This is a genomic window from Longicatena sp. 210702-DFI.1.196 (genome assembly GCF_020563125.1).
GTDB lineage: Bacteria > Bacillota_I > Bacilli_A > Erysipelotrichales > Erysipelotrichaceae > Longicatena > Longicatena caecimuris.
Genome location: NZ_JAJCPX010000006.1, coordinates 57672 through 115342 on the forward strand (window position 1 = coordinate 57672; position 57671 = coordinate 115342).

Sequence of the window (57671 nt, forward strand, 5' to 3'; positions counted from 1 at the left end):
TTGCGCTAGATACTCTAGGATATCCTGTGCATTTGTTGCAGGATTTGCTTTTTCAAAGGTTTTGATGATCGTGCCTTCTTCATCAATTACATAGGTACTGCGCGTAATGCCCATATAGGTTTTACCATATAGTTTTTTCTCTTTCCAGACATCATATGCTTCAATGACTTTATGTTCCTCATCGGATAATAAAATAAAAGGCAAATCGTATTTCTCTTTAAAACGTAAATGCGAGCGTGAAGAATCCTTACTGATACCGATAACGATAATATCGTTTCTTTTATAAACATCATAAGCAGCTTTAAAGGCGCAGGCTTGCTTGCTGCATCCAGGGGTATTATCTTTTGGATAAAAGTATAATACAATTTTTTTTCCTTTAAAGGAATGAAGACTGATCAAATTGCCTTGTTCATCCGGCAGGGTAAAATCAATGGCCGTAGTTCCAATTTCTAACATCATCATACATCCTTTCTCATCTCATGATTTTATTATACGCGATGAATAAGAAGTGGAGCAATTAATTTGCATGAAAGATTGGCGAAACCAGGATATTAATGATACACTATATCCAGTAAGAAAGTAGGTAGAAATGATGAAATTAATTGCCTGTGATTTAGATGGCACCTTATTAGATGGCAACCATGGCTTATCGGATAAAAGTAAAGCAGTATTGCCCAAATTAGCAGAACAAGGTATTCAATTTATGGTGGCAACCGGAAGAATGGCACAAAGTGTTATTCCTATGTTTGAACACGTATTGCCAGATTGTGAGTATTTGCTGCTGAATGGGGCTTTGATTACGGATGCAAAGGGGAAAGCACTCTATGAAGTAACGATGAAAAAGGAGCATATCCGCTTGGTAGATGCCATTTTTCAAAAGTATGATATTTGCTATCATATGTTTACCGGTATAGGAACGATCACCTCTGATGAAAAACGTTGTGTAAAAGCTTTTTTAGAGCATTTACAACAGCAGGGATTGGATGAGGGGATTGCTATGAAAATGAAGGATGAATCAGGGTTTTGTCGCTATGCCAGAGAAGTAAAGGATATTTCTGCATTTTTGAGCGAAGAGATACCTGTATATAAGATGGAAGCTTTTGGCGGTTTATCGCAGAATTTAGAAAAAGCACGCAGTGAATTACAGGCATGTCAGGCGTTGCATGTGACCAATTCGATAGAAGATAATATTGAAGTGACGCAAAAAACAGCCCAAAAAGGCATTGCACTTGCGGCTTTTTGTAAGGAAAAAGGCATTGCGAAAGAGGATGTTTTGGTCATTGGGGATTCCTTGAATGATCTTAGTATGATTGAAGAATTTCCCAACAGTATTGCGATGAAGAACGGACATAGCTACATCCAAAAGGCAGCTGCTTATATCAGCCGTTATACAAATGAGGAAGATGGCGTTGCTGATATTTTGGAGCAGCTGTTGGAAACCTTGTCAATTCAAGAAAAGTAAGGTAAAATACCAATAGAAATGAAGTGAGGAAAAGATGATGAAAAAAGCTACTCTTGCGGATGTGGCAGCTCTTGCTGAAGTATCAAAAGCTACTGTATCCCGTTATTTAAAAGATGAAAACGTCAAAGAGGATATTGCGCTTCGCATTGCTAAAGCCATCGAAGAAACGGGCTATGTCGCAAAAGCTATGAAGAAAGCAGTCGAAGAAGAAGTAAAAATAGAAAAGAAAAAACGCGTCCTAAAAAAACAGAGCACTGTTAACAGAGGCTATCGTATCGCCTTATTGTGTGATCAGGTGATGTTGCCTAGAACACGTGAGATACTTGATGCGATCTGTAAGGAGCTATATACGCAGGGATGTCTGCTGCAGGTATATTTCACACAGAATCGGGAAGATCTGGAAGAAACGTATTTAACTTCCTGTATCGTCAATAATATGGATGCGATTCTTGTTATGAGCTGTTCCAGTGTTGAATTTATTCAAAAACAGATGCGAACAACGGCTATTCCAATCATTTATTTGTGTGCGAAAGGGGAAGGAATTACTAGTGTTACTATCCCTGAAACACAGGCTGCTGAAGTGTTAGGCAAGTATCTGATGCAGAAGCAGCATTTGATGATTCGCTACCTGGGTAGTAATGTACAGTTGGCCAACTTACATATGGAAGGTATAAAAGAGGCTTATCGTGAAGTGAAGCAACCACACGATTTTGCGGTTAAGATCAGTGATGGCAGCTATTTGGATACTTATGCCAGAATTAAGGAATTATTTGCCGAACAACTCGATTTATTGATTTTGCAGGACGATGCTTTGGCGATTCCTTTTGCTAAGTATGTGCAAGAATATCATATTAGCGTTCCTCAGAATGTTTCTGTGGTTAGCTTTGGCGGTCAGGACCTTACGCGTATCATGAGTCCAGTCATGACCAGTGTGGTATATGATTATCACGTATTTGCACAGGATGTTTTTGCGGCAGTACAAGCGCTGATTGAAAAAAAAGCGATACCCCAACAAAAAAATATGTTTTACCTTCAAGAAGGAGACAGTGTGCGATAACTTTTTATAAACAGCATGAATGCTTATCGTAAGACTAAATGTTCTATAGCAATAGAAAAAGCCATCTATATACGTTTACAGTAAAGTAAACAGTAGAATGGCTTTTTTTATTGATAAGCTTTCCATTTGTTAATAACGTTATTATAGCCTTGTGCTTTAGCTTTTGCTATGTGCATATAAACAGGATCTTGACGACTTTCAAACATCATTAAGGCCCAATGACACCATAACACATCTTCAAATGCTTCAAAGCATAACAAATCCTTACGCAGCTGATCGTCCATGGTATCAAAATAAACAGCATAAAAGCGTTCGCGCAACGTTTCATCTTGGATGTTATTTTCACTTAAAAAGGACATGACATCAAATAAAGGGTCGTTATCAGCGGCATATTCATAATCGATGAGATAAGTTTTAGCGGGCGTAAAAAGAATGTTGCCACTTACCCAATCATTATGACATAACACCTGCGTACGTTTCATGTGCTGCAGCTCTTTGATGAGATCATTTAACATAGGAAATGCAAAGGGCTGGTGTTTAACGTGACGAGCATATTGTACATAACGTCCAATGGGGTCAAAGGAAACACCAATGGTGGTGTGCAATCCATGAAATCGTTTCATTAGGGCGGCCACACGTTCTATCTTATCCTCATATATGCATTCTTCATAGGTTACCACATCTTTTAAATAACGGGTAACTTTATAGCCACTGACTTCATCATAATATATGGTATCTACATCAATGTCACTATCTTTTAATGCTTGTAAAGCAAGTGTTTCATGATGGCGGTCAACAACGTTTGCGGCATCGGCAAAAGGGATACGTAAAACATATTCTTCACCATCCAATGTTAACAGGTAGTTTTTATTTGTTAAGCCTTTCTGCATGTCTTTGAGTTGTAAATCAGGGTCAAAAAACAATGCGTCGAGGAAATTATTATCTTTCACAGGAATCACCTGTATAATCATAGCATATTTACGTGAAATTTGTTAAAATAAGTAGACGAAGAAGGTGGATATGTGAAAAAAACATTGCTTACAACCTGTAATGCAAAATATATACATAAAAATTTGGCATTGCGATGGCTGTATGTGGCATGTGAGCATCGCGAGGATGTGCTTTTGAAAGAATATGTCATCAAGGATGATCCGCTACATATTGTACAAGATATTTTATCTATGCAGGTGGAAGTTGTCTGTTTCAGCTGTTATATTTGGAATATCGAAATCATCAAAGCTGTCATACGATTATTAAAGGAAACAAAGCCTGACTTGCATATTCTTGTTGGCGGTCCAGAAGTGAGTTATGAGTCTTATGATTTGCTTGAGCAAGGCGTAGATGCCATCAGCATCGGAGAAGGTGAAAAAAGCGTCTGGGAATATATAGCAATGCTGGAAGAAGAAAGTCCTCATGAGGTAGAGGGAATTTATACAAAGGCATTTCCCAATAAAAACTATCAACGCGTTGCATTGTCGTGGTTGGAAACATTAGCGAATCCATATTTTTTAGCTATGGATAGCCAGCAGATGGCAAATCGTTATTTCTATTTGGAAACGAGTCGTGGTTGCCCCTATGGCTGTAGCTATTGTTTAAGCTCTGCGGATCGTTGTGTCCGTATGTTTTCAATCGACTATGTTATGGAGATTCTTAAACAAATCGCCAATAGTGATGTCAAGCAGGTTAAGCTTTTAGATCGTACCTTTAATGCCGATCCTAAACGAGCTTTGCGTATTGCACGTTATATCAATCAAAATTGTAAGAATCAGATTTTTCAATTTGAAGTGGTTGCAGAAACATTAAGTGAAGAGTTATTGGAATTTTTCACCAAAGAAGCAGATGTAACAAGATTTCGCTTTGAAATCGGTGTCCAATCGTTTCATGCGAAAACTTTACAGAGCGTAGGCCGTATCCAAAACAATGAACGTTTGCATCAAGTCATTAAACGAATGCGTGAAGCCGGCTGTATTCTGCATGTGGACTTGATTGCCGGCTTGCCTTATGAAGATTTGCCAACCTTTCGACAAAGTTTTAATACGTTGTTTGCCTTACAGGCAAGCGAGGTACAGTTGGGCATCTTAAAGTTGTTAAAGGGTACCAAGTTAAAAAAGGAAAGTTCTTCTTATGGGTTACAGGCCCAAACAACAGCACCTTATGATGTTGTGGCTACTTCATGGCTGAGTACAAAAGAATTGAAACAGTTGCATGCCTGTGGCGATGCTGTAGAAAAGTTTTGGAATAGCGGCATCGCCAAAGATAGTATACAAGCAATCTTAGAGCTAGGCTGGTATCAAAATCCTTTTGATTTATTCATGGCATTAGGTGAACAATATCAAAAACTATCGCATCCTTATCAGCCACATGAACTGTTTTCCTGTTTTTATCCAATTTTACAACAGTCCAAACAAGCGATCGATGCTGTCTTGCTACGATCTTATTATAAACGCTTTAAACAGAAACCACATCGCTTTACAGATTGTTGGATCACGCAAGAAGAAAAGAAAAAACTCTTATCCTTTGCCTTTTGTAAAGGCATCGCAAATCAAAAGGAATTATTTTGTTATGGCTTAGTTGATGTTGGTTATGATCATGGACAGTTTGGCTATCAACTGATCTTGTACAATGCGCGACAAACCTTGCCAAGACGTTGGTTTATGAATAAAGAACTTACTTATATAAAGGAGCTGAAAGATATGAAAGAAATGATGATTGCGACAAGCAACGCTCATAAAGTCGAAGAATTTAAGGCGATGTTAGAGCCATTGGGGTATCACATCAAAAGTTTGTTGGATCTTAACGAGCCTATTGATATTGAAGAAACCGGGACGACCTTTCAGGAAAATGCTTTGATAAAAGCAAGAGCCATCTATGAGCGATACCACATTGCTGTAATTGCCGATGACAGTGGTCTGGCTGTGAATGCCATGCATGGAGAACCAGGTGTTTACAGTGCCCGTTTCATGGGAAGGGATACTTCTTATGATGTTAAGAATCAATATATTATCGATCAATGTAAACATGTTGCAGATAAAGGCTGTCAATTTGTCTGTGCGATTGCCTATGTTGATGAAGATGGGAAAGAGCAAGTATTTACCGGGATCGTTGAAGGTTTGGTGGCTGATCATATGGAAGGGGCAAAAGGTTTTGGCTACGATCCGATTTTTTATTATCCACCATATCAGACAACATTGGCGAATGTATCTGAAGAAAAAAAGAATGCCGTTTCTCATCGCGGCCGTGCTTTAGCACAATTGCTTGCTTATCTGGAAGGAGATAATTAATATGCTGCACTTAGTTTTATATGAACCGGAAATTCCGCAGAACACTGGGAATATGATGCGCACCTGTATGGCTACCAATACCAAACTTCACCTGATACAGCCCCTTGGCTTTTCTTTGGATGAAGCCCATTTACGCAGAGCAGGCATGGATTATATGAAGAAATTGGTTTATCGCTTATATGAAAATTGGGACGACTTCACGAAACAAAATCCTAGTAATAACTATTATTATATGACCCGTTATGGCAAACAGGCGCCTAGCCAGATTGATTTTACACAATGTGAAGGCGATATTTATTTAGTATTAGGTAAGGAGAGTACAGGAATTCCAAAAGCGATTTTAGCCAAACAATTGGATCATTGTATGCGACTGCCTATGGTGGCCAATGCGCGAAGCCTTAATTTAAGCAACTGTGCCGCCATTATCATATATGAAGTGTTGCGTCAGCTGGATTATCCAGGATTAAGCCCGGTGGAGGTTATTAAGGGAGAGGACTGGCTGAGTCAGTAATGGAATGGCTGGATCATTTTGTGGATACAAGAAAAAAACGATATCATCTGTTTTTTCTTATACTCCTTTGTTTGCTGTTGCTTTTAGTATTACCTTATGTGTATATCAGTGTGCGGTTGTTATCTTTGCAATCGTATGATGCACTTTATGCTATGTTGGATGATCCCATGCTATCTTATACGTATCTTTCCAGGCTAGTCCTAGAATTAATATCGCTTGCCAATATGTCCATTCTGCGCATTCTAGGATGCATGTTATCCTGTGTGCAACCGTTAGAAATACTAGTACTTCTCATGCTGATAATAGGTTTTCCCATTTTAGAACGAAAAAAAATAACCGGCATCACTTTGTTGGTACTAATCATGGAAATCTGCGTCATGTTTGGGTGTGTCATGTTGGGACTTCGGGCATCTTCACTTGCGCAAGCTATTCTTTATATACGAATGTTGGGAGCTTTTCTCCTTGTAGGTAGTATTTTGATAACAGGGGTTTTGTTTTATCATTTATATCGACGCATCCTTTATTATCGTCATGCGTTAAGTTATCTTTGCATTGAAGAAAAAGAACATACGGCATAAATCGTTAGCCATATGTTCTTTTTGCTTAGAATTCTTTTAGATTACGTAGGTTGGTTGATTTGTCTCCATCGTTGACGCCACGGATATGACGTGCACCATCACGGCCGGTAAAAGGCAGGGCATTTTCAATCATACCTTGTTCAACAGCCTCTAATGCCTGTTCGTAATCGTAAACATTGCCATTTTCGTCTTTAAACTCACTTAAGGTTCCATCAGAGTTACGACGGGCAGCTACGAAACGTGTTCTTTCACTGTTTTTTGATTTTTTCATTTTTACTTACCTCCTGTCATTATTGTGAGCCTCACATGTCGAATTATACTGGAAATAACCTTGAGAAAAACTGGAAACGATAGCGTTTTGACTATGGTTTTCCCTATATAAGTTCTTCACCTTTCAAAAAGGCAAACATGTTTCTAGATTAGCGGTACCATAAAAAGATAAAATGTGGTTATCGCAAAGAAAATAAAAGAGAAAGATAGGCGAATTCCTAAGGAAAACAGGCATTGTGATTGAATTTTTTTAAATTTACGCTATAATAGTTACCATAGTAAGAGGATGTTCCATGCCTCTTACCTCTTATACTTAAGAGCAAATGCGAATCGACATTACAATAGGGAGTGGTTATACTTGGACGGATCGCGAATATGCCTCATGATTGCATTAGTGGCTTTGATTGCTTTATCAGCTATTTTCTCATCTACGGAAACTGCATATTCCAGTGTGAATATGATACGTTTGAAACAGATGGCGAAAAGCGGCAATAAAAAAGCCAAAACAGCTTATACTATTTCTAAGAACTTTACAGCGGTGATCACTACAATCTTAATTGGAAACAATGTAGTGAACATTTTAGCTACTTCATTGGCTACAGCATTATTGACCGATATCTTTGGCACCAGCGGTGTTGCTTTGGCAACGGCTGTGATGACTATTCTGATTTTAGTGTTTGGCGAAATTGCCCCTAAAATCGTAGCAAAGGCAAAGGCAGAATCCTTTGTGCTCTTGGTTGCGAAACCATTATCGGTAATGGTGACGATCTTTCGCCCGATTTCTTTTGTGGTTGAATCTTTGGAAGGACATTGGGAAAAGAAGATGGACATTGAGAATGTTACAGCTACGGAAGATGAACTGCTGGAAATCGTTTCAACGATTGAGCAGGAAGGAGTTCTGGAACAGGAAGAGCGTGAATTGATCGAAAGTGTCATCGAATTTGATGATAAAAATGTTCGTGATATCATGGTGCCGAAAGATCAGGTTGTCTTCTTGTATGATAATGCAACTTATGAGCAGTTAAAAGCGGTGCTGAAGGATCATAAATTATCACGATTACCGGTGATTTCTTATGAGACCTTAGAGGTCGTGGGAATCTTACGCGTTCGTGATGTTTTAGATGCCTTATTAGAAGAGCGGGAAATCGTCATAAAAGATATGATGCAGGAACCAATCTTTGTCACTCAACGTAAAAAACTGCCGGATGTATTAGAAAATATTCAAAAGTCGCGAGAGCATATGGCAATCGTTGAAGAATCACAAACATCCCATGTATATGTTGGTATTGTAACGTTGGAAGATGTCTTGGAAGAACTGGTTGGAGAAATCTACGATGAATATGACCCTTTGCCAAATCATGTAGTGGAAATTGGACATCACACATTCGTGATTGATGGGAAAGTAAATTTGATCGATTTCTTCGATAAATATGTCGATGATCAGGATGCCCCAATCACCAAGGCCAGAAGTTTTGCGGCTTGGATATATGAATTAAATGCGCATCGCAAGGTACGCAAAGGTCGTGAACTTGAATTTGAAAATCTTGAGATCAAGGTACTGGATACCAAGGATGGCATGGCTGCCAGACTTGAGTTACAGATAAAGTCATTAAATGATGACGATGAATTGCTAGACTAGGAGGTTACATAGCATGAATATCTTTTTAAAAGCATTTAAGCCAGAAACGGCTCCAAAAGCATTAGGACCTTATTCTCCAGCGGTAAAGTTGGGTGATTTCGTTTATTTATCAGGACAAATTCCTTTGAATCCAGAAACCGGTGAAGTCGAAGGTACTACTATTGAAGAACAGACACATCAGGTTATGAAGAATATTAAGGCTGTTTTAAATGATATGGGACTTGATTATAAACATATCGTGAAAACAACAATTTTTGTCAGTGATCTAAACGATTTTGATAAGCTGAATGAAGTGTATGGTTCATACTTAGAAGAACCATATCCAGCAAGAAGCTGTGTACAAGTAGCACGTCTGCCTAAGGATGTAAAATTAGAAATTGAATGTATCGTAATTGATACTTTGGTTTATGAACAGCAGTTGGCAGCGCAGCAAAGCGGATGCTCAAGCTGTGGCGGTGGCTGTGATGGAGGCTGCTGCGACTAATTGCTATATGTCGTATCATATAGGTATTGTAAACATTAGGAAATCTTGATTTTTGAAGGATCAAGATTTCTTTTTTTTACATATCAAAATTTAACCATATTCGATAATTTTTAAAGATGTTTTTGATAAACTATCAAAGAATTTATAATTTCCCAATTCCTTTTGAAAGCTATGTTATGTTATAAGTTAAAAGGAGGGAAAACATGCTGTTAGCAATGTATCAAAAAAAAGAAATGACAGTGTTATTAAAGGAACATGGGAAGTACTGTATTGTAAAAAAACCTGTGTTATCTTTGCTAGAGGAAGCTTGTCTGTTTTATGGCAGTACGCTGCAAGGACGTACAATAGCCGCGAAAAAAATTTTACAGATTCACCAAAAGGTTCCCATTTTAGTGTCAGAGAAAAAGGAAACCCTCTGGTTTCCGACTGTTTCCGCTACGCGGGATGACTGTATCTGGATTCACGCCAATGAGGTAGTATCTTATCATGCAAAAGGGAAAAGGACACAGGTGATTTTTCGCAGTAAGGATGAAATAGAACTAGCGATTGCCTATCGGACAATACAAAGACAAATGCGACGATGTGAGCAATTGCGGATGTATCTTCGTGCTCATGAGTGAACACATCTTCCATGCGCAAATACGCTGATATCTGTTATAATAAAAGACGTAAAAAAAGGATGATGAATATGGAAATCTTATTTGGTATCTTATTAGGTGCTTTTTTGATCTTATGTATCGCTTTTTTTCTCTTTCGCCAATCACCGAAAGAAACTTTGCGTGTTAAAGAAGTGCTAATGGAAAATGAAAAGCATCAGCAAGAAGCACTGTTTCAGATGCAACAATCGATGCAGCAACAAATGCAACGTCTTCAGTTATCCATGCAAAGAGAGCTTGCCCAATGGAAGGAGGCAACTAGCGAACATTTGTATGTTATGGAAAAGCATGTGAATACGACGGTGCAACATGGCTATGAGAATACAAGTAAAGTATTTTCGCAGGTGATGGAACAGATGGGGAAGCTGGATGAAGGGCAGCGAAATTTAAAAGAGCTATCGTTATCAATCAACGATATTCAACGTGTTTTAACGGATAAAAAGACACGTGGTATTTTTGGTGAAATAGAACTATATTCATTGCTTGAAACAGCAATGGGAGTGAATACATCACGCTATGCAAAACAGTATAAATTAAGCAATGGAGCAATTGCAGATGCTGTTTTGTTTGGCAAAGAACCACTGCACATGATTTGTATTGATTCAAAATTTCCTTTAGAAAACTACAATCGTATCATGGCAGCACAGACGAAGGAAGAACAGCAGAAGTATCATACTATATTTGTCAATGATGTGAAAAAACACATTAAAGCAATTGCACAAAAATATATTTTGCCACAAGAAACGGCGGATTTTGCGTATTTGTTTCTTCCTGCTGAAGCTGTTTTTGCGTATTTATATGCACAATGTGATGAGGTTGTGAACTATTCTTATCAGGAAAAGGTGTATATGGTATCTCCTACCACACTGATGGCATACATCACGGCAATCAAAGCAATTTATTTAGGTGTCGAACGCAATGAGAATCTGGCACAAATGCAAAAAGAACTACAGAAATTAGAGATGGAGTTTGAACGTTTTGCAAAGCGTTATCAGAATGTGCAAAGTGATTTTGATAAGTGTTATCAGGATATGCGCTTGTTGTCTATCACAGCAAATAAGTTGCATATGCGTTTTCAAGAAATACAGGCAGTAGAGTTAACAAAAAAGGATACAGCGTAAATACACTTTTATCTATATCATGATAAAGAAGATTGAAAGCTATTTATGAAGCATAGCATTTCAATCTCCTTTTTTTCTGCGTTATGATGAAGCACAACTCATAATATCACAATTACAATCATGCATGTTTACTTTTCAATCTTAATGTTGTAATCACGGATCCAGCAATCAATCTGATAAAGATAGGCAAGTAATTGTGGACCACTCATTAATTGTCCATACCATGGCAGTTGAAAAGAAGCCCCTTTCGTAGCTATCAATTCTTTTAGATGCGCATCGTCTAAAAGCTCATGTAAAGCAGAAGTAGAGTCTTTATAACGTTCCATCAGCATCTTTGCGACAATATCAGCATATTGCGGATTATGTGTTTTCGGGAAAGGATTCTTTTTGCGCCAACATACTTCTTCAGGTAATTCATTTGCAAAGGCTTTTCGCAAGATGCCTTTTTCCTGCCCATGATAGAATTTCATCTGCCAAGGGATATTATATACGTATTCAAGCAAGGCGACATTTGCAAAAGGAGCACGAATCGTTAAGTTGGCACGATCACCTTCGCATACTTGACGTGTGACAAGAGTCTGCATGAACCATTTTAAACAAAGTTGTGTGTGGCGACGAGCACGTCGATCATCTTCACTGTCAGTATCCAGATATCGGATATCACGAATACTATCTTCATATTGTTGTTGTATATAAGCCTCATAACCCAATTGTTTTATATCATCCTTTAACAGTTCTATGCGCTGTGGGGTAGAACGTAACCAAGGAAAGGTTGGCAAATCTTTTAATTCATCACGATAAAACCAAGGATAACCGCCAAAAATTTCATCACTGCATTCTCCGCTTAGAATGACAGCTTCCTTTTGGGCAACCTGCTGACACAGCCAAAGCAATGAAGCATCCACATCCGCCATGCCAGGATGATTTCTGGCTAACATACTTTCTTCTAGGGTATCTGCTAATGTTTGTTGTTTGAGCATCAGCCAATGATGTGTACAAGGATAGCGTTCTAGCATTTGATTGATAAAGGTGTTGTCCATGGAAACCTGATACATGTTGCTTTTAAAATTTTTTGCATTTCCTTCATAATCCAAAGAATACGTATGCCATTCTTTCTCTTTTGCACAAACAGCTGTAATAATACTACTATCTAAACCACCAGATAAAAAAGATGCCTTACAATGATGCATTTGTTGTTGTATAGAATGACATAAGAGATCATGCACTTTTAACGTAGTCGTTTCCATATCATCATGATGCTCGATGGTGGGTAGCTTATAGTATGTCTTAACTTTGATATCCCCATTATGGATGCGTAAAAATGAACCCATGGGCAATGAAGCAACATTGGCAAATAATGTTTTATCCATTGATAAGCTCGGACCAAAGGAAAATAGCTCTAAAATACCGTGACTATTCAAGATACGCGGTTGTTGACTGGCTTCTAGCAAAGCATCTATACGATTGGATAGCCAGATGGTATCGTTTGTCTTACTATAAAATAACGGAGATAATCCTAAGGGGTCTTTTGCGGCAAAAACATCTTTGCCACTACTGATAACAAAGGAATAGGCTCCTTCTAATTCCAACATGGCATCTTCGCCCCAACGTTGATAAGCAAAAAAGACAATATCTTCCAGACGCTCCTGCAAAGGATAGGCTTCCTTTAATAATTGATAGATACTTTGCGCATTATATATTTCTCCTTGAACGATTACTTCATAAGCTTTATTTTGATATAAGATGAGTTTAGCCGCATCACTATGCGTATGTTGCTGTATCTTCATGACATAAGTTTTCATGATATCCTTCCTTTCATCTTAGTGTATGTCATTTTCTCAAAAAGTAGTATGAAATGTTTGTAATTGCATGAAAGCATAACAAAAAAGATAACGCAAATGTAAGAATTTTCGATGATGGGAAGAGTAAAAATTATCATTTCGACAAAGTCTTGCATCCATGTAAAAAGATAGTATAATAAGCGTGGTAAAGAGTAGGGAGCAGGAGTTTATATGAGTATACAAACAAAATATAAAGATTTGGTCACGATTGGCTGTGTGATCATCGGTTCATTACTTTGTGCTGTTAATATTAATACATTCATCAGCGCAGGAGGATTATTTCCAGGTGGCTTTACCGGCTTGACTGTTTTGATACAGCGAAGCTTTGAAAAATATGCAGGCATCAGCGTATCATATTCCCTTGTCAATTTCACCTTGAATGCTATACCCGCCTATATTGGCTATAAAACCGTTGGGAAAAAGTTCACGTTTTATTCATGTGTCATGATTATCCTTACCGGTGTATTCGTTGAAATTTTACCAACGACGAATATCACGGAGGATATTTTGCTTATTACGATATTTGGTGGAATTTTACAGGGAGTAGCATTAGGAATTGCGCTTCGTGGTAATGCCAGCAGTGGGGGAACGGATTTTATTGCAATGTGGATATCACAAAAAACGCATCAGCCAGCATGGAATTATATCCTGGGTATGAATGCTGTGATGCTGATTGTTGCAGGGTATTTATTTGGATGGGATAAAGCACTATATTCCATCATATTCCAATTCTGCTCAACGCAGATTATAAATACGGTACACAAGCGTTATAAAAAAATGACCGTTTTTATCGTAACCAGTGATCCGGATATCGTTATTGAGGAAATTCAGAACACCACGCATCATGGCGTGACACGTTTTGAAGGAATCGGTACATACTATGGACAACCGCGTACGATGCTATATACTGTCGTTGATAGTATGGAGGTAAAGGGTTTGGTAAATCGTATTCGTGAAATTGATCGTACCAGTTTTGTCAATGTAACAAAAACAGAATACGTCGAAGGAAAATTCTATCAGACACCAATTGAATAAAAACAAAGAATTTCAAGATTATGGTCTTTATGCCAACTTGGAATTCTTTTTTCGTTATTTATCATAAGCACTTTGTAGTATTTCGATTTCCAAACGCGATATCTTCGCTTCATGTGTTAACTTACTCGTGACATGTAGAAAAGCAGCAGAGGATATTGTTATCTGTTTCATAGTGTAAAAAGTTCCTTAAAGCAAGTAAGAAAGCCTAAAAGAAAGGACTTATTTTATGAATTGTGATGTAAATGTGATTTAAAATATAAAAAGACTTCTGTTATTAATAAATATGTATTATAATATAAGAACATGAAGACACTAGATAAAGTGAGGTTGCTATGAAGAAAAAACATTACATTGTCAGTATGATGGCTGTTATCTTTTTATACCTTCTGGGAATTGGCAATTTTCATGGTGCCTTACAAGCAAATAATCAAAAAACGCAACATGCGAGTACTAAGATAATTAAAATAGGCTTTCCTATTCAAGAAGGCTTAAGTATGAAAGATGAAAAAGGAAATTATACAGGCTATATGTATGATTACTTAAAAGAACTTTCTCAATATACCGGATGGGAATATGAATTTATTGAAAGTAAAAGCGATGATGTAGACACACAAATATCAGAATTGCTAGATAAATTAAACAAGGGTGAAATTGATATGCTTGGCAGTATGCGTCGTAGTGATGAACTTGCAAAGCTGTATGATTATCCGACCGAAAGTTATGGCTACGCTTATAATGTATTAGCTGTGAATAAAGATAATGACTGGCTAGATTCCTATACGCTAGCAAATGGCAAAGAGATTACCATTGCTTTACAGAAAAAGGCAGAAATTAGAAATGGCCAATTAAAAGAATATGTAAAAACCAATGGCCTAAAAGTGAACTATAAGTATTATAATAACGGTACTGCGCAGATGGAAGCTGTAAAGAAAGGGGAAGCAGATGCTTTATTAAGTGTGGATATCGCCTTAGCCAGTGATTTTCGGGTTATTGCACGTTTTTCACCGGACCCTATGTATTTTGCAGTAGCCAAGGGGAAAACAAAGATTGTCCATGATTTAAATAAAGGAATGGAAGAGCTAAATGAAATAAACCCAACGTTAAAGCAAACGCTCTATACGAAATATTTTGAGGAAAAACTGGATCATGTTATTCTGACGCAGCAGGAAAAGGATTACATTAAAAAGGCAAAAACGTTTCATGTGATGATTATGAGCAATCAAGCTCCTGTTCAATATGTTAAAGGTAATAAGGCAACGGGAACGGCGATTGATATACTAGAAGACATCAAGGAAGAAACCGGGTTGCAGTTCTCATATGAGTTTGTAGACAACTATCATGAATATGAAGAACGTATGTTGCATCATGAAATTGATATCTTGGCCTCAATCAATTATGATTATTCCTTAAACTATATAAACACGATGAGCGTGACGAACGCGTATTTAAAGGCACCATTGCAGATTGTTTTACAAAAGAATACAGATTTAAATGCTTTAGACAATAAAAAATTGGCGATACGCAAAGAATTATCTTCAATCTTAAAAAGCCGCATTGATCCACACAATGTTATCTATGCGAACTCTACACAAGACTGTTTAAAAGCTGTTCATGATGGGGAAGCAGATTATATGATTGATTCTTCTTATGCCATCAGCTACTATATGAATCAGCTGGGATATCGTTCTATGATCAGTGTTGCCGATGTAAAAGGAGATATGTTAAATTATAGCTTTGGTGTAGTGGATGGAAATGATCATATGCTAGTCGGTATTTTGAATAAATGCATACGCAATTTGAAAGAAGAAGATATTAATACCTATATATATCAGCATTCACTAGATAAAGCGACCTTTACTTTGCGGGATTATATTCAGCAGCATATTATTGAAAGTATGGTGATAACGCTGTTGATCATCATTTGTATTGTTGCTGTTTTCAGTTATTTTTATCATCGCCAATTGAAAATGAAACGCCAGATTGAAGTAGAAAACAATCGCTATCGGATGCTAAGCAAGATCACACAAGAGATAATTTTTGAATATGACTATGAAAAAGATATTTTAAAGCTAGGGGATAAGCATAATTTCTTAGCTGAAACAAATGAAATTGAGAATTACGCAAAAGATATTTCATCAGACAAGAAAAAGGATGAATCTTCTTTATTCCAATGCATTATGGAAATGAAAGACACGGATCGTGAAGTTTTGATACAGTTAGCCAACAAGGAAGTGCGTTGGTTTCATGTCGTAATGAAGGTGGTTTATGACATGGATAGACCGGTGTATGCCATCGGTCGTGCTGTTGATATTCAAGAAGAAAAAACAGAACGTGAAAATCTGGAAAAAAAGAGTATGATGGATGCGCTGACTTCTGTTTATAATACAGCTGCTTTTAAAAAGAAAATACAATTGGAATTAGTGCGTGATAAAGGCATGTATGCGTTTGGTGTTTTAGATATTGATTATTTTAAAGAGGTCAATGATGAATTTGGCCATTTCATAGGAGATCAAGTATTGATCCATTGCGCAGATGTCATGCAGAAAGCATTTGGGGAAAAGGCATTGATAGGAAGATTAGGTGGCGATGAATTTGCTGTTTTCCTGATGGCACCACAAGATGAAAAAGCGGTAGTGAATGGTTGTGCAAGATTACAAAAAGCTCTGCAGACGACAATCGAAGGACTGCCCAATATCACCTTGAGTATGGGCTTTGTTATGACGAAGGATGTTTGTGATTATAACATTCTGTATCAAAAAGCAGATAAGGTTTTATATGAGGTGAAAGCAGCCGGAAGAAATGCATATTTCATAAAATCATAAATTAGATTGCTGAGTTTATGCTATGGAAGAAGATTAAAAAGAAAAGATTTCATTGATGGTGAAATCTTTTTTATCATGTGACACACATGGGATAGAATTAGGTGGTGAAAAGACCACTGTAGGGACGTTAATAAAACCTTGAAGAAAAGAGATCGAGTATCGTTACTAGACCAGTAGCAATGAAAGCATAGTTTTGTATGAATTCAACCGTCGTATACGTTTTTACGTACGATGATGTAAGAGGTCGAAAAATTGATCGTTTTCGATTGTTGTTCTTATCTATGAGAATAGGATGCGTAAGGGGGTTTTCATAAAGTATTTTTGCCAATTTGTATGATAGGTGACATAGTATAATAAACTGCTTAAGGCGAAGCCTAAGATAACATCAATAAAACTATGTTGTTTTAATACCATGGTAGAAATACAAATGAATACGCTTATTATAAGGCAAGCACTTTTCACAAGAAAAGGATGCTGAAACAGATGGCTGCGACAGACGACAAAACAGATTGCTATCGTGCTTGCGACATGGATGGAAGGACAAACATTGGTCGGTGTATCTATTTGTTGTAGTAATCGTGCGATGTCTGCTAACCAATTTGTATGTGTGATATTTACACGTAAATCTAATCCATTGGGTAAAATCATATAAATAAACAGACAAATGCTCATACCGGTAAACATCATAAAACAAAGCTCAAGAAATTCTTTTCGTGAATGAAAAAGAAAATAACAAAGCGATATTGCTAATAAAGGAAACCAGGTAAAATAAGGAATGACGAAGCTTTCATGAAAAGGAATCATATCATCGATAAAACAGTGAATATAATATTTCGGAACGACAAAAGTTTCTAAGAGTTCAAAGATTATCAGATATGGAATAAAATAAAAAAGGGCATAGGAATAAGGATGATCATGTAGCCAACTTTTGATGGATCGCATCATGAAATACCTCCTTCGTAATGTGTTTATTATATAAAAATTTATCTAAGATTACAATACACTAAAATAGATCATAGGTCATTTGTTTTTACGATTTTGTTTTTCAATTTGTCAATTCATGTTAAAATATTTCATAGAGAATATAAGAAAGGAATGTATGAAATGCTTTGGTTGTGGATCGGATGTGGCATAATGATGATATTGTTGGTAGCTGCCTATTGTTTAGGTAGATATTTTTTCCAGCGAGCATTTGATGCAAAGAGTGATAAATCTGATATTATCCAAAATGCTTCACATAGGAAAAAGAAACCAGAAGATCTATGGTTTGAGCAAGAAGTTTCACATATTGATGTACAAATCAAAAGTCATGATGATTTAACGTTACAAGGAACAATCATCAGAAACCACAAAACAAAATGGGTCGTTTTGGTGCATGGGTATATGGGGTGCAAAAAAGATCTTATACCGGCAGCGAAACGCTTTTACGGTATGGGATGTTCCGTGTTATTGATTGATTTGCGTGGGCATGGGAAAAGTGAAGGAACTGTCATTGGTTTTGGAGCATTGGATCATTTAGATATTCACGCATGGTGCAAATACTTAACACAGCAATATCACGCTACCGATATTGCTTTATATGGTGTAAGTATGGGAGCTGCCAGTGTCATGATGTGTGCTGATGAAACCAATGGATGTGTTAAAGTCATCATCGAAGATTGTGGTTTTACTTCTTTACGCGAACAGTTAACCCATCAATTAAGAAAAATGTTGCCTCACGTACCGCCTTGTATACCGCTTTTTTGTTTATCTTTATGTTTAAGAGCAAAAGCCGGTTATACATTAAAACAGGCATGTCCTATGGATCATGTGGCACAGGCAAAGGTTCCTATGCTGTTTCTGCATGGCGAACGTGATAATTTTATTCCCATTACGATGATGGAACAATTAGCAAAAAGTTGTCCTACTTTGCATCATGTTGTACGTTTACCAAAGGGAAGACATGCCAATAGTTCTTTATTAGAACCACATCTTTATTGGGAAGAGGTAGTATCATTTTTAAATAAGATTCAATTTCTTCCATAGCATAAAAGCTTTTTATGAGGGCTTACTTGTCTTTAACTTGCATCATCCAAGTAACTCATAAAAAGCTTTTAATTTTTAATTACTTCTTCTATTGTTTGAATCATTGCCTGCATCTGTGATGTTAGCCACTTATTACGATGATAAAACACCTGTTGCCATACCTGAAGATGATAATCGTGTGGCGTCAGTATTTTTAAAACACCTTTCTGTAATTCCTCTTCTACACTAAAGCGGGGAAGAAAGGAGATTGCGAGGCCTTGTTTTACCATATCTACAAGAAAGGCAGTATTGCCGATTTCTAAAAATGGTTTTACGGTTAGTCCCATTCGGGCAGCCTGTTGCTGCAAAGCATAGCGATAACTGGCATCTTGTTCCGTAAGCATTAATTTTTCTGATAAGATATCAGCTAAGGTTATTGTTTTCTTTTGACATAAGGGATGATCGTAACGGGCAACAAATAAAACATCAGATGGATATTCTAAAACTTTGATCCATGCCCCATCTTGCAGCTGTTGATCCATTAAATATACCAAATCAACCTGATTATGATTCATATAATCCAGTAATTGATCGATCGAAGCTGTTTCAATACGTAAGGAAACACCGGGATAGCGTTCATGAAACAATTTACAGATGACAGGAAATATGGAAGAACAAATACTCTCTATCATTCCTATACGTAATGTTCCGGTGAGCTGTGTTTGCGTTTTCATGGCGTTGCAGGCAGCATCTTTTGCTTGCAAGATTTCATTGGCATGGAGCAGAAATAATTCTCCTTGGGCCGTTAAAGATACGTGACGAGGAAAACGTTCAAATAAATGGGTTTGCAATTCTTCTTCCAGTTGTTGTATCTGAATTGTTATCGCTGCTTGTGTGTAGCCTAGGGCTTGCGCTGCTTTGGAAAAGCTTTCTAATTGTGCGGCTGTTACAAAGGTCTTAAGATGCTTGAAATCCATATGTCCTCCATAAAAAATATTTAATTGAAGTATAAAATATATAAATTATTACTATATGTAAAGACATGATATACTAAGTATATAGGAAAGTCAACAAGGAGTAGGGATATGCGAAAAGAAGACAGTATGTATCAGAAATATATTAATATTCTAAAAACAGAATTGGTACCGGCCATGGGATGTACAGAGCCAATAGCAATCGCTTATGCGGCAGCACTTGCCCAAAAAACTTTACAGGAAGATGTGAAACATGTTGAAATATATGCAAGTGGCAATATCATCAAAAATGTTAAAAGTGTAACAGTACCAAATACCAATGGACGAAAGGGCATCTTAGCGGCAGCAGCCATCGGTATTTGCGCCGGAGATCCAGATAAAAAATTACAGGTAATTTCTAAGGTCAAAACAGAGGATATTCAAAAAATGGAAAAATTTCTGGATACTGTAGATATGCAGCTTCATCGTATCCAGAGTGGCTGTGCTTTGGAACTTATTGTAAAGGTATTTAGCGAGAAACATCATGCACTTGTACATATACGTAATACACATGCGAATGTTGTTCTCATCAAACATGATGAAGCAATTATTTATCAAAAAGAAGATGAACTGCAACAAGAAACCGGTTATTCTTTACAGATGAAACAAATCTATGATTTCGCAATGTCTGTTGATGTTAAAGATGTAGAAGAAATCTTAGAACGTCAAATTGCGTATAATGAAGCTATTGCCAATGAAGGTTTGCGGGGAAATTATGGGGCAGGTATTGGAAATGTATTATTACATACATATGGAACTGCGGTAGAGGTTAAAGCTAGAGCAATGGCGGCAGCTGGCAGTGATGCGCGTATGAGTGGCTGTGAACTTCCGGTCATCATCAATTCAGGGAGTGGAAATCAGGGGATGACTGCTTCTTTACCTGTTTTGGTTTATGCTAAGGAATTGCATAGCTCACATGAACAATTGATGCGTGCCTTGATCATAAGTAATCTGACAACGCTTTATCAAAAACAATTTATTGGGCGTTTATCGGCTTATTGCGGTGCTGTCAGTGCCGGAGCTGGTGCTGGAGCTGGTATTACATATTTACTTGGTGGTGATTATGAGCATATTTGTCATACGATCGTAAATGCTTTGGCAATTACGAGTGGAATGCTTTGTGATGGAGCTAAACCAAGCTGTGCTGCGAAGATAGCTTCAGCAGTAGATGCCGGAATCCTAGGGTATGCAATGTATAAAGAAGGAAAACAATTTTATCGCGGAGAGGGCATTGTGGGTGACTCTATCGAAAAAACCATGGAAGGCATCGGTCAACTAGCACGCGATGGCATGAAAGAATGCGATGATGAAATTATCCGTTTAATGATTCAATCCATATCATAGGGCATATTACATACTACATCAGACGATCATAAGCACGGTGGTATATGAGATACATATATTATTTTCTATGTGCTAAAGATTTCATAAAGGAAAAGTCTTTTAAAAATAAGGAACACGGATTAAAGCCAGCAGGGTACTTATATTATAGAGACTTTTCTTTTCTATAACTTATCTTTTATCTGATTCTTTTGTTATGGCTTTTTGCGCTTTTAGTTCCTGAATATTAATATCGGGAGTGACTATCGTATAAATACCACACAGAATGGTGTTGGTATAAAAGGTGATAACTCGCCATAACAACATCATAGCAGCTGCATTGACTTTACCAACGATAGGAGTAAAGATGAGTGCAAATGTTGTTTCTGCTACACCGTGTTTGCCGTAGATTGGCAAGGAAGATAAAATGAGATCGACAAAGAAAGAGGCACTGAAAAACAAGGGGATATCATATAGACTGACTTCTATATGCAAGGCAATTGCGATTAAGATAGGCAGCGAATGGCGTAGTATTAAACGTAATGTATTTACTAGATGGATGCGCAATAGCAGTTTTCGATCTTGTACATATAAAATATTCACTGCTTGTAAAGATTTGCAAAATTGTTCCAGTTTTATTTCGATTGAAGCAGTCGTAACATGAAGGTTTAGCTTTTTCATAAACCAGAGCAATATCTGTATGAGAAGATGCTGCAAAAAGGGCCAAAAGAAAAGCAGCGATACAGCTATGAGCGGTATAAAACCAATCAGAAAACCGATAAAGGCAAAGGGGATTTCTTTCATAAACTGATTCACCAAAAAATCATAATTGATAGCGATGGCGAATGCAGCAAGTAATAAATAAGATATCTGATAAAGCAGCTGATCCATGACCAAGATAGAGCAAGCAACATCTGCTTTAAGTTTTTTCATCTTGAACATGACCATTTGTGCTGCTTTAGCAAACGCAGAGGCACTGACATTCATCAGAAACAAAGAAACAAGACCATTAGAAATGCCATTGTATAAACGATAATCATCTTGTGCTTTATGTCCTAACATACCAATGATGACACCGCCTAATATGCAAGTAATAAAACTTACCGTGATCAGTAAGAGTGAATGGTAGAAATCGAGGTTTTGCAGTAATTGTAAAATATCTTGCAAATCATCTTTTAAAGTAAGATACAACATGCTGATGACAAATAGAGTCAAGATCAGAATTTTTATAACTTGCTGATGTTTCTTCATAGTACTTCCTCTTTTTTCATTAGGATACACCTTTTTCATAATAAGAGCTAGTAATATAACGATTCTTTAGACAATAACAGGCAATTGTTCAGTATTGTAATTTGATAGAATTCATCCATTGTTCAAGAATATGCTGTTGTTTTTTCGACAATGTTGATAGGACCATATGTAAAGCTTCTTCCCAATCTGCACTTGCTGGCAACAGTAAAAGTTCATCAAGTGTTACCCAAGCGGTAAAGACAAATTGCTCAGCATAATGATGGCGCAAGAAGATGGCGAAATCCATAGGAGTATACGATTGAAATAATACCGTTAATTCTTCCAAAGAAAAGATATAACTATCCCAAATCTCGATCATATCTTGGAAATTATGCAAATGCGTTCGAAAATAATGTATTTTTTCAGTAGTCGATGTCATAGCAGATAAGACTTCTTGATGGTGTGTGAATTCACTATTTAAACAAGCGGTCATTACTTGTAAGGTATATTGTTTTGGCGTGTTATCCTCAAAAATAAAAAGTTCTGCATGGTTTTCCATATCGTTTTGCAGTCGTTGATTTAGAATAGGAAAATAGGCATACACATACACATATACATCCTCGTCAAGATATGGCTGTAAGCTTAGATACATTTGTTGCAAAAGCTCCTGTGGTCGCATTATGGATAACCTTTTATTAAAAGCATCAAGAGCAGCAGCATCCAGCTGAACTCCATAAGATTGTTTCAGGTATACATGTAACAATACTTGAGGCAATAAGACTTCCACCAGATTCTGATTTAGTTCAAACAAAGAAACGTGTCGCTGCATTTGATAAAGCTTATAAATCATCGGAAGTTCTTGATAAAAAGGTTTCAGAAAGGCTACTTCATAAGATAGTTGTTCCAGATAATGAGAAATTAAATCAATTCCCTGTAAATGATACATTGCATGCTCCAAAGGCAAACCATCTAGCAATGGATAATCGATATCTTCTTTTTCAAAAGCATACAACAAAGGAGCATAAGGCGATGATAAACGTTTGAGATAGGTTGGAAAAAAATCGGTAAGGAGATAACGCAGACGTTCATTTGGGTACCATTCGGCATAGAGCTGGACTTTTGCTAAGCGGTGTTTGCAAGCATGGCATAAAAGCTCTAACTGTTGTAAACCATGAACATAACGTTTTTTTAAAGATGCATCATCTGTGGCATGATGGGCTATATAAGTAATGCTGATAAGCATATCGTTTGCTACGTGACGAGGAACACAGCTACTGTTATGGTGTGTATAAAGCTGAATCAAATGTTTAAGTAACTCCAGACGCTCTTGTTGCTGGTCGCTACTCTTTTTTTGTGTTTGTATGTTAGAGCTCATTTTCGTATTTTTAGCTGTTTGCAGCACCGTTTTATAAGGACTTTATCAAATGTTCCATATTGCATATGAAAGGTAAGCAGGGTATGCAGTATGGTGGCATCATTCACTTGCCAGGAAAACAAAGAGCGTAATTGATAATAGGAAAATATGGCATCATGAAGCATGGGTAAATATCGTGTTGCATCTGCATAAGGGGAGGCAGCCAGCGCTTTTATCAGCTCATATAAGATGTGATAGTCACTCTCTACCAAGTCAAAAGCGCTACAAGCATGCTGCACACTTTGTTTTAAGGCTGTCATATCTTCTGCACGCAGATGGTATCCATAAGATTGAAGTTGTTGATTGAGCGTTTGATTGACGGATAAAGCTTGAGATGTCGTATGCATTGATGATCACTTCCTTTCATGTAAAGAGTTTTATCACAAATAGGAAGCGAGGTATAGTCTTGAAAAAATGATGAATTTATGGTATTATATGAATACAAATAAGAGAAAAAAATCTTTAAACTATATGTCGATGGTGTTGAAACATCATTTTTTTATTTTATCGGGATGAAAAGAGCAGATACAGGGATTGAAGAAAGGGCATAAACAAGTCTCAATACAGTATTTAATCATACGAACGTATGATAGAAGTACATACAAAAAAAACATCGGTAAATACACCGATGTTTTGCGTTATTTCTTAAGGACGTTTTACGATAACAGCAGTACCCTGTCCGCCACCGATACACAGAGATGCTAAACCAACTTTTGCATCACGTTTGATCATTTCGTGGATCAATGTTACTAAGATACGGTTACCAGATGCACCTACTGGATGACCCAGTGCAATGGCACCACCATTTACGTTTGTCTTGTTCATGAATTCTTCGCGATCGATACCGTGTTCTTCCACTAATTCATGGATAACACCTAAACTCTGTGCTGCGAATGCTTCATTCAGTTCGACTAATTCAATATCCTGCAGTTTCAGACCTGCATAGTTCAATGCATGACGAATTGCTGGAGTAGGACCTAAGCCCATAGTCAATGGATCTACACCACCTTGGCCGATACCGATAACTTCACAAATTGGTGTTAAGTTATATTTTGCTACAGCATCTTCACTAGCTAATAATACAAAGCTTGCACCATCATTGATACCAGATGCATTAGCAGCTGTTACAGTACCATCTTTAATGAAAGCTGGGCGAAGTTTTGCCATTTTTTCAGGAGTAGATTTACGGTTAGGATGTTCGTCAGTATCAAAGATCACAGTTTCTTTTCTCAGTTTTACTTCTACTGGAACGATTTCATCTTTGAAACGTCCGCTATCAACAGCAGCTATTGCTTTCTGTTGAGATGCATAACCGAATTCATCTTGCATTTCACGAGTGATGTTATATTTTTTCGCAATATTTTCTGCGGTAACACCCATGTGAATACCATTCATAGCATCAGTTAATGCGTCGTAGATCATATGGTCCGTACATTTGAAATCTCCCATTTTGTTTCCTGTACGAGTGTTTGCAGGAATTAGGTAAGGAGCACCTGACATGCTTTCTACACCACCAGCAACAACGATATCATTGAAGCCAGTCTGGATAGACATAACACCTTCCATTACGGTACGTAAACCGGAACCACATACCATGTTAACGGAATGTGAACAAACAGATTCAGGAATACCAGCAGCCAATGCAACCTGACGGCCGATGTTCTGCCCCAATCCTGCACTTAATACGTTACCACACAGCAGTTCATCAACATTTTCAGGGGCAACGTGTGCGTCTTCCAGTAATGCTTTGACAACAGTAGCACCTAAATCAACTGGTTTAACTGTTGTTAAAGAACCCAGAAAACTACCGATTGCACTACGTTTAGCGCTAACAACATAAGTTTTTTTCATTTTCTCTACCTGTCTTTCTTTTTCGAAACCTTTCTTGATATGAATACTAACTTCATACATGAATATGATACCGAAAAAGGATACAGATGTCAACAGCTTGTGAAAAAATTAATAAGTTCTGTATGCATACTTTTGGGTGTTGTAAGTTTAGGATGTTGTCCCTTTATAAGTAGGAGGAAACGTTATCATTTTGATGCATCTTGACTACAATACTAAGAATTCCCAAAAAAGATTAGATTCAAAGCATAAGCATTTAACTAAAGTGTACATCAAGAGCCAAGGATATGACCTACTTATACAAGATTTTTTCTTTTCATGAATAGAAAGGGATGGTAAGCAGGAAAGGTAAGGATAATACAGGAAGAAAGGGTGCTAATGAAACGGGTTTTTTGTTTCTGTTAAAACTTGTTAAAATTTTAACAATTGTGTTGACGAAAGGAAAAAAGAGGGATAAAATTATATATGGATTATGGCTCCCGAAACGCCGGGATACCGCCTGTTATATACATTATTTATATATAGGCGCATGTAAGAATCCTATTAGTTCAAGAACATTCAAGGAGAGGAGAACACTTATGGACTTCATGTTAACAGAACAACACAAAATGATGAAGAAACTATTCGCTGAGTTTGCTGAAAAAGATGTCAAACCTCTTGCAGCAGAAGTCGACGAAGACGAACGTTTCCCACGTGAAAACGTTGAAAAAATGAGAGAGTGCAAAATGCTCGGTATTCCATTCCCAAGAGAATACGGCGGAGCAGGTGCAGATTACCTGAGCTACATTCTGGCAGTTGAAGAACTGAGCAAGAAATGTGGTACTACAGGTGTTGTATTATCTGCCCATACTTCTCTGGGAACTTGGCCAATTTTTGCATTTGGTACAGAAGAACAGAAAAACCGTTATCTGCCTGATTTATGTACAGGTAAGAAACTGGCTGCTTTCGGTTTAACAGAACCAAATGCCGGTACGGATGCTGCTGGTCAGCAGACAACTGCTGTAAAAGATGGCGATGATTATATCTTAAATGGTACAAAGATCTTTATTACAAACGCTGGTGAAGCTGATGTATATGTAATCTTTGCGATGACTGACAAGTCTAAGGGAACACATGGTATTTCTGCCTTTATCGTAGAAAAAGGTATGCCAGGATTTACAGTAGGACAGCACGAAAAGAAATTAGGTATTCGTGGTAGTGCTACTAGTGAATTGATCTTTAACAATGTGCGTTTAAGCAAAGATCAGCTGTTAGGTCAAGAAGGTAAAGGCTTCAAGATTGCCATGATGACACTGGATGGCGGACGTATCGGTATCGCTGCACAGGCATTAGGTATTGCTCAGGGTGCAATTGATGAAGTTGTTCCTTATGTGAAATCACGTAAACAGTTCGGTCGCCCTATTTCTAAATTCCAGAACACACAGTTCCAGTTGGCTGATATGCAGGTAAAAACAGATGCAGCTCGTCTGTTAGTTTATCAGGCTGCGATGGCTAAAGAAAACGGACAACCTTACACATACTTAGCTGCTGAAGCAAAATTATTTGCTGCTGAAGTTGCCATGGAAGTTACGACAAAAGCAATCCAGCTGATGGGTGGATATGGTTATACACGTGATTATCCAGTAGAAAGAATGTTCCGTGATGCAAAAATTACGGAAATCTACGAAGGTACTTCTGAAGTACAGCGTATGGTTATTTCTGGACAGATGTTGAAATAATAAAAGGAAAGGAAGAAGATCATGAAAATTATCGTTCTTGTAAAACAGGTACCGGATTCAACTGAAATCCGTGTCGATAAGGTAACAGGTACTCTGATTCGTGCTGGTGTACCAAGTATCATCAACCCAGATGATTTAGCTGGTGTTGAAGAAGCATTGAAAATTAAAGAGGCAACAGGTGCTCATGTAACGGTTATCTCTATGGGGCCTCCTCAGGCAAACGGCATGCTGAAAGAACTGTATGGCCGTGGTGTTGATGAATGTATTTTGATTACTGACCGTGCTTTTGCCGGTGCGGATACATGTGCTACTTCTAGTACATTGGCTGCTGCCATTGAAAAAGTTGGTTATGACTTGATCATCGGCGGACGTCAGGCAATTGATGGTGATACTGCACAGGTTGGTCCTCAGACAGCAGAACGTCTGGATATTCCTCAGGTTACTTACGTGGATAAGATCATGGAAGTAAATGATAAGAGTGTTACAGTTCGTAAGTCATTAGAAGATACTGAAGAAATTATTGAAGCTAAGCTTCCATGTCTGTTAACAACATTAAGTGGAATGAACACTCCTCGTTACATGAACTGTAATGATATCGTTGATTCCTTCAGCAAAGAAGTGAAGATCATGACCTTTGCTGATTTGGATATCCCTGCTGAAAAAGTAGGTTTGGCAGGTTCTCCTACTAAGGTTCACCATACATTTACAAAAGATGTTACGGCTGAAACGGAAACTTACGATATGCCAGCAGCTGATGCAGCAAAACTGATTGCTAAAACACTGAAAGAAAAGCAGATCATTACGAAATAGGAGGAGAAAACAATGGCTAAATTTGAAGGATACAAAGATATTTACGTATTCGTTGAACAGAGAAATGGTGAAATTGCCAACGTCGGATACGAATTAATTTCTGAAGCTAGAAAATTGGTAGCATCAATTCCTCAGATGGGATTCCAGGTTGTTGGTGTTCTGTTAGGACACAACGTAACGGATAAAGCAAACGATGTTATCGCACACGGTGCTGATAAAGTAATCGTTGCAGATCATGAATTACTGGAAGGCTACTCTACACAATTCTATGCTGATACATTAACACAGATTATCGAAACATATAAACCAGACAGTTTCTTAACTGGTGCTACGGTATTAGGCCGTGACTTAGCTCCAAGAGTTGCTGCTCGTTTGAATGCAGGTTTGACTGCAGATGCTACAAAGATTGAAATCGATCAGGAAAAAGTTGCGGATGGTGAAGCATTATTATTAGTTACACGTCCTACTTTCGGTGGTAACCTGTTTGGTACAATCGTTTGTCCAGACACTCGTCCACAGATGGCAACGATTCGTCCAAACGTATTCAGCATGGATCCAGTGGATACTGCAAGAACAGGTGAAGTTGTAGCATTTACACCTGATTTCAAAGATACAGACGCAAAAGTTGTTGTTAAAGAAGTAATCGCTAAGGTTGTGGAAGGTATCGATATTACAAAATGCGATATCTTAGTAGGTGCCGGTCGTGGTGCTGAAGATTGCTTAGACATGGTAGAAGCAGTTGCAGAAGAATTAGGCGGTGCAATGTGTGCTAGCCGTGCCGTTGTTGATGATGGTTTTGCATCAAAAGACATTCAGGTAGGCCAGACGGGTAAGACCGTACGTCCTTCTCTGTACATCGCATGTGGTATTTCCGGTGCTTGTCAGCATGTTGCCGGTATGGAAAAATCAGATATGATCATCGCTATCAACCGTGATCCACAGGCTGAAATCTTCTCTATTGCAAACATGGGCTTCATCGGTGATGTAAAAGAAATCTTACCTCTTCTGAAAGAAGAAATCATCGCTGCGAAAAAAGCATAATTAAAATCATACGCAGAAGGTGGATAGGAAAATATTTCTATCCCCTCTGTTATATGAGATAAAAAAGGTAAAAAGGAGATAATGAACATGAAAAAAGTTGGTGTAATCGGCGCTGGAACAATGGGCCAGGGCATTGCAAACGCATTTGCTACAAATGGTTATGATGTAACTGTATGTGACATTAAGCTTGAATGGGCACAGGGCGGAATCGACAAGATCGGTAAAAAGTTAGACAAATTGGTAACCAGAGAAAAAATGACAGCTGATAAAGCTGCTGAAATCAAAGGTAACCTGAAGGCTGGCGAATACAAAGATTTGGCTGATTGCGACTTAGTAGTAGAAGCTGTTCTGGAAATCATGGAAACAAAGAAAGAACTGTTCTCTACATTGGATGAAATCTGTAAAGAATCTTGTATCTTTGGTACAAACACATCTTCTTTATCAGTAACAGAAATTGCAAAAGGTATCAAACACCCAGTAATCGGTATGCATTTCTTCAACCCAGCAGATCGTATGAAACTGGTTGAAGTTATCTCTGGTATCAATACTCCAGTAGAAACAAAAGAGGCTATCATCGAAATTTCTAAATCTTTAGGAAAGACTCCTGTTGAAGTTGCAGAAGGTCCTGGATTCGTTGTTAACCGTATCTTGATTCCTATGATCAATGAAGCAGCTACGATCCTGCAGGAAGGCATTGCTTCTGTAGAAGATATCGATACTGCTATGAAACTGGGAGCTAATCATCCTATGGGACCTTTAGCTTTAGGTGACTTGATCGGTTTGGATATCGTAGTAGCTATCATGGACGTATTGTTCAATGAAACTCACGATTCTAAATATCGTTGCTGTACACTGTTGAGAAAAATGGTACGTGGAGGCAAATTGGGTCAGAAGACTGGTGTAGGATTCTACGACTATACAAAATAAGTTCGAAACGTATGATAAAGCGAGTGAATCTATAATTTCTATATCCATTGAAATTGTGGATTCACTTTTTTAAGAAAGCGAGGATATAAACATGGAAACTATTTTAGTAAACTATGAAGGACATGTGGCTACCATTACCATTAATCGTCCAAAAGCATTGAATGCATTAAGTACACAGGTATTAACAGAATTGAATGAAGCTTTAGATGAAGTTGAAGCTAACAAAGATGTTTATGCGTTGATCATCACAGGTGCTGGTGAAAAATCTTTCGTTGCAGGTGCTGATATCGCGGAAATGAAAGAAAAGAACGTTGAAGAAGCTGCTGCTTACGGTAAATTCGGTAATGAAGTATTCCGTCGCATCGAAGCTTTCCGTTGTCCTGTTATTGCGGCAGTGAATGGCTTTGCTCTTGGTGGTGGCTGTGAATTGGCTATGAGCTGTGACATTCGTTTAGCAAGCGAAAATGCTGTTTTCGGTCAGCCAGAAGTTGGTTTGGGTATTACTCCAGGCTTTGGTGGTACACAGCGTTTAGCACGTATCGTTGGTGTTGGCATTGCCAAAGAAATGATTTATACAGCAAGAAATATCAAAGCACCTCGTGCTGCTGAAATCGGTTTGGTAAACAAAATCGTTCCTGCTGAAGAATTGATGGCTACAGCAATGAAGATGGCGAAAGGTATTGCCGCAAATGCACCAATCGCTGTTGCAAATTCTAAGAAAGCTATCAATAATGGTTTACAGACGGATATCGATGGTGGTATCGCTATTGAAGTGGAAGAATTCTCTAACTGCTTCGCTACTGAAGATCAGACATATGGTATGACTTGTTTCTTGGAAAAAGTAAAAGAAAAAACATTCTCTAACAAATAATAATGCATCTTCAAAAAGCGTATCTCTTGGTATACGCTTTTCCTTGTGGTAAAGTAAAACCATGAGAGATACAAAGGAGGTTATGAAGTTGAGTAAAGTTATTAGTCTTGAACAGGCAGTTTCCATGATTCCAGATGGTGCCAATATCGGTATCGGTGGTTTTATCGGCTGCGGTCATCCTCAGGAATTTTCTGTAGGAATTGAAGAAGCTTTTCTAAAAAGTGGTCATCCACGTGATCTTACCATCATGTTCTCCGCCGGTATCGGTGATGGAACAGATAAGCTTGGCTTGAATAAGTTGGGACATGAAGGTTTGTTAAAACGTATCATTGGTGGTCATTGGGGATTGATTCCTAAGCTGCAGAAATTGGTATTTGAAAATAAGGTAGAAGGGTATAACTTACCTTTAGGTACGATTTCTTTGATGTTCCGTGATATTGCCGGACATCGTCCTGGTACCTTCACAAAGATTGGTTTAAAGACATTCGTTGATCCTCGTATCGAAGGGGCTAAGATGAATGAGCGCTCAAAAGATGACTTAGTAGAATTGGTAAATCTGCATGGAGAAGAATGGCTGCTTTATAAGTCTTTCCCATTGAATGTTGCCTTGATTCGTGCGACATATTGTGATGAAGATGGAAATGCAACGATGGAGAAAGAAGCGGCAACCTTGGATTCCCTTTCAATTGCACAGGCTGCGAAAAATTCCGGTGGTATTGTTTTACTACAGGTAGAAAAAGTTGTGCAAAATGGAACCTTAGATCCACGTAAGGTAAAGATTCCTGGTATTTATGTTGATGGCATCGTAGTTTCTCGTCCTGAGAATCATATGCAGACGTATGCAGAACAATATAATCCTGCATTAAGCGGTGAAATTAAAGTGCCGGTGGATTCTATTCCTCCTATGGCTTTAAATGAACGTAAAGTCATCTGCCGTCGTGCAGCGATGGAGTTAGATCCTGAATGTGTTATTAATTTAGGTATTGGTATGCCGGAAGGAATCGCCAATGTCGCAAATGAAGAAGGATTACCAGGATTGAAACTAACAGTAGAAGCCGGTGGTATTGGCGGTGTACCAAATGCTGGTACGGCGTTTGGTACTTGTACGAATCCAGATGCAATCATCGATCAGCCATATCAGTTTGACTTCTATGATGGCGGTGGCTTAGGACAGGCATTCTTAGGTCTTGCGGAATGTGATAAAGATGGCAATATCAACGTATCTCGCTTTGGACCAAAGATTGCCGGATGCGGTGGTTTCATCAATATTACGCAGACATCTCCGGTAGTTGTATACTGTGGTACTTTTACAGCCGGTGGATTAAAGGTAGCTGTGGAAAATGGTGAATTAAAGATTCTGCAGGAAGGACGCATTAAGAAATTTAAAGAAAATGTGGAACAGATTACTTTCTCTGCAGAATATGCAAAAGATACCGGACAAAAGGTTGTGTACATTACAGAACGTGCTGTCTTTGAATTGCTAGACGGTGTTTTAACCTTAACGGAAATCGCTCCTGGAGTTGATTTAGAAAAAGATGTATTGGCGCATATGGAATTCAAACCTACGATTGCCAAAGATCTGAAACTTATGGATGCACGTCTATTCAAAGATGAAATCATGGGTCTGAAAAAAGATTAAAGAAATTCAGAAAGGTGCTCTTGTTGCACCTTTTTCCATTTTTCTACCGATTTTTCCATATTACTATTCATAATTTATTATTTTGTTATACTGAATATGCAATATAAAGCATATCACATGAAAGAATCATGTTGATATAGAGAATCTTATCATGCGGTGAGTGTAGACCATTGGTCATAGAGATTGATCGTAAGATGAGATTCAGGCTGATTACAGGGCTATCAAATGCATTCATGTTGGTGGTTATCGTTGGTAAGTAGCAGGTGAAGTTGTATGGTAGTAGTATATAATGCGCGAAATACCTGTAAATCAGCACAAGAGAAATGCAGTGATGAAAAGAAAACATCAGCTGCATTTCTTTTTTTATGTAATTTGTATTATAATGATTCCATGATGAGGAGTGAAATATATGTATAGTTTTTGTAATGATTATAGCGAAGGCGCAATCCCTATGATTATGGAGCGTCTGCAGGAATTTAATAAGAAACAAAATCCAGGTTATGGAATGGATGAAATTTGTGATAAAGCAAGAGAAAAAATTCAAGAAGTACTGCAATGTCCTACGTGTGACATCCATTTTTTAGTTGGAGGAACACAAGCAAATTTAACTGTTATTGCCAGTGCATTACGTCCTTATGAAGCAGTTATGGCAGCCGATAGTGGTCATATCAATGTGCATGAAACAGGGGCTATTGAAGCAAGCGGACATAAGGTAGTCATTGTTGACAGTGCGGATGGCAAAGTCAGTGTGGAAGGAATTTATGAGGAAGTCAGACGCCATTGTGATGAGCATATGGTCAAGCCCAAAATGGTTTATATTTCAGATGCAACGGAGCTAGGCAGTGTGTATCGAAAAGCAGAACTACAGGCTTTGCGCAAGACATGTGATGCGTTGGGATTATATCTGTTTATGGATGGTGCTCGTTTAGGGTGTGCTCTGACAGCAAGTGATAACGATGTAAGCTTTGCTGATTTATGCAAATATATTGATGTCTTTTCCATTGGTGGTACTAAAAATGGTGCGCTATTCGGAGAAGCTGTCGTTATTGTGAATGAACAGTTGAAAAAAGATTTTCGCTATATGATAAAACAGCGTGGCGGTATGCTTGCGAAAGGTTGGTTATTGGGGCTACAGTTTTTATCCTTATTTGAAGACGATCAGTATAGAAAGATTGCGGCTCATGCGAATGCGATGGCACAAAAATTACAAACAGCATTTGTTGATTGTGGGTATTCATTATTTGCCAAATCATCCACGAATCAGATATTTGTCATTTTACCGAACGAGGTTATCAAAAAATTAGAAAAAGAATATGCGTTTCAGTTTTGGGAAAAGGTAGATGCTACACATACAGCAATGCGTTTTGTCACGAGTTGGGCGACACCTGAAGCAGTAATCGATGAATTTATCACATATCTAAAGCAAATTTAAGAAACAAAATCTGAGATGTTAGGGCGCCTTAGCAAGCAATATAATATGAGGTGCTCTTTTTATTGCTGACAGTACCTAACAAATGACAGAACTATGTCATTTCGTATGTGCATACTGTTTGCTGAGGTATATCAAGGACATCTTGCTCTTGGCTTTTTGATTCGCTTTAACAGTGCAATATTCACGTGATTAGGGCTTAAGGAAGATGCCGTTATTGTTTTAGAATGCTTCTTGGAATCCAGCCCATTATTCCATGACTTTTAACTAACGCATAATGCTCATACAAAGAAATAATTTTAACTGTTTCACCATGGCGTACGGGCAGTAAATAATTGGTATAATTTTCAGCACTAAAGTTGCCGTTTTCTTCATATAAAAAGGCTTTTGGTATCCACAATCGACGTCCTGTGGCTATTTGTTGACAATATGCTTGGTTTTTCTCTTCTTTCAAAACATGTACGGCACGTTCATGCCAGGTAATATAAATACTGTCTTTTTGCTTCGGTGTATAATTGGACAAAATTATTCCTTCTGGTAAATCATCACAATGGGCAAAGCTAAATTGTCCATGATGCAGAATGAGCGCATTTAATTGCCCTGCGCGTTTTACTGCATTGCCTCCATCTATAGCAATGATATGTTTTCTTTGATCAATTTGAGGATTAAAATCACAAATGGTAGAGCAATATTCACTTACCGGTATATGTCCGACGATGACGTATTTATGAAATGCTATGTTTTTTAAGAAAAAACGATCATGCCTCATTATGTCACGCATCTCATTTCCATAGGTTTGCTCATTTAGAATAGCTGCATGGGCAAAGATATAGTCTTGTGTTTCAATAACATGAGGTAAATCGGCGATGAAGGTTAATTCTTTACGAAAAGTGGACTTTAGTTTTCGTGCCAATCGTACCATATCTGTATCTTTTGTGATTTTTTCGTGCATACAAGCAGCCATTTCATGTATAAGACTGTTTTGGCGTTGGCATAAAACTTCATGTAAAAAATCCAATCGATATTCATATAAGATATTTTTACAAACAAAATCACAATTGCCAAGCATTAAGTGAACATGTGAATCTTGTGATAATTTCATTAAATAGGATAAAGTTTCCATGTTTTGTTGCCCTTTTTCTAATAAATCACCAACTAAAAATAATTCATCAAGAGTACTATCAAATTGTATTTGCTTAAGCAATTTTTGAAAGATATGTAAATTAGCATGTATATCACTGATTGCGATAATACGTCTGTTTGATGGGATGGATATGGATTTGGCACAGATGGAACGATCAATCATAAACAGTCTCCTTTTTGTTACTCATTATAGAAAAGATCTTTACCTTTTGCAAGCAAGCGCTTGCCAAGCAGCATGAAAAGTTGTACTCTTAAATTCAGAAGGAGTTTGGGAACCTGTTAGCAGTATTATGCACCATTCTGTGTTTTTTATAAGAATTCTGTAAAACGTTTGACACATAATGAACATTTTCTAGTGACTATGATTAGTTTTACATGGATTGGTAATTTAGAAACAGATACAACATTTGATTATCGTAAATTTCCAAACATAGAATGAATTTTCTTTGCAAGCAATGATGTGAAGATGTTACAACAAGCACCTTATGGTTGCGAAGGGTAAATGTCTTACTAAGATAAAGATTTGACAGATTTAATAACAAAAAGCAATGATGAAGATGGTATTGCAATTGCTTTACACCATTTTGGCTAGATAGGATGAAATTATGGAAAAGATAAGCGGAGCTTTATTGCGATATTATCGCATGCAGCAAAATCTATCACAGGAAGGCTTGTGCACAGGCATCTGTGTAGTGAGCTATTTATCAAAGATTGAACAAGGGAAAGTAGATGCCAGTGAAGATATTTTGCAGGCGCTTTTTGCACGTTTACAAATCCACTATCATGGTGATGCGCGATTTCTATCAGAAATGAAACAGTTGTTTGCCTCCTTTTGGGAAGCTTTGGATTTTAATGAACCCCTTGAAGAGCATGCGCTAAAAATAAGGGCTCATGAAAAGGAACTTCTTTATAGCCCACTTGTCATAGAATATCGTTTGTTTCAAATTTATGATAAGATCATGAGGATAGAAGAAACAGAAAGTAGCGAGGTTTTACTGCATTCTTTACAAGAAATAAAAGTATATGAAAATTATATGGATGAGCTGCAGTTATATCGCTATCACCTATTATATGATCATTATCCAGATGCGCAGATACGGTTGCATCATGTTCGTCTTGCAGGGTACTATCGAAAAACGGCCGAACAGGAAATAGCATTGGGGATGGCATATATAAATATGGGAGATTACATTGAAGCATGTGAGTATTTGCAAAAAGCCTATGCGATGGCGAGTGAAGATGGAGATGCCAAACGGATGATCACCGCAGCCATCTTAATCGGTAATTGTTATTCCTGTCAGAATGTGGAAGGTCTGATGTTAAAATATTATCAAAAGGCAGAACATCTGGCTCGCCAGTTGAAAGATACGAATACGTTAAAAGAACTTGCTTATAATATTGGTTCCACATATCTGGAATGGAAACAGTACGATTTGGCAAAAGAAAAATTATTGTTTTCAAAAGATTTAGAAGAAGATCGCTTAGGAAAGGTATTGATTGCTCATAAATTGGCATTGTTATATATTGAGATAGATGAGGCACAAGAAGGGAAACACTATATAGAAATGATGGAAGAAGCACTTGATGAAAAGATGCCGCTTATCTACCATAAGATGTTAATTTTTATTAAACTACGTTATCGAGAAAATTATTTAGATGATCCTAACTACTATCAGGTGCTCATGGATATTTATGAACAAGATACACATACCTATTTTGGGTATCGTTTATTTCATTCTCGATACTTGCTTGAAGTATATACGCATCAGCGACGCTATAAAGAGGCATATCTTCTTCTACAGGAAATACAAAATCACAATTTTCCTAAAAAACATGGAATTTGACGCTTAAAGTCTTTGATATAATGCAAATTTTCACAAAACAAGGGGATAGAAAATCTTCTTGTTTTTTAATATACTTAATGCAAGGGAGGTGTAACATGAAAAAAACATTATGGAGCCGTGATTTTACAATTATAACCATAGGAACCTTAATCAGTGCCATTGGTGGTACTGCTATGAGTTTTGCTTTTTCACTGGTTGTATTTGATAATACGGATAGTACGATGCTGACAGGTATATTTACCGGTTTATCTATGATACCGGCAATCTTAATACCTATCATTGCAGCACCTTTTGTTGATACATGTGAACGGAAAAAGGTAATTGTTCGATTAGATGCTTTCAATGGCATTTGCTATCTGTTATTTGCCTGGTATCTGTCAAATTATGACTTTTCTTACACGATCTATTTGTTATATGCATTATTGACAACATCTACTGGAAGTATTTATCAGTTGGCATATGCATCGCTATATCCTGATTTGATACCAAAGGGATTTATGCAGAAAGGTTACTCTATTTCCAGTATGATATATCCTAGTGTCACCGCATTGATCACACCGATTGCCAGTATGATTTATGTGCATTATGGGGTAGCGATGATTTGCTTAGGAGAGGGTATCTTGTTGTTAATGGCAAGTTATGCAGAGCATCATATTGCTTTTCAAGAGAAAGAATTGAAGAAAATGAGCTTTTCTTTTTCAGGCTATCGAGAAGAGATGATGGAAGGATTTCATTATTTAAAGAAAGAAAAGGGGATACGCAGTATCTATGCGTATATGTCTGTTACAAATGCGAATGCCGAGGCAGTGAACATGATGTCTATGGCATTGTTCCAATCTTCTTCTGTGCTGACAACAACAATGTATGCATTCTTAACTACAGCAGAAACGGCCGGTCGTATGTTGGGAAGTATCTTTCATTATTTTGTTCGTATTCCTGATCATGTGCGTTATAAAATAGCCGTCAGCGTTTATGCAAGCTATGAGGCCATGGATATGATCTTATTGTTTATTGCATATCCCTTAATGATCCTTAATCGCTTTATCTGTGGCTTTCTGGGTGTGAATAGTATGAATATTCGAGAAGCTAGCACCCAAAATTATATCCCATCGCATATGCGTGCAAGAGTAAATGGCTTATTTAATGTATTGGTTTCCCTTCTTTGCATGTGTTCACGTTTTCTTGCCGGTGCGATGGGGGAATTCATAGAGTACCCATATGTAGCTGCTTGCTTTTCCATGATTGGCTTATTAGCTGTTGGGCTGGTAATCGTACGTAATAAGAAACATGTACAGCCAATTTATAATCAACATTTATAATTAATAGAAAGAAGGTATGTTGGATGTTAGATGAGAAAGGTTTTGACACATGGTCTAAGAGCTATGATGCCTCCGTAAAGCAAAGCGATGAAAATCACCAGTATCCCTTTGCCGGTTATGAAAAGGTGCTGGATGCAATCAAGCAAGAAGTGTTAAGAAAACCAAAACCGACTATTTTGGATATTGGATTTGGTACGGCAGTTTTGACAAAACAATTGTACGATCATGGCTGCCTTGTGTATGGCGTGGATTTTTCAAAGCGCATGCTTGCGTTTGCACAGGAAAAAATGCCTGAGGCAAAATTGTTACAAGCGGATTTTACAGAAGGCTTGCCTGCTATGCTTAAAGAGCAAAAATATGACATTATTATATCGACCTATGCGATACATCATTTAGAGGATGCCAAGAAAGTGAATTTCCTAAACGATTTAATGCAATTATTAAAGCCTGAAGGTAAGATCTTACTTGGTGATGTGATGTTTGCACATGAAGATCAGTTATTAGATTGTAAACGGCATGCGAAAGATGCTTGGGATGAGGATGAATGCTATCTTGTTGTAGATAAGCTGCCTGCGTTTCCTAAAACAAATATGAATTTTTATCCGATTTCATTTTGTGCAGGTATATTAGAAATATCGAAAACCAAATAAAAAAGTAATTGTTCCTATAAGAAGGGGAGCAATTACTTTTACTTTAAGGGAATAAAAAATTGATAAAAACCGGTAATTCTTTTTCCCAGCTAGCTTCATTATGTTTGCCTTTGACGACTAAATTGGGAAAAACTTCTACATTTTGTGCAAGCAGTTGCCGAATGATTTCTAAATTGGCAGCTGACAGTTTCGCTAGTTGCATTTTAGAGCGAACTTCTTCACTGCCCCAGGAAAGATATACATGGGTATCAGCATGCAAATGATCTTTCAGCTCTTGTCGAATGTCTGCCATGACACCATATAAAAAGCAAGATAAGCAAGCTGCTTTTGAAAAAATATCATTGTGATGCAGGATAGTATATAGAGCCATCAAGCCTCCCATGGAACTTCCGCCGATTGCCGTATAACGACGACCTGTTTTAGTTCGATATCTTAGATCAATCCAAGGCTTTAAATCCGACACGACCCATTCCATAAGGGCTTTGCCACGGCCATGGATATGACCGACATAGCGATCATCAAAATCATAAGGAGAAAATTCCTCTAAACGCTGATTACCTTCATGATTGCATTCAATTCCTACAACGATCACCGGTATTTCATGCGTATCAAAATAGGTTTCCATGCCCCAGCTTTTGCCAAATGTGGCATCTTCATCATGAAACAAGTTATGACCATCATACATATAGAAAACGGGATATTTTTGTTTGTTGTTCTCATATCCTACAGGCAGATAAACATGAAGGGTGCGCATTGTCTGAAAGCAGGGAATATAAATATCTTCCTTTCTAACCATCCCAAATCACCTCACGAGTGTTATTATATCATATCCGTCAAGTAAATAAGTTAATCTTCTGTTATAATTAAAGAAAGGAGATGGTGTTTATGTTTCTCTTTCTTTATGTAAGTGTTATTATGTTCATCCTATATTATATTTATATGCCGCATATGAACAGTTTTACAACACTTGGTTGGAAAAGTGTCTCATCCCTTGGTTTTGTTATTTTAGGAGCTTATCTTTTTTCTTTAGCTCCAGCAGTTTCATATCGCCAATATCTTTTGCTTGGCTTACTATTAGGTGCTATCGGTGATGTATTTCTTGCGCTTCCTTATTGCTATCCAAAATTCGAAAAGCAATATTTTCTAGGTGGCTTAACAGCATTTTTATTTGGTCATCTCGCATATATTGCTGCTTTGTATCATACTACCTTGCCTATTACTATCCTTTTGGCCGTAATAGCAATTACGGTTGGCTGCATAATGATTGGGTGGTTGCAACAACGTGTTGATTTTCAAGGTATGACTGGTGCCGTTATGCTATATGCATCCATTATTATGTTTATGGAATTACAGGCATTGACATGGCTTTTTTCTGGCTCCTTTGGCTTGGTGTTAAATTTAGGTTCTCTTTGTTTTGTCCTTTCTGATTTGATTCTGGTTTTCATTATATTTGGTAATGCCGATCGTCCGGCCGTGGTAAAAGCTAATTTATCTTTTTATTATTTCGCGCAAATGGCTATTTTGACAACGATGATGTTGAGCAAATGAATAGCAAGGTGAAAAGTTGTTATGCTATAGTACTAATAGAAAAGGAGCAATCTATATGAAACATGTAAAGATGATGTATTTGAAAAGCTGTCCTTATTGTAAGCAAGCGTTTGCTATGGTGGATGAGCTAAAACAATTGCATAAAGAATATCAAGATATTGAAATAGAAACTATTGAAGAAAATGATGAACCTGAAAAAACAAAAGGATTGGATTATTGGTATGTTCCTACCTATTTTGTCGAAGGTGAAAAATTACTTGAAGGAATACCAACCAAAGCAAAGATTGAGGCGGTTTTAAAAGCTGCCTTAGCATAAAACTTAAGAAGGTCACGGAATGTGTCCTTTTTTGTTGCTGAGGCAATAACACTATGATATCATATAAAAAATGAGGTAGCTTATGGAAGATGATGTAACAACAAAACGTATCATACACGGTGTATTCGGTGGTATTATTGTGCTTTGTATAAGTGTGATAGCCTTACTTTTGATATATGGGAAGCAGGCAAACTATCAGATTTATTTGCAAGCCAAAGCAATCAGCCTGCATGGCAGTATTGGTGATACAATTCCATATCAGGATATCATCAATGTTGTGTATTATGATAAAACACCCACACAGGTGCATAAACAAGGTGCTGGTATGGAAACGCAAAAGCTTGTTTGTGCAGATGCGAAACTGGAGAATCGAAAAGTAAGAGCCTATGTATATAAAGAAACACAAGGCTATATTGTTATAAAAACTAAGAATAGGCAATATATTGTGAATGATGAAACGAATGCTTTAACTAAGCAGTTGTATCAGAATTTACAAACTCGTATCCCAAAATAGAAAGAAGGGAATATGATGGCATTTATGATTTGGATGTTCATCGCAGTTTGTTTTCTTTTGCTTGGCGTTTATTGCTTTCATGCGAAGAAGGCTGTGCGATTTTGGGCCAATGATGAGGAAGCAATCGTTGTAAAGAATATACGAGCGTATAATAAGGCGATGGGCAAGTTATGGACATGGGCAGGTATTTTCTTTGGTTTGTTGGGATTGCCTTTCGTATTGAAACAAAATTCGCCCTTAAGCATTGTATCAATACTTGGCTGTTTACCATGGGTGATCGTCGTTATGTTGTGGGGAATGCGAATTGAAGATAAATATCGCCAATAGGTACTAAGAGCGGCAAAAAAGGCATATCCTATGATGGACATGCCCTTTTTTAGATATTGATTTCAGAGCAGTAGGCAAAGAATTGACGTATTTCTTCTTCTGATGGAAAGCGAGCAACGATAACTTCATCGCCCATACCTTCTGCAAGAGCTTTTGGCAACCGCTTGATCATAAGGATATTATCGCCATATTTATGCTGAATTTCCTGTGTTGAATGGGCATATTCCAAATTATCTCTACGGCCGATGAACCCACTGGAATATTTACGATGTTGCACATGCTCAATCTTATCATGCACAATCATATCTGCCCATAATTGATAGACGTTACTGTCATTCGCATAATTGATCATATCTGGTAAAAAGCCCCCAGGAGGTCGCATATTTACTTCTAATCCTAAGATATCACCTTTTTTACCGACACCTTCTTTATCTTCATTTAAACGGAAGAATTCAAAATGAAAGAAACGGCTACGTGTATTAAAGGCTTTCACAGTTCGTAAGCCGGCATCTAAGATATCTTCAGGGATATTCATATAAGAATAGCAGCCTATGGTTTTTTGTTCATTCACAGAATCCATGATGCTGTCAGTATATTGATGACTGGTCATAAACAAGACCTTTTTATGACTATCGGTGATCCCATCAAATGAGAAACTTTCACCATTGATGTATTCCTCCATGATCATCTTAACCATTCGCGGATGTTTGAAATAAGTTTCTAGTTCTTCTTGATTGCGGATCTTGCGAGTATCACTGCTGCCTACTCCTATATCCGGCTTGATGACGATTGGATAGCCCACTTCTTGAATGAATTCTAAGGCGTTTTCCAAAGTCGATACGATGCAATAGCGTGCGGTAGGTAACTGGGCTTTTTGATAGAACGTTTTCATGCGCGATTTGCTTTGGAAATCATCCATATGTGAAAAAGTTAGGCCATTGGCGATATTAAAGTCCATACGCAGACGGGCATCTTGGCGTAACCAGTATTCATTGTTCGATTCGATCCAGTCGATTTTTCCATATTTAAACGTATAAAAGGCAACGGCACGCAACATTTCGTCATAGTTTTCCATCGAATTCACTTTATAATATTCATTAATGGAATTCTTTAGATTGGTGGATAAAGATTCATAAGGAGCATCTGCAATTGCCAGTACATTAACACCATTGTTTTTCAGTCCCTGACAGAACAGCCAATAACTTTCAGGGAAGTGGGGAGATATAAAGATAAAATTCATAATAACGCCTCCAATCAAGAATGGTTTCTTCTTTTTCATTTTACTTTATTTAGGGGGAAAAGTCAAAATGGCCATTGCCATGAAAAAAAGTAAATAATGCGTCATAATAATGAAATAAATTTACAATAAAATGTAAAAAGATTCAAAAAATGATTGACAAGATGTTTTCACAAGCGTAAAATAAAGCCATAAATCGTTGAACAGGAGAAGTAATGATAAGGGAACTGCAAAGCGAGCAGGGATGGTGGAAGCCTGTTAGGGAACTTATGATGAACACGCACCTGGAAGAGTCTGTGGGAAATGGTAGTATCACAGAACGCATATTTCGGCGTTACGAAAGAGGAATCATTGGGGATGTACCGATGATTACCGGAGTGGTACCGTGTGTAAGCGCCTCTGGAGCAATCCAGAGATTTTTTTGTATAGGAAGACTATAAGAGGTGAAAAGATTATGGAAAGAGTGAAACGACGATGCCGGCAGTATAGAGAATAAGGATAAAGAATAAGAAAGAAAAAGAAAGAGAAAAGTGAGGATAAGATTATGAAAAAAGAAGATATTAAGAAAGTCGTATTAGCATATTCCGGAGGTTTAGATACCTCTATCATTATTCCTTGGTTAAAGGAAAACTATAACAACTGTGAGGTTATCGCGGTATCTGCTGATGTAGGACAAGGTACAGAACTTGACGGTCTGGAAGAAAAAGCCATCAAAACAGGTGCCAGCAAGCTGTATATCTTGGATTTAAAGGATGAATTTGTTGAGGATTACATCTATCCATGTTTAAAAGCAAATGCTGTTTATGAAGATGTGTATTTGTTAGGGACAGCCTTTGCCAGACCGTTGATTGGTAAAAAACTGGTAGAAATTGCTCAGCAAGAAGGAGCCGATGCTATCTGTCATGGTTGTACGGGAAAAGGCAATGATCAGGTTCGTTTTGAATTGGCAATTAAAGCTTTTGCCCCAGAGATGCCAATCATTGCCCCATGGAGAACATGGGAGCTGAAATCAAGAGATGATGAAATCGATTATGCACAAGCCCATCAAATACCATTAAAAATAAACAGAGAAACCAATTATTCAAAAGATAAAAACCTCTGGCATTTATCACATGAAGGCTTAGATCTGGAAGATCCGCAGAATGAGCCAAAATATGATGAAATCTTAGAAATGGGAGTAACTCCTGAACAGGCACCGGATACCCCAACCTATATCACCCTAACTTTTGAATCAGGTATTCCAACGGCATTGAATGGTGAAAAACTAGGCGGTCAAGCAATGGTAACAAAGCTAAATGAAATTGGCGGTGCGAATGGTATCGGTTTGATCGATATGGTAGAAAATCGATTGGTGGGTATGAAATCACGTGGTGTATATGAAACCCCGGGTGGAACGATTTTGTATAAAGCACATCAATTATTAGAAAGCATTACATTAGATAAAGAAACAATGCATTATAAACAAGGGGTGGCGATTAAGTTTGGGGAAATCTTATACAATGGTCAATGGTTTACGCCATTACGCGAAGCATTGAGCGCATTCGTGGATAAAGTAAGTGAAAATGTCAGTGGAGAAGTGAAGCTGAAATTATATAAAGGCAACATCACACCGGCAAGTATTACCAGTCCATATACCTTATATTCCGAACAGATTGCCAGCTTTGGAGAAGATGATTCTTATGATCAAAATGATTCTGCCGGCTTCATCAATTTGTTTGGTTTGCCAATTAAGGTGGCAGCAATGCAAAAGAAAACTTGGAATAAAAAATAGATAGGAGAAAAAGCATATGAATGTATGGGATGCAAGATTTAAAAAGGCGGCAGATGCACGATTAAACGATTTCAATTCCAGTATCTCTGTGGATCATCGCATGTACGCCCAAGATATCAAAGGCAGTTGTGCACACGCTATGATGTTAGCACATGAAGGAATTATTTCTTTAGAAGATAGCTTAAGTATCATAACGGGATTGACGCAAATACAAAAGGATATTGAAAGTGGAGCGCTTGCCATTGATGAAACAGCAGAAGATATTCATATGTTTATGGAAAGTGAACTAACCAAACGTATTCAGGATGCAGGAAAACGTCTGCATACCGCACGTTCACGTAATGATCAGGTTGCTCTTGATACCCGTATGTATGCGTTGGATGAAACCGATAAGATCCTTACGGAAATCAAACAGTTTATCAACGTTCTCTTGGATAAAGCACAAGAAAATCTTGATACGATCATGCCTGGCTACACCCATTTGCAAAGAGCGCAGCCCATTACGTTTGCGCATCATCTGATGGCCTATGTTGAAATGCTGAAACGTGATTTACAGCGTTTGCAGGAAAGTAAGAAACGTACGGCAATCCTTCCTTTAGGCAGCGGCGCTTTGGCAACTACAACGTATCCCATCAATCGGGAAATGGTGAAAGAACAATTGGATTTCGACAGTGTTTCTTTGAACAGCTTGGATGGTGTCAGTGATCGTGATTTCTGCATTGAAATAACAAGTGCTTTGGCAATGCTCATGATGCATTTATCACGATTGAGTGAAGAAATCATCCTTTGGTGTTCTTGGGAATTCAAATTCATTGAATTAGATGATGCTTTTGCGACCGGTTCCAGCATCATGCCGCAAAAGAAAAATCCTGATGTCAGCGAACTGGTGAGAGGAAAATGTGGACGTGTCTGTGGCGATTTACAAACACTCTTAGTCATGATGAAAGGCTTGCCGCTTGCTTATAATAAGGACATGCAAGAGGATAAGGAAGCCTTGTTTGATGCAATTGATACCGCACATCTTTGTTTAACAACGATGATACCGATGTTGGAAAGTGCAAAAGTTTTAAAAGATAATATGCGAAAAGCAGCAGCAAAGGGATTTATCAATGCAACCGATTGTGCCGATTATCTAACCAAAAAAGGTATGCCATTTCGTGATGCCTATCGAATCATCGGTGCATTGGTGAGCTATGCCCAAGATCATGACAAGACTTTAGAAACCATATCTTTAAACGAGTATCAACAATTTTCCGAACTATTTGAAGAAGATATCTATGAGGCAATTGCTTTAGAAACCTGTGTGCAGATGCGTAAGGTGATAGGAGGTCCGGCTCCGGAAATCGTAGAGGCACATATCCAAAAGGTAAAAGAAGAGTTAGGAGCGATAGCATGAAAAAAATAAGGGCAGGAGTTATTGGAGCCAGCGGTTATGCCGGTGCTGAGCTGGTAAGATTGTTATGGATGCATCCAGAGGTTGAATTAGTAGGAATTAGTTCAAAGAGCTATCTGGGGCAAAAGATTGCAGATCTATATCCAAGCTTTTATCAGATCATCGACTTACCATTTGAAGAGGAAGATAGTGTCATTGCAAAAAGTGATGTTGTATTCGCTTCACTGCCACATGGGTTAAGTGAGCCATTGGCAAAGAAATGTGATACGCTAAAGAAAGTTTTTATTGATTTAGGTGCTGATTTCCGTCTGGATAATGAAGCTGACTATCAAGAATGGTATCATTTGCAGTATCAAGAACCACAGCTTCATAAAAAGGCGGTATATGGCTTACCGGAGCTTTTTAGAGAGGATATCAAAACAGCTTCCATTATCGGAAATCCAGGCTGCTATCCTACCAGCATCGCATTAGCGTTAGCACCGCTAATGAAATTGGATATCATCAATGAACAGCATTTGATTATTGACAGCAAGTCAGGTACGACAGGTTCAGGAAAGGGATTAAGTGACAGTACCCATTTTCCTCGTCTGAATGAATCCTTTGCACCATATAAGATTGGTGCTCATCGTCATACTCCGGAAATTGAACAAACGCTGGGCAAGCTTTGTGGGAAAGATGTTTCTATTAGCTTTACACCACATTTGTTGCCAATCAATCGTGGTATCGTATCAACAATCTATGCAGATGCTACAGATGAAATACATGTAGAAGAGCTATATGCGCAGTATGTAAAGTTTTATGCAAATGAGCCATTTGTACGCGTATTGCCATTAGGAAAAACAGCGGATTTAAAATATATGAAATATACGAATTATTGTGATGTGTCTTTGCATATGGATGAACGTAACCAGCGTATCATTCTCGTATCTGCAATCGACAATATGGTAAAAGGAGCTGGAGGACAAGCAATCCAAAACATGAACATCCGTTTTGGTTATCCAGAAACCATGGGATTAAGCATGGTACCGGCATCTTTTTAAACAAAGAAGGGAAGAAGGAAACGATATGGCAAAGTTATGTGAGAATGGGATTTGTACGCCGAAAGGATTTCAGGCTAGCGGTATCCATTGTGGCATCCGTAAGAATCGAACCAAAAAGGATCTGGCACTGATTTACAGTGAAGTGCCATGCAATGCAGCGGCAACTTATACATTAAATAAGGTAAAAGGAGCACCGATTGCTGTTACCAAACAACATTTACAAGATGGAAAGGCACAGGCCATCATTTGTAATTCCGGTAATGCCAATACCTGTAATGCCAATGGGGTAGAAATAGCGACACAGATGTGTGCTTTATGTGCAGATGCACTTCAGTTAGCTAGTGAGGATATCATTGTGGCAAGTACCGGTGTCATTGGAGAACCATTAAGCATAGATCCTTTTGCGACACATATGGAAGAGCTGGTGACAAAACTTTCGTATGAAGGAGGCAGTGATGCTTGTGAAGGCATCATGACGACGGATACATTTAAAAAAGAATTTGCTGTGAGTTTTCTGCTTGATGGCAAAGAATGTCATATCGGCGGCATGGCAAAGGGAAGTGGCATGATTCATCCCAATATGGCAACGATGTTAGCATTTTTGACAAGTGATGTGGCCATTTCTTCAGAAATGTTAGATGAAGTTGTGCATGAAGTCGTAAACGATACCTTTAATATGGTCAGCGTGGATGGAGATACTTCGACAAACGATATGCTGTGTATGCTGGCAAATGGGTTGGCTGAAAATGAAGTTATTCAGGAAAAAGGCGCTGCTTATGCTGTATTTAAAGATGCCCTTATGGATATTTGTACGGAAATTTCTCGTCATATTGCAAAGGATGGAGAAGGTGCAAGCAAATTGTTAACCTGTCAGGTTGTTCATGGAAATGATACGATGACAGCAAAAAAAGTTGCGAAATCCGTTATTACAAGTTCGTTATTCAAAGCTGCCATGTTTGGCAAAGATGCCAACTGGGGCAGAATCTTATGTGCGATTGGCTATTGCGATGCGCAATTTGATATTAACTGCATTGATGTCACCTTACAAAGTGCTTATGGCAGTATGCCGGTCTGTGTGAATGGTGCCGGCTGTGGTTTTGATGAAGAAAGGGCAGTAAAACTATTAAGTGAAGATGAAATCATTATTTTTATCGATATGAAACAAGGGGATGCAAAAGCAACTGCCTGGGGTTGTGATCTGACTTATGACTATGTCAAGATCAATGGCGATTATCGTACGTAAGAGGAGTGAATGCGATGGAAATCAAAGCAGTACAAAAGGCGACGATCTTATCACAAGCCTTGCCATATATTCAAAAATATAATGGAAAAATTGTCGTTATCAAATATGGCGGAAATGCGATGAAAAATGAAACGCTTAAACAAAATGTGATGAGTGATGTGGTGTTGCTGTCAGAAATCGGTATTAAGGTCGTTTTGGTACATGGTGGTGGACCTGAAATCAATTATATGCTGGATAAAACCGGGAAAGAAAGCCATTTTGTAAATGGTTTACGCTATACCGATGAGGAAACCATGGAAGTAGTACAGATGGTATTAGCAGGAAAAACCAACAAAGATCTAGTATCCTTAATCAATCAAAAAGGTGCGCGAGCAGTTGGTATTAGCGGGATGGATGCGCATATCATTGAAGCTGTACCTTATCAGGCAAAAGGTGCAGATTTAGGATATGTGGGAGCAATTTCTAAAGTGGATGGCTCTTTGATCTTGGATGTTTTAGATAAGGGCTATATTCCTGTTGTTGCCAGTGTTGGCTGTGATAAAGAGGGACATTCTTATAATATTAATGCAGATACAGCAGCAGCTAGCATTGCGGCTGCCTTACATGCAGAAAATATGATTCTTGTCAGTGATATTCCCGGGGTGTTAAAAGATCCAAATGATGAAGCATCGTTGATCTCTTGTATCTATTTGGATGATATTCCTTATTTACAGCAAAGTGGTGTCATCAGCGGAGGAATGATCCCGAAAGTGGAATGCTGTGCAAATGCGCTCCATGGATCGGTAGCAAAAGCAGTTATTATTGATGGCAGAGTACCTCATTCCATCTTGATTGAAATGTTTTCAAAAGATGGTGCTGGTACGATGTTTCAACGGAAGGAGGTTTGATGCAGATGGATATCAAAGAGCAGGATCAAATGTACATTGCGCATACGTATCATCGTTTTGATGCGGTACTGACAAAAGGCAGTCACTGCATTGCGATGGATGCAGATGGAAAATCCTATTTAGATATGACGGCTGGCATAGGTGTTAATGCGTTAGGCTATGCAGATAAAGAATGGGCGAAAGCTGTGAGTGAACAAGCAAATACATTGCCACACGTTTCCAATTTATATTATTCACAACCAGATGGTGATGTTGCCAAGATGTTATGTGAGCGAACCGGCTTTAAAAAAGTAATGTTTGCCAATTCCGGTGCAGAGGCTAATGAAGGTGCCATTAAGCTAGCCCGAAAATATTCTTATGATCATTATGGAAAAGAACGTTATGAAATCATTACCTTAGTAAACTCTTTTCATGGTCGTACGATCACTACGTTAGCGGCAACCGGACAAGAGGCCTTTCATCAATATTTTGATCCATTTACACCAGGTTTCCTTCATGTCCCAGCCAATGATGAAGCTGCTTTAAAACAAGCGCTGAGTAAGCATACTTGTGCGATCATGATTGAACTAATCCAAGGAGAAGGCGGTGTCTTGCCTTTAGCGAAAGCATATGTGCAGACAATTGCTAAGCTATGTAAACAACAGGATATTTTGTTGATCGTAGATGAAGTACAAACCGGTGTGGGACGCTGTGGTACTTTATATGCATATGAACAATATGACATACAGCCTGATATTGTCACAACGGCAAAAGGATTAAGCAATGGTCTTCCGATTGGTGGGGTTTTAATGAATGAAAAACTGCAAGATACCTTTCATCCGGGAGATCATGGTACAACTTTTGGGGGTAATCCCATTGCTTGTGCTGGGGCAAGAGTTGTCTTACAGCGTCTAGATGCTGACTTTTTACAAGAGGTTATGGATAAGGGCGAATATTTAAAACAGCAATTATTAAGTCTTCCCCATATCAAGGCAGTCAATGGTCTGGGGTTGATGCGCGGTGCGGTGTTAGATGAACATGTACAAGCTATTGATGTAGTAAAAGCCTGTTTACAAAAAGGCCTGCTCATATTAACCGCAAAAGATAAGCTGCGCATGTTGCCTCCTTTAGTGATTACCAAAGGAGAAATTGATCAAGCCATGACGATACTAAGAGAAGTTTTATCCACAATGGGATAAGAAAGAGAGGAAGCAGAATGAAACATCTATTAACTTTGGCAGATTTATCAAAAGATGAATTATATGAACTTTTGGATTTAGCTGATGCTTTGAAAAAAGAAGTAAAAAAGGGAATTTATACGAAATATTTACGCAATAAAGCCTTGGGTATGATCTTTACCAAGTCCAGTACCCGTACCCGTGTATCCTTTGAAGTGGGAATGCAACAATTAGGTGGAAAGGCCTTATATCTAAATGCGAATGATATGCAGTTAGGACGTGGAGAGCCTATCAAAGATACCGCCCGTGTCTTAAGCCGTTATGTAGATGGCATCATGATTCGTACGTATAAGCAAAGTGATCTCGAAGAACTTGCTGAATATGGCAATATCCCAATTATCAATGGTTTAACCGATTATGTACATCCTTGTCAGGTGTTAGCAGACTTACAAACAATACGTGAATATAAAGGTAGTTTAGAAGGTTTAAAATTATGTTATATCGGTGCTGGCAACAATATGGCAAACTCCTATATCAATGGGTGTATATTAGCAGGCATGCAGGTGGCTCTGGCTTGTCCTAAGGAATACTTGCCCGATACGCAGATTTGCGCAAAAGCAGCGACAACTGGACGCTTTACGCTGACACAAGACCCACTAGCAGCCGCAAAAGATGCGGATGTCGTTGTGACAGATGTTTGGGCGAGCATGGGAGAAGAAGGCGAGGCAGAAAAACGTCGTCAAATCTTTGAGGGCGTTTATCAAATTAATGATGCTGTCATGGCACAAGCGAAAAAAGATGCTATGGTATTGCATTGTCTGCCAGCGCATCGTGAAGAAGAAATTACAGCGAAGGTTTTTGAAGAACATGCAAATGAAATTTTCGATGAAGCAGAAAATCGTTTACATGCACAAAAAGCTGTGTTAGTAAAACTTTTGGGTGATTAATTCACCCTTTTCTAATAGAGGTTGATATGCTATATAGGTCATTACTGGACAAATGCACATAAAATCGGTACAATACGGGTAAATAAAGAAAGCTGGGATAAAATGAAAAAACGACTGCTCTTGCTGTTGGCATGTGCTCTTTTAACGGCTTGTACTAGTACAAAACCGGAAAAAGCAGGCGAACCTTCTGAAAATTATTGCAATGATGAAACAAATGCTGGCACTTGTGGCCTTGGTGGAATGGATATGAGTGATTATGATGGTTTTCAGGATCGCGATAATGTTTTTGTGAAAAGTGATATGGCAGAAGCAATTCAACTCTTTCAAAACAAAAAAGATGCTATTCTCTATTTTGGTTTTCCAGATTGTCCATGGTGCATCGAAGCCTTACCTATTATGGATGAGAGTGCCAAAGCACATAAGAAAACCATTTATTATATCCAAACCAGAGATAAAAATAAAAAATTGTTGTATAGTGAAGCACAGAAAAAAGCATTATTTCCTTACGTTGATGCATTTTTAAAAACGGATAAGAAAGGCGAGAAGAAATTGTATGTACCTTTTGTCGTAGTCGTAAAAAAGGGAAAGGCAATCAAGGCCAATATCGGGACTGTTGAAGGTCATGATGCACATGAACGCAAGATGAATGAGAAAGAGAAAAGGCAATTGCGGAAGATCTATGATGCAATGTTTGAATAAGAGGGAAGTAATATGAATCAAAGTGTTCGAAAATTAACTATTTCAGCCATGTTTTTAGCAGTTGGTATCATCTTACCTATGGCTTTTCATTCTTTTGGTCCTAATGCCGGTGCTACTTTTCTACCGATGCATTTACCTGTTTTACTTTGTGGCTTCTTGTGTGGACCTGCTTACGGTGCTTTCATTGGTGTATTGACTCCATTGCTGAGCTCTTTCTTGACGGGAATGCCTGTGTTAGTTCCAACCGGTATCGCTATGGTATTTGAATTGTCATGTTATGGCTGTTTAAGTGGTTTGTTATTAAAACACTGTCATCTGTATGTAGCTTTGATCTTAACGATGCTTGCCGGACGTATTGTTAACGGTATCGTGAACTTGATCTTGTTAAGCTTTATGGGAAAAGCTTATACACTGACAATCTTTTTGACAGTTTCCTTTATTACCGCCATTCCGGGCATCTTACTGCAATTGCTATTAGTTCCATTGCTTGTAAAAGCAATTACGCATTTTCAACAGCATGCTAAAGACGATGCATAACCATATAAAAAAGCATTTGGTCAATATGAACAAATGCTTTTTTCATAGGAATTTACTCATTACTCAGCAAATACGATAGTACCATTCTTTAAAGAAGCAATACGTGCTTGCGCATAGACATCATATCCTAAAGCTTGTACTTGCTTACGACCGGATTGAAATGCTTTTTCAATAACAATGCCAATGCCGCAAATGGTAGCTTGAGCTTCTTTTAATACGCGTATGGCGCCTAAGCATGCTTCTCCATTTGCCATAAAATCGTCAATAAAGAGCACGTTATCCTCGCTGCTGATGTATTTTTTGCTAATGACAATTTCATAATCTCGATCCTTTGTAAAGGAATGAATGTTTGTATGATAACAATCATCCGTCATGATCTTACTGGGATTCTTTTTCATATAAACAACAGGAACATGTAATAGATACCCTAAAAAGACACAAGGAGCAATACCACTCGTTTCAATGGTTACAATTTTTGTGATCTTTTGATCTTTAAAATGTTCTTTAAAATCTTCAGCTAGCTGCATCATCAAACGCGTATCGATTTGATGATTTAAAAAGGCATCTACTTTTAAAACATCGTCATTTGGTACTTCACCATACGTGCGTATATATTCTTCTAACAACTTCATAACTTTTTCGACTCTCTTTCTTTTCTTTTGTCTGTACTATTATAACGAAAATGGTAAGAGAAATCATCCCTAATTTTAATTTTTACCTTACACTTGTTTTCATATGCTTAAAAAAGATAAGTGTTATCTGCTTTAGATAAGCAAACGATAGTCGACAAAGGTTACTAAGAAAGTAACTAAGGAAGTAATTTAGTCTTGCATGATAGAAAGCAAGTTGATATGATAATGAGCAGTGAGGTGATGGGATGAAAAAACAATATGCAAATTTGATGCTTGTGTTTGTGACAATTATTTGGGGCGGAGGATTTTTAGCAACAAATGGTGCGCTTGCGGCGATTTCACCATTTTATGTTATGATGATTCGCTTTGTTGGCGCTGCCATTTTTCCGGTATGTTTTTGTTGGAAAAAATTAAGACAATTGAGTAAAGATGAAATACGACATGGTATTATTACAGGTGTTTTCTTATTTTTAGCCTTTGCTTTTCAGACATTTGGGCTTAAATATTCATCACCTAGCAAAAATGCTTTTTTGACAGCCACAAATGTTGTGTTTGTACCATATTTGCTATGGTTGTTATTTCATAGAAGGCCACATAAAAAAGAAATCATCGCTAGCCTATTATGTGTGGGTGGTATTGCATTGTTGACGTTACGTGTTGATGCGTTCATGATTGGTTTTGGAGATCTATTATCCATCATCTGTGCATTATTTTTTGCGTTACATATCATTGCGTTAGAGCGTTATAGTGCACATACGGATGCTTTCTGTATGACAGCCATGCAGATGGTAACAGCCGGTGTGTTGTCTACAATCTGTGCTTTAGCCTTTGAAAAAGCTCCAGCAACTCTTGGACTTGAGGCTTTAGGGAATGTAGGTTATCTTATTTTTATATCCACGTTATTGGCATATTTATTACAAACGTATGCTCAAAAGTATACAACAGCCAATACAGCAAGCTTGATCTTATCTATGGAAGCTTTGTTTGCATCCATCTTTTCCTTTCTCATTTTGCATGAAATGATGACGCTGCCAATGTTGGTGGGTGCCTGCATGATTTTTGGCAGTGTGCTTTATATGGAATATAAACCAACAAAAAAGGAATAACATCAGAGATACTATCGTATATAAAAAAGGAAGGTATAAACTATTGATCGTCTTCCATAACGCACGGTTGTATACGGATAAAACGAAAAGCATGAAGATTAAAATATTAAAGTTAAATACTAGATACTAAATGCTTTTGTTTCTAGATGGTAAACAAAAACATTTTTAGATAAAAAGGATGAAAAAATTAAAAATCGTCTTTTGCTCTTTGTTTTCTTATGCTATAATGTGCTTGTTAAAAAAAGCACAAGCAAATTTGCTTGCATAAAGAGGAAGTATGGGAGGATATTATGTCATTATTTGATCATGAAGCTAGACAATTCAAATTCGATGTTTTACGTGAAGTAAGTAAACGCAGTTTTGAAGGAAAATTGAATGAGGATACATGTGATGAAGTTGCGAATCTTTTGATTCCAGGAAAACGGGCAGATTTTCGTTGCTGTATCTATAAAGAAAAGGAGATTATTCGTCAGCGTACGCGCATGGCGATGGGAAAACCTCCGGTACCTGTTGAACATGAAAATAAACGTCAGATCGTACGTGTCATTGATGCAGCATGTGATGGCTGTAGCATCCATAAAATCCAGGTGACAGATAATTGCCGCAAATGTATGGCTAAAGCATGTTTGTCTGCTTGTAAATTTGATGCAATTCATATGGGGAATGATCATGCTTTTATTGATTATGATAAATGTAAAGAATGTGGTGCTTGTAAAAATGCATGTCCATTCAATGCTATCGTAGAAACACAGCGTCCATGTATGAAGAGCTGTCCTGTAGATGCCATCAGTATGGGAGAAAGTGGATTGGCTGAAATTGATGAAGAAAAATGTATTAATTGTGGTGCATGCCAGGCAAAATGTCCATTTGGAGCAATCGAAGATATGTCTTGGATGGTCGATGTTATCGAAGAATTGAAAAAAGGTACAGAGATGTATGCTATTTTTGCTCCAGCAATGCAAGGGCAGTTTGATAATGCTACATTGCCGCAAGTGATGGAAGGAATACGTCAATTAGGATTCCGTGATGTATATGAAGCTGCAATTGGAGCGGATGCAGTTGCATGGTATGAAAAAGAAGATGCGAAGAAACATAAGGCTGAAGGAAAGAAGATTACTACATCTTGTTGTCCAGCATTTGTGAATATGGCAAAACAGCATTTCTCAACTGTCTATGAAAATAACGTATCCCATATGGTTAGCCCTATGGTGGCAACTTCTCGTTATTTGAAAAAACAGTATCCAGGAGCGAAAACGGTCTTTATTGGACCTTGTGTGGCAAAAAAACAAGAAGTGCAGGATAATGATGTAGATTACTGTTTGACATTTGAAGAACTAGGTGCAATGTTTGTATCAAAACACATTTCACCAGAAAATGTAACAGCAAGAGAAGGCGATACAGCTTCTGTTCACGGACGTAATTTCTCTATCGGCGGCGGTGTTTCAAAGGCGGTTGTCGAAGCATTGAAAGAAAATGACGATGAAACCATTACGGCTCAATATGCGGATGGAAGCGCAGAATGTAAAAAGGCTTTATTGATGATGAAGGTGAACCGTTTCCAGGCGGATGTATTGGAAGGTATGGCATGTCAAGGCGGTTGTATTTGTGGACCTGCAACAATTGAAAATGGTATGAAAGTCAAGGCTAAGATGGCTAAAGAAAATTTACCATTAAAAGATAAAACAATTGCCTCTACTTTGGAAGCATTTGATTTTTCAGATATTGACTTGCATCACTAAGAAAGCAACGTTAAAATGATAAGCATCTGTCGACATGTTTTGACAGATGCTTTGTTTTTCAATGTGATACAATCATTCTGGTGATGATGATGGAATTTTATGCAGTTAAACAAAATTTTTATGTGATGTTAAAGAAACATCCTAACGTATGTCAGGATATCACAGTATTGTCTAATGAACAATGTGATGCAATTTTACATAAGATAGATGCTGAGATGCTATATACAAGTGCAATTTCTTATTTTGATCAGATGGTACAATGGAATCATGAATTCATGCGATTAAAAGATGAGTTGCAAGATTGTTGTTATGAGATACAACTTCATACATATTCTATATCACTGGATAATGCAGATAATCCCTTTTTAAATTTATTAGTTCGTAAGTATCCATATCACGTATTACTTCCTCAAGAAGTTTAAAGATGGATTTCTTAGCGAAAACTATTGTAAAATCATTATAAAAATAGTAAAATAACCTTAATGTAAGGAGGATTACATATGGATTTCGTTAGTTCGATTTTATTTACACTGGCAGGATTGCTTATCGGTGCTTTTTTAGGATTCTATTTTACAAAGAAGAAGTTTGAGAAAGAACTGAAGGAGAATCCCCCAATCAATGAAAAGATGATTCGTGCAATGTTCTTACAGATGGGCAGAAAACCATCAGAAGCACAGATCAAACAGATAATGAAATCAGTAAATGCGAACAGATAAACACGGGCAACCGTGTTTTCTTTTGGACTAACGAATTTGTAAGATTGCCAGTTTATGGACAAAGCTATGCTATAATCATGTATGTAAAGTGGTGATAAGATGAAAAGAATAATAAAAAAACTAATCAGTATCTTCCTACTGCTGCTCTTAATCATTAGTATCTTGTTTATCGGTATCGGTTATGTAAATTATGTGAAGGCAATTGATGATGTGAGTATTGCAGATAAGGTGGCTGAAATAAGAAAACGTCCACATTATGTGACGTTTGATAAGATAAACGAAAATTTATTTACAGCTACTGTGGCAATTGAAGATAGACGGTTCTATGAACATCATGGCGTGGAATATCGCTCCATGTTACGGGCGGCGGTTACAAATGTGTTTGCTCATGGTATTGTCGGAGGTGGAAGCACGATAACGCAACAACTTGCTAAAAATCTTTATTTTGACTATCAGCCAAGTTATTTACGTAAGGTAAGTGAGATTTTCGTTGCATATGATCTTGAAAAAAAACTAAGAAAAAAAGAAATATTAGAACTTTATGTCAACGTAATTAATTATGGTGATAATCATATTGGAATCTATGAGGCTGCACATGGCTACTTTCATAAAGAACCAAGCGAGTTGACCATCGATGAGGCAACGTTATTAGCTGGGTTACCACAATCACCGAGTAATTATCAATTAAGCAATCATTATAAGGAAGCAAGGCTGCGGCAAAAACAGGTATTGGAAGCTATGGTAGATACAGATGTTTTGACTTCACATGAGATGCAGCAACTTTTGCAATAAAGTGAGAAGAGGATATAAAATAGAGGAAACTTAACACTTTATAACAATCTATTTTAACCCTCTTTTTTTATGGATTTTTTAACAAAAAAACTG

General features: G+C 37.7%; 55 protein-coding genes (1 of these 55 only partly in view). 41 read left to right on the forward strand and 14 right to left on the reverse strand.

The genetic code is table 11. The features are described from left to right. Positions 1-456: the 5' portion of a thioredoxin-dependent thiol peroxidase gene (bcp, locus tag LI241_RS04440; RefSeq protein WP_008688826.1), read on the reverse strand. It extends 18 nt beyond the left edge of the window; 456 of the gene's 474 nt are visible here — the first part of the coding sequence; its start codon is at positions 454-456; the stop codon falls past the left edge of the window. Between the two features lie 133 nt (positions 457-589). Between bcp and LI241_RS04445 the strand changes: the two genes are divergently transcribed. Together LI241_RS04445 and LI241_RS04450 are read left to right on the forward strand one after the other, a co-directional pair. Then, positions 590-1462: an HAD family hydrolase gene (locus LI241_RS04445; RefSeq protein WP_226896919.1), complete on the forward strand. Its 873-nt coding sequence runs from the start codon at positions 590-592 to the stop codon at positions 1460-1462. A 37-nt stretch (positions 1463-1499) separates the two neighbouring features. Beyond that, a complete protein-coding gene (locus tag LI241_RS04450) occupies positions 1500-2519 on the forward strand; it encodes a LacI family DNA-binding transcriptional regulator (protein ID WP_008688821.1) in 1020 nt (339 codons plus the stop codon). Positions 2520-2626: 107 nt separating this feature from the next. Here the strand turns inward: LI241_RS04450 and LI241_RS04455 are convergent, their stop codons facing one another. Next, positions 2627-3469 (reverse strand): choline/ethanolamine kinase family protein, encoded by an 843-nt coding sequence (locus tag LI241_RS04455; RefSeq protein WP_017144635.1) that lies wholly within the window; start codon positions 3467-3469, stop codon positions 2627-2629. A 72-nt stretch (positions 3470-3541) separates the two neighbouring features. Here LI241_RS04455 and rdgB point away from each other — a divergent pair, with 72 nt between their 5' ends. Genes rdgB through LI241_RS04475 form a run of 3 tightly spaced genes read left to right on the forward strand, consistent with a single transcriptional unit; the run spans position 3542 to position 6889 of the window. Beyond that, positions 3542-5800, forward strand: coding sequence for an RdgB/HAM1 family non-canonical purine NTP pyrophosphatase (rdgB, locus tag LI241_RS15960; RefSeq protein WP_008688817.1), 2259 nt, complete (start codon positions 3542-3544; stop codon positions 5798-5800). A gap of 1 nt (position 5801) precedes the next feature. After that, a complete protein-coding gene (locus LI241_RS04470) occupies positions 5802-6311 on the forward strand; it encodes a tRNA (cytidine(34)-2'-O)-methyltransferase (protein ID WP_008688815.1) in 510 nt (169 codons plus the stop codon). Next, positions 6311-6889 carry a hypothetical protein gene (locus LI241_RS04475; RefSeq protein WP_008688813.1) on the forward strand — a complete coding sequence of 193 codons (579 nt, stop codon included), beginning with the start codon at positions 6311-6313 and terminating at the stop codon, positions 6887-6889. Before LI241_RS04470 ends, LI241_RS04475 begins: the two co-directional genes overlap by 1 nt. 25 nt (positions 6890-6914) lie before the next feature. Here LI241_RS04475 and LI241_RS04480 read toward each other — a convergent pair whose 3' ends face one another. Continuing rightward, a complete protein-coding gene (locus LI241_RS04480) occupies positions 6915-7160 on the reverse strand; it encodes a DUF3892 domain-containing protein (protein WP_008688812.1) in 246 nt (81 codons plus the stop codon). Between the two features lie 381 nt (positions 7161-7541). Between LI241_RS04480 and LI241_RS04485 the strand changes: the two genes are divergently transcribed. The 4 genes from LI241_RS04485 to LI241_RS04500 all read left to right on the forward strand — a co-directional run bounded on the left by LI241_RS04485 (position 7542) and on the right by LI241_RS04500 (position 11059). After that, complete coding sequence (locus tag LI241_RS04485; RefSeq protein WP_008688810.1) at positions 7542-8798, forward strand: hemolysin family protein; 1257 nt, start codon at positions 7542-7544, stop codon at positions 8796-8798. 13 nt (positions 8799-8811) lie between these two features. Further along, on the forward strand, positions 8812-9282 hold the full coding sequence (locus LI241_RS04490) for a RidA family protein (RefSeq protein WP_008688809.1): 471 nt from the start codon (positions 8812-8814) through the stop codon (positions 9280-9282). 203 nt (positions 9283-9485) lie between these two features. Beyond that, positions 9486-9902, forward strand: a complete 417-nt coding sequence (locus LI241_RS04495) for a competence protein ComK (protein WP_008688807.1) — start codon at positions 9486-9488, stop codon at positions 9900-9902. 68 nt (positions 9903-9970) lie between these two features. Beyond that, the gene (locus tag LI241_RS04500) at positions 9971-11059 is read left to right on the forward strand and encodes a DNA recombination protein RmuC (protein WP_008688805.1); all 1089 of its coding nucleotides are present in this window, start codon (positions 9971-9973) and stop codon (positions 11057-11059) included. 128 nt (positions 11060-11187) lie between these two features. Here the strand turns inward: LI241_RS04500 and LI241_RS04505 are convergent, their stop codons facing one another. Further along, complete coding sequence (locus LI241_RS04505; RefSeq protein WP_008688803.1) at positions 11188-12861, reverse strand: asparagine synthetase B; 1674 nt, start codon at positions 12859-12861, stop codon at positions 11188-11190. A gap of 210 nt (positions 12862-13071) precedes the next feature. Here LI241_RS04505 and LI241_RS04510 point away from each other — a divergent pair, with 210 nt between their 5' ends. Next, positions 13072-13935 carry a YitT family protein gene (locus LI241_RS04510; protein WP_008688802.1) on the forward strand — a complete coding sequence of 288 codons (864 nt, stop codon included), beginning with the start codon at positions 13072-13074 and terminating at the stop codon, positions 13933-13935. Positions 13936-14267: 332 nt separating this feature from the next. Continuing rightward, a complete protein-coding gene (locus LI241_RS04515) occupies positions 14268-16757 on the forward strand; it encodes a GGDEF domain-containing protein (protein ID WP_008688800.1) in 2490 nt (829 codons plus the stop codon). Positions 16758-17036: 279 nt separating this feature from the next. Here the strand turns inward: LI241_RS04515 and LI241_RS04520 are convergent, their stop codons facing one another. Further along, a complete protein-coding gene (locus tag LI241_RS04520; RefSeq protein WP_017144636.1) occupies positions 17037-17702 on the reverse strand; it encodes a phosphatase PAP2 family protein in 666 nt (221 codons plus the stop codon). A 189-nt stretch (positions 17703-17891) separates the two neighbouring features. Between LI241_RS04520 and LI241_RS04525 the strand changes: the two genes are divergently transcribed. Continuing rightward, positions 17892-18782 (forward strand): alpha/beta hydrolase, encoded by an 891-nt coding sequence (locus LI241_RS04525; RefSeq protein ID WP_213540244.1) that lies wholly within the window; start codon positions 17892-17894, stop codon positions 18780-18782. A 68-nt stretch (positions 18783-18850) separates the two neighbouring features. On the opposite strand, the gene LI241_RS04530 is transcribed toward LI241_RS04525, so the two are convergent. Next, the gene (locus LI241_RS04530) at positions 18851-19738 is read right to left on the reverse strand and encodes a LysR family transcriptional regulator (protein ID WP_008688797.1); all 888 of its coding nucleotides are present in this window, start codon (positions 19736-19738) and stop codon (positions 18851-18853) included. Between the two features lie 108 nt (positions 19739-19846). Here LI241_RS04530 and LI241_RS04535 point away from each other — a divergent pair, with 108 nt between their 5' ends. After that, positions 19847-21118 (forward strand): serine dehydratase subunit alpha family protein, encoded by a 1272-nt coding sequence (locus LI241_RS04535; protein WP_008688796.1) that lies wholly within the window; start codon positions 19847-19849, stop codon positions 21116-21118. Positions 21119-21286: 168 nt separating this feature from the next. On the opposite strand, the gene LI241_RS04540 is transcribed toward LI241_RS04535, so the two are convergent. The 4 genes from LI241_RS04540 to LI241_RS04555 form a co-directional block, all read right to left on the reverse strand. After that, positions 21287-22345 carry a lysylphosphatidylglycerol synthase transmembrane domain-containing protein gene (locus LI241_RS04540; RefSeq protein WP_008688795.1) on the reverse strand — a complete coding sequence of 353 codons (1059 nt, stop codon included), beginning with the start codon at positions 22343-22345 and terminating at the stop codon, positions 21287-21289. 88 nt (positions 22346-22433) lie between these two features. Beyond that, positions 22434-23699 carry a DUF6179 domain-containing protein gene (locus LI241_RS04545; protein WP_008688794.1) on the reverse strand — a complete coding sequence of 422 codons (1266 nt, stop codon included), beginning with the start codon at positions 23697-23699 and terminating at the stop codon, positions 22434-22436. Beyond that, entirely contained in the window at positions 23696-24085 is a 390-nt protein-coding gene (locus LI241_RS04550; RefSeq protein ID WP_008688793.1) for a DUF6323 family protein, read from the reverse strand. Before LI241_RS04550 ends, LI241_RS04545 begins: the two co-directional genes overlap by 4 nt. A gap of 298 nt (positions 24086-24383) precedes the next feature. Continuing rightward, positions 24384-25589: an acetyl-CoA C-acetyltransferase gene (locus LI241_RS04555; protein WP_026006713.1), complete on the reverse strand. Its 1206-nt coding sequence runs from the start codon at positions 25587-25589 to the stop codon at positions 24384-24386. A 575-nt stretch (positions 25590-26164) separates the two neighbouring features. On the opposite strand from LI241_RS04555, the gene LI241_RS04560 reads away from it, so the two are divergent. The 7 genes from LI241_RS04560 to LI241_RS04590 all read left to right on the forward strand — a co-directional run bounded on the left by LI241_RS04560 (position 26165) and on the right by LI241_RS04590 (position 34024). Continuing rightward, positions 26165-27304: an acyl-CoA dehydrogenase gene (locus LI241_RS04560; RefSeq protein WP_008688791.1), complete on the forward strand. Its 1140-nt coding sequence runs from the start codon at positions 26165-26167 to the stop codon at positions 27302-27304. A 21-nt stretch (positions 27305-27325) separates the two neighbouring features. Next, positions 27326-28114: an electron transfer flavoprotein subunit beta/FixA family protein gene (locus tag LI241_RS04565; RefSeq protein ID WP_227151022.1), complete on the forward strand. Its 789-nt coding sequence runs from the start codon at positions 27326-27328 to the stop codon at positions 28112-28114. 12 nt (positions 28115-28126) lie between these two features. Continuing rightward, positions 28127-29155: an electron transfer flavoprotein subunit alpha/FixB family protein gene (locus tag LI241_RS04570; RefSeq protein ID WP_008688789.1), complete on the forward strand. Its 1029-nt coding sequence runs from the start codon at positions 28127-28129 to the stop codon at positions 29153-29155. A gap of 81 nt (positions 29156-29236) precedes the next feature. Then, positions 29237-30082, forward strand: a complete 846-nt coding sequence (locus LI241_RS04575; RefSeq protein WP_008979040.1) for a 3-hydroxyacyl-CoA dehydrogenase NAD-binding domain-containing protein — start codon at positions 29237-29239, stop codon at positions 30080-30082. Between the two features lie 91 nt (positions 30083-30173). Beyond that, positions 30174-30953 carry a short-chain-enoyl-CoA hydratase gene (locus tag LI241_RS04580; protein ID WP_227151020.1) on the forward strand — a complete coding sequence of 260 codons (780 nt, stop codon included), beginning with the start codon at positions 30174-30176 and terminating at the stop codon, positions 30951-30953. A gap of 88 nt (positions 30954-31041) precedes the next feature. Continuing rightward, entirely contained in the window at positions 31042-32592 is a 1551-nt protein-coding gene (locus tag LI241_RS04585; protein ID WP_017144638.1) for an acyl CoA:acetate/3-ketoacid CoA transferase, read from the forward strand. Between the two features lie 409 nt (positions 32593-33001). After that, a complete protein-coding gene (locus LI241_RS04590) occupies positions 33002-34024 on the forward strand; it encodes a low specificity L-threonine aldolase (RefSeq protein ID WP_008688784.1) in 1023 nt (340 codons plus the stop codon). Positions 34025-34235: 211 nt separating this feature from the next. Here the strand turns inward: LI241_RS04590 and LI241_RS04595 are convergent, their stop codons facing one another. After that, on the reverse strand, positions 34236-35327 hold the full coding sequence (locus tag LI241_RS04595) for a metallophosphoesterase (RefSeq protein WP_008688782.1): 1092 nt from the start codon (positions 35325-35327) through the stop codon (positions 34236-34238). Positions 35328-35769: 442 nt separating this feature from the next. Here LI241_RS04595 and LI241_RS04600 point away from each other — a divergent pair, with 442 nt between their 5' ends. The 3 genes from LI241_RS04600 (at position 35770) to LI241_RS04610 (ending at position 38977) form a co-directional block, all read left to right on the forward strand. Next, positions 35770-37008: a helix-turn-helix domain-containing protein gene (locus LI241_RS04600; RefSeq protein ID WP_008688781.1), complete on the forward strand. Its 1239-nt coding sequence runs from the start codon at positions 35770-35772 to the stop codon at positions 37006-37008. A 95-nt stretch (positions 37009-37103) separates the two neighbouring features. Beyond that, on the forward strand, positions 37104-38327 hold the full coding sequence (locus LI241_RS04605) for an MFS transporter (RefSeq protein ID WP_008688780.1): 1224 nt from the start codon (positions 37104-37106) through the stop codon (positions 38325-38327). A gap of 23 nt (positions 38328-38350) precedes the next feature. Then, complete coding sequence (locus tag LI241_RS04610) at positions 38351-38977, forward strand: class I SAM-dependent methyltransferase (RefSeq protein WP_008688779.1); 627 nt, start codon at positions 38351-38353, stop codon at positions 38975-38977. Between the two features lie 43 nt (positions 38978-39020). On the opposite strand, the gene LI241_RS04615 is transcribed toward LI241_RS04610, so the two are convergent. Next, entirely contained in the window at positions 39021-39773 is a 753-nt protein-coding gene (locus LI241_RS04615) for an alpha/beta hydrolase (RefSeq protein ID WP_008688778.1), read from the reverse strand. Between the two features lie 89 nt (positions 39774-39862). Between LI241_RS04615 and LI241_RS04620 the strand changes: the two genes are divergently transcribed. From LI241_RS04620 to LI241_RS04635, 4 genes are all read left to right on the forward strand, one after another. Then, the gene (locus LI241_RS04620) at positions 39863-40525 is read left to right on the forward strand and encodes a lysoplasmalogenase family protein (protein WP_008688777.1); all 663 of its coding nucleotides are present in this window, start codon (positions 39863-39865) and stop codon (positions 40523-40525) included. Positions 40526-40580: 55 nt separating this feature from the next. Then, positions 40581-40841: a thioredoxin family protein gene (locus LI241_RS04625; protein ID WP_008688776.1), complete on the forward strand. Its 261-nt coding sequence runs from the start codon at positions 40581-40583 to the stop codon at positions 40839-40841. Between the two features lie 82 nt (positions 40842-40923). After that, entirely contained in the window at positions 40924-41355 is a 432-nt protein-coding gene (locus LI241_RS04630) for a hypothetical protein (protein WP_008688774.1), read from the forward strand. Positions 41356-41370: 15 nt separating this feature from the next. Then, complete coding sequence (locus tag LI241_RS04635) at positions 41371-41682, forward strand: hypothetical protein (protein WP_008688772.1); 312 nt, start codon at positions 41371-41373, stop codon at positions 41680-41682. 49 nt (positions 41683-41731) lie between these two features. Here LI241_RS04635 and LI241_RS04640 read toward each other — a convergent pair whose 3' ends face one another. Further along, positions 41732-42922 (reverse strand): acetyl-CoA carboxylase biotin carboxylase subunit family protein, encoded by a 1191-nt coding sequence (locus LI241_RS04640; RefSeq protein WP_008688770.1) that lies wholly within the window; start codon positions 42920-42922, stop codon positions 41732-41734. A 541-nt stretch (positions 42923-43463) separates the two neighbouring features. Between LI241_RS04640 and LI241_RS04645 the strand changes: the two genes are divergently transcribed. The 9 genes from LI241_RS04645 to LI241_RS04685 all read left to right on the forward strand — a co-directional run bounded on the left by LI241_RS04645 (position 43464) and on the right by LI241_RS04685 (position 52593). Next, a complete protein-coding gene (locus tag LI241_RS04645) occupies positions 43464-44690 on the forward strand; it encodes an argininosuccinate synthase (RefSeq protein ID WP_008688767.1) in 1227 nt (408 codons plus the stop codon). Between the two features lie 16 nt (positions 44691-44706). Further along, the gene (argH, locus tag LI241_RS04650) at positions 44707-46086 is read left to right on the forward strand and encodes an argininosuccinate lyase (RefSeq protein ID WP_008688766.1); all 1380 of its coding nucleotides are present in this window, start codon (positions 44707-44709) and stop codon (positions 46084-46086) included. After that, a complete protein-coding gene (gene argC / locus LI241_RS04655) occupies positions 46083-47123 on the forward strand; it encodes an N-acetyl-gamma-glutamyl-phosphate reductase (protein ID WP_008688765.1) in 1041 nt (346 codons plus the stop codon). Before argH ends, argC begins: the two co-directional genes overlap by 4 nt. Positions 47124-47148: 25 nt before the next feature. After that, complete coding sequence (gene argJ / locus LI241_RS04660; protein ID WP_008688764.1) at positions 47149-48366, forward strand: bifunctional glutamate N-acetyltransferase/amino-acid acetyltransferase ArgJ; 1218 nt, start codon at positions 47149-47151, stop codon at positions 48364-48366. Between the two features lie 14 nt (positions 48367-48380). Then, on the forward strand, positions 48381-49253 hold the full coding sequence (argB, locus tag LI241_RS04665) for an acetylglutamate kinase (protein ID WP_008688763.1): 873 nt from the start codon (positions 48381-48383) through the stop codon (positions 49251-49253). A 5-nt stretch (positions 49254-49258) separates the two neighbouring features. Continuing rightward, positions 49259-50431 carry an aspartate aminotransferase family protein gene (locus tag LI241_RS04670; RefSeq protein ID WP_008688762.1) on the forward strand — a complete coding sequence of 391 codons (1173 nt, stop codon included), beginning with the start codon at positions 49259-49261 and terminating at the stop codon, positions 50429-50431. Positions 50432-50448: 17 nt separating this feature from the next. Continuing rightward, positions 50449-51357 (forward strand): ornithine carbamoyltransferase, encoded by a 909-nt coding sequence (argF, locus tag LI241_RS04675; protein ID WP_008688761.1) that lies wholly within the window; start codon positions 50449-50451, stop codon positions 51355-51357. A gap of 102 nt (positions 51358-51459) precedes the next feature. Beyond that, positions 51460-52056, forward strand: a complete 597-nt coding sequence (locus tag LI241_RS04680) for a thioredoxin family protein (RefSeq protein WP_008688759.1) — start codon at positions 51460-51462, stop codon at positions 52054-52056. Positions 52057-52068: 12 nt separating this feature from the next. After that, entirely contained in the window at positions 52069-52593 is a 525-nt protein-coding gene (locus LI241_RS04685; RefSeq protein WP_008688757.1) for an ECF transporter S component, read from the forward strand. A gap of 59 nt (positions 52594-52652) precedes the next feature. Here LI241_RS04685 and LI241_RS04690 read toward each other — a convergent pair whose 3' ends face one another. Then, the gene (locus LI241_RS04690; protein WP_008688756.1) at positions 52653-53225 is read right to left on the reverse strand and encodes a xanthine phosphoribosyltransferase; all 573 of its coding nucleotides are present in this window, start codon (positions 53223-53225) and stop codon (positions 52653-52655) included. A gap of 245 nt (positions 53226-53470) precedes the next feature. Between LI241_RS04690 and LI241_RS04695 the strand changes: the two genes are divergently transcribed. The 5 genes from LI241_RS04695 (at position 53471) to LI241_RS04715 (ending at position 57578) form a co-directional block, all read left to right on the forward strand. After that, a complete protein-coding gene (locus LI241_RS04695) occupies positions 53471-54331 on the forward strand; it encodes a DMT family transporter (protein WP_008688755.1) in 861 nt (286 codons plus the stop codon). Positions 54332-54621: 290 nt separating this feature from the next. Next, positions 54622-56070: a 4Fe-4S dicluster domain-containing protein gene (locus tag LI241_RS04700; protein ID WP_008688754.1), complete on the forward strand. Its 1449-nt coding sequence runs from the start codon at positions 54622-54624 to the stop codon at positions 56068-56070. 89 nt (positions 56071-56159) lie between these two features. Then, positions 56160-56492, forward strand: a complete 333-nt coding sequence (locus LI241_RS04705; protein ID WP_017144640.1) for a hypothetical protein — start codon at positions 56160-56162, stop codon at positions 56490-56492. Positions 56493-56570: 78 nt separating this feature from the next. Then, complete coding sequence (locus LI241_RS04710) at positions 56571-56786, forward strand: YneF family protein (RefSeq protein WP_008688752.1); 216 nt, start codon at positions 56571-56573, stop codon at positions 56784-56786. A 99-nt stretch (positions 56787-56885) separates the two neighbouring features. Then, positions 56886-57578: a biosynthetic peptidoglycan transglycosylase gene (locus LI241_RS04715; RefSeq protein WP_008688749.1), complete on the forward strand. Its 693-nt coding sequence runs from the start codon at positions 56886-56888 to the stop codon at positions 57576-57578. Positions 57579-57671: the final 93 nt, after the last annotated feature.

What these genes read in the sequence shown, in the direction of transcription:
- LI241_RS04445 (WP_226896919.1), top strand. Translation starts at nt 590, where the DNA reads ATGATGAAATTAATTGCCTGTGATTTAGATGGCACCTTATTAGATGGC.
- LI241_RS04450 (WP_008688821.1), top strand. Translation starts at nt 1,500, where the DNA reads ATGAAAAAAGCTACTCTTGCGGATGTGGCAGCTCTTGCTGAAGTATCA.
- LI241_RS04470 (WP_008688815.1), top strand. Translation starts at nt 5,802, where the DNA reads ATGCTGCACTTAGTTTTATATGAACCGGAAATTCCGCAGAACACTGGG.
- LI241_RS04475 (WP_008688813.1), top strand. Translation starts at nt 6,311, where the DNA reads ATGGAATGGCTGGATCATTTTGTGGATACAAGAAAAAAACGATATCAT.
- LI241_RS04480 (WP_008688812.1), bottom strand. Translation starts at nt 7,160, where the DNA reads ATGAAAAAATCAAAAAACAGTGAAAGAACACGTTTCGTAGCTGCCCGT.
- LI241_RS04485 (WP_008688810.1), top strand. Translation starts at nt 7,542, where the DNA reads ATGATTGCATTAGTGGCTTTGATTGCTTTATCAGCTATTTTCTCATCT.
- LI241_RS04490 (WP_008688809.1), top strand. Translation starts at nt 8,812, where the DNA reads ATGAATATCTTTTTAAAAGCATTTAAGCCAGAAACGGCTCCAAAAGCA.
- LI241_RS04495 (WP_008688807.1), top strand. Translation starts at nt 9,486, where the DNA reads ATGCTGTTAGCAATGTATCAAAAAAAAGAAATGACAGTGTTATTAAAG.
- LI241_RS04500 (WP_008688805.1), top strand. Translation starts at nt 9,971, where the DNA reads ATGGAAATCTTATTTGGTATCTTATTAGGTGCTTTTTTGATCTTATGT.
- LI241_RS04505 (WP_008688803.1), bottom strand. Translation starts at nt 12,861, where the DNA reads ATGAAAACTTATGTCATGAAGATACAGCAACATACGCATAGTGATGCG.
- LI241_RS04510 (WP_008688802.1), top strand. Translation starts at nt 13,072, where the DNA reads ATGAGTATACAAACAAAATATAAAGATTTGGTCACGATTGGCTGTGTG.
- LI241_RS04515 (WP_008688800.1), top strand. Translation starts at nt 14,268, where the DNA reads ATGAAGAAAAAACATTACATTGTCAGTATGATGGCTGTTATCTTTTTA.
- LI241_RS04520 (WP_017144636.1), bottom strand. Translation starts at nt 17,702, where the DNA reads ATGATGCGATCCATCAAAAGTTGGCTACATGATCATCCTTATTCCTAT.
- LI241_RS04525 (WP_213540244.1), top strand. Translation starts at nt 17,892, where the DNA reads ATGATGATATTGTTGGTAGCTGCCTATTGTTTAGGTAGATATTTTTTC.
- LI241_RS04530 (WP_008688797.1), bottom strand. Translation starts at nt 19,738, where the DNA reads ATGGATTTCAAGCATCTTAAGACCTTTGTAACAGCCGCACAATTAGAA.
- LI241_RS04535 (WP_008688796.1), top strand. Translation starts at nt 19,847, where the DNA reads ATGCGAAAAGAAGACAGTATGTATCAGAAATATATTAATATTCTAAAA.
- LI241_RS04540 (WP_008688795.1), bottom strand. Translation starts at nt 22,345, where the DNA reads ATGAAGAAACATCAGCAAGTTATAAAAATTCTGATCTTGACTCTATTT.
- LI241_RS04545 (WP_008688794.1), bottom strand. Translation starts at nt 23,699, where the DNA reads ATGAGCTCTAACATACAAACACAAAAAAAGAGTAGCGACCAGCAACAA.
- LI241_RS04550 (WP_008688793.1), bottom strand. Translation starts at nt 24,085, where the DNA reads ATGCATACGACATCTCAAGCTTTATCCGTCAATCAAACGCTCAATCAA.
- LI241_RS04555 (WP_026006713.1), bottom strand. Translation starts at nt 25,589, where the DNA reads ATGAAAAAAACTTATGTTGTTAGCGCTAAACGTAGTGCAATCGGTAGT.
- LI241_RS04560 (WP_008688791.1), top strand. Translation starts at nt 26,165, where the DNA reads ATGGACTTCATGTTAACAGAACAACACAAAATGATGAAGAAACTATTC.
- LI241_RS04565 (WP_227151022.1), top strand. Translation starts at nt 27,326, where the DNA reads ATGAAAATTATCGTTCTTGTAAAACAGGTACCGGATTCAACTGAAATC.
- LI241_RS04570 (WP_008688789.1), top strand. Translation starts at nt 28,127, where the DNA reads ATGGCTAAATTTGAAGGATACAAAGATATTTACGTATTCGTTGAACAG.
- LI241_RS04575 (WP_008979040.1), top strand. Translation starts at nt 29,237, where the DNA reads ATGAACATGAAAAAAGTTGGTGTAATCGGCGCTGGAACAATGGGCCAG.
- LI241_RS04580 (WP_227151020.1), top strand. Translation starts at nt 30,174, where the DNA reads ATGGAAACTATTTTAGTAAACTATGAAGGACATGTGGCTACCATTACC.
- LI241_RS04590 (WP_008688784.1), top strand. Translation starts at nt 33,002, where the DNA reads ATGTATAGTTTTTGTAATGATTATAGCGAAGGCGCAATCCCTATGATT.
- LI241_RS04595 (WP_008688782.1), bottom strand. Translation starts at nt 35,327, where the DNA reads ATGATTGATCGTTCCATCTGTGCCAAATCCATATCCATCCCATCAAAC.
- LI241_RS04600 (WP_008688781.1), top strand. Translation starts at nt 35,770, where the DNA reads ATGGAAAAGATAAGCGGAGCTTTATTGCGATATTATCGCATGCAGCAA.
- LI241_RS04605 (WP_008688780.1), top strand. Translation starts at nt 37,104, where the DNA reads ATGAAAAAAACATTATGGAGCCGTGATTTTACAATTATAACCATAGGA.
- LI241_RS04610 (WP_008688779.1), top strand. Translation starts at nt 38,351, where the DNA reads ATGTTAGATGAGAAAGGTTTTGACACATGGTCTAAGAGCTATGATGCC.
- LI241_RS04615 (WP_008688778.1), bottom strand. Translation starts at nt 39,773, where the DNA reads ATGGTTAGAAAGGAAGATATTTATATTCCCTGCTTTCAGACAATGCGC.
- LI241_RS04620 (WP_008688777.1), top strand. Translation starts at nt 39,863, where the DNA reads ATGTTTCTCTTTCTTTATGTAAGTGTTATTATGTTCATCCTATATTAT.
- LI241_RS04625 (WP_008688776.1), top strand. Translation starts at nt 40,581, where the DNA reads ATGAAACATGTAAAGATGATGTATTTGAAAAGCTGTCCTTATTGTAAG.
- LI241_RS04630 (WP_008688774.1), top strand. Translation starts at nt 40,924, where the DNA reads ATGGAAGATGATGTAACAACAAAACGTATCATACACGGTGTATTCGGT.
- LI241_RS04635 (WP_008688772.1), top strand. Translation starts at nt 41,371, where the DNA reads ATGGCATTTATGATTTGGATGTTCATCGCAGTTTGTTTTCTTTTGCTT.
- LI241_RS04640 (WP_008688770.1), bottom strand. Translation starts at nt 42,922, where the DNA reads ATGAATTTTATCTTTATATCTCCCCACTTCCCTGAAAGTTATTGGCTG.
- LI241_RS04645 (WP_008688767.1), top strand. Translation starts at nt 43,464, where the DNA reads ATGAAAAAAGAAGATATTAAGAAAGTCGTATTAGCATATTCCGGAGGT.
- argH (WP_008688766.1), top strand. Translation starts at nt 44,707, where the DNA reads ATGAATGTATGGGATGCAAGATTTAAAAAGGCGGCAGATGCACGATTA.
- argC (WP_008688765.1), top strand. Translation starts at nt 46,083, where the DNA reads ATGAAAAAAATAAGGGCAGGAGTTATTGGAGCCAGCGGTTATGCCGGT.
- argJ (WP_008688764.1), top strand. Translation starts at nt 47,149, where the DNA reads ATGGCAAAGTTATGTGAGAATGGGATTTGTACGCCGAAAGGATTTCAG.
- argB (WP_008688763.1), top strand. Translation starts at nt 48,381, where the DNA reads ATGGAAATCAAAGCAGTACAAAAGGCGACGATCTTATCACAAGCCTTG.
- LI241_RS04670 (WP_008688762.1), top strand. Translation starts at nt 49,259, where the DNA reads ATGGATATCAAAGAGCAGGATCAAATGTACATTGCGCATACGTATCAT.
- argF (WP_008688761.1), top strand. Translation starts at nt 50,449, where the DNA reads ATGAAACATCTATTAACTTTGGCAGATTTATCAAAAGATGAATTATAT.
- LI241_RS04680 (WP_008688759.1), top strand. Translation starts at nt 51,460, where the DNA reads ATGAAAAAACGACTGCTCTTGCTGTTGGCATGTGCTCTTTTAACGGCT.
- LI241_RS04685 (WP_008688757.1), top strand. Translation starts at nt 52,069, where the DNA reads ATGAATCAAAGTGTTCGAAAATTAACTATTTCAGCCATGTTTTTAGCA.
- LI241_RS04690 (WP_008688756.1), bottom strand. Translation starts at nt 53,225, where the DNA reads ATGAAGTTGTTAGAAGAATATATACGCACGTATGGTGAAGTACCAAAT.
- LI241_RS04695 (WP_008688755.1), top strand. Translation starts at nt 53,471, where the DNA reads ATGAAAAAACAATATGCAAATTTGATGCTTGTGTTTGTGACAATTATT.
- LI241_RS04700 (WP_008688754.1), top strand. Translation starts at nt 54,622, where the DNA reads ATGTCATTATTTGATCATGAAGCTAGACAATTCAAATTCGATGTTTTA.
- LI241_RS04705 (WP_017144640.1), top strand. Translation starts at nt 56,160, where the DNA reads ATGGAATTTTATGCAGTTAAACAAAATTTTTATGTGATGTTAAAGAAA.
- LI241_RS04710 (WP_008688752.1), top strand. Translation starts at nt 56,571, where the DNA reads ATGGATTTCGTTAGTTCGATTTTATTTACACTGGCAGGATTGCTTATC.
- LI241_RS04715 (WP_008688749.1), top strand. Translation starts at nt 56,886, where the DNA reads ATGAAAAGAATAATAAAAAAACTAATCAGTATCTTCCTACTGCTGCTC.